55 protein-coding genes (2 of these 55 cut by a window edge) are annotated in these 55873 nt (G+C 59.5%); 28 read left to right on the forward strand and 27 right to left on the reverse strand.

The features are described from left to right. The 3 genes from folM to ydgH form a co-directional block, all read right to left on the reverse strand. Nucleotides 1-11 carry the 5' portion of a dihydromonapterin reductase gene (gene folM / locus EDF75_RS12290; RefSeq protein ID WP_133599593.1) on the reverse strand. It extends 715 nt beyond the left edge of the window, so the window shows 11 of its 726 coding nt (coding positions 1-11); the start codon lies at nt 9-11; the stop codon falls past the left edge of the window. 36 nt (nt 12-47) lie between these two features. Beyond that, on the reverse strand, nt 48-1430 hold the full coding sequence (locus EDF75_RS12295; RefSeq protein WP_133599595.1) for an amino acid permease: 1383 nt from the start codon (nt 1428-1430) through the stop codon (nt 48-50). 178 nt (nt 1431-1608) lie between these two features. Continuing rightward, nucleotides 1609-2559 carry a DUF1471 family protein YdgH gene (gene ydgH, locus EDF75_RS12305; RefSeq protein ID WP_045858488.1) on the reverse strand — a complete coding sequence of 317 codons (951 nt, stop codon included), beginning with the start codon at nt 2557-2559 and terminating at the stop codon, nt 1609-1611. A 520-nt stretch (nt 2560-3079) separates the two neighbouring features. Between ydgH and pntA the strand changes: the two genes are divergently transcribed. The 3 genes from pntA to EDF75_RS12325 all read left to right on the forward strand — a co-directional run bounded on the left by pntA (nt 3080) and on the right by EDF75_RS12325 (nt 6358). Beyond that, a complete protein-coding gene (gene pntA / locus EDF75_RS12315) occupies nt 3080-4609 on the forward strand; it encodes a Re/Si-specific NAD(P)(+) transhydrogenase subunit alpha (RefSeq protein WP_045858486.1) in 1530 nt (509 codons plus the stop codon). A 10-nt stretch (nt 4610-4619) separates the two neighbouring features. Next, on the forward strand, nt 4620-6008 hold the full coding sequence (gene pntB / locus EDF75_RS12320; RefSeq protein ID WP_045858484.1) for a Re/Si-specific NAD(P)(+) transhydrogenase subunit beta: 1389 nt from the start codon (nt 4620-4622) through the stop codon (nt 6006-6008). A gap of 161 nt (nt 6009-6169) precedes the next feature. After that, nucleotides 6170-6358 (forward strand): YdiH family protein, encoded by a 189-nt coding sequence (locus tag EDF75_RS12325; RefSeq protein ID WP_045858482.1) that lies wholly within the window; start codon nt 6170-6172, stop codon nt 6356-6358. A gap of 137 nt (nt 6359-6495) precedes the next feature. On the opposite strand, the gene uspE is transcribed toward EDF75_RS12325, so the two are convergent. The 3 genes from uspE to ogt form a co-directional block, all read right to left on the reverse strand. Then, on the reverse strand, nt 6496-7446 hold the full coding sequence (gene uspE, locus EDF75_RS12330; protein ID WP_123708126.1) for a universal stress protein UspE: 951 nt from the start codon (nt 7444-7446) through the stop codon (nt 6496-6498). Nucleotides 7447-7582: 136 nt separating this feature from the next. Continuing rightward, nucleotides 7583-8335 carry a fumarate/nitrate reduction transcriptional regulator Fnr gene (gene fnr, locus EDF75_RS12335; protein ID WP_002903394.1) on the reverse strand — a complete coding sequence of 251 codons (753 nt, stop codon included), beginning with the start codon at nt 8333-8335 and terminating at the stop codon, nt 7583-7585. Between the two features lie 195 nt (nt 8336-8530). After that, nucleotides 8531-9046, reverse strand: a complete 516-nt coding sequence (ogt, locus tag EDF75_RS12340) for a methylated-DNA--[protein]-cysteine S-methyltransferase (RefSeq protein ID WP_133599599.1) — start codon at nt 9044-9046, stop codon at nt 8531-8533. A gap of 128 nt (nt 9047-9174) precedes the next feature. Here ogt and EDF75_RS12345 point away from each other — a divergent pair, with 128 nt between their 5' ends. Further along, on the forward strand, nt 9175-9441 hold the full coding sequence (locus EDF75_RS12345; RefSeq protein WP_241783627.1) for a hypothetical protein: 267 nt from the start codon (nt 9175-9177) through the stop codon (nt 9439-9441). Between the two features lie 455 nt (nt 9442-9896). Further along, on the forward strand, nt 9897-10460 hold the full coding sequence (smrA, locus tag EDF75_RS12355) for a DNA endonuclease SmrA (protein ID WP_123708123.1): 564 nt from the start codon (nt 9897-9899) through the stop codon (nt 10458-10460). Here the strand turns inward: smrA and EDF75_RS12360 are convergent. Next, nucleotides 10457-11263 (reverse strand): IclR family transcriptional regulator domain-containing protein, encoded by an 807-nt coding sequence (locus EDF75_RS12360; protein ID WP_041145790.1) that lies wholly within the window; start codon nt 11261-11263, stop codon nt 10457-10459. The genes smrA and EDF75_RS12360 overlap by 4 nt on opposite strands. Nucleotides 11264-11430: 167 nt before the next feature. On the opposite strand from EDF75_RS12360, the gene EDF75_RS12365 reads away from it, so the two are divergent. The 6 genes from EDF75_RS12365 to pcaC are packed head-to-tail and all read left to right on the forward strand — an operon-like array spanning nt 11431 to nt 16495. Then, on the forward strand, nt 11431-12117 hold the full coding sequence (locus EDF75_RS12365) for a 3-oxoacid CoA-transferase subunit A (protein WP_133599603.1): 687 nt from the start codon (nt 11431-11433) through the stop codon (nt 12115-12117). A gap of 10 nt (nt 12118-12127) precedes the next feature. After that, complete coding sequence (locus EDF75_RS12370) at nt 12128-12784, forward strand: 3-oxoacid CoA-transferase subunit B (protein ID WP_123708122.1); 657 nt, start codon at nt 12128-12130, stop codon at nt 12782-12784. 10 nt (nt 12785-12794) lie between these two features. Next, nucleotides 12795-13997, forward strand: a complete 1203-nt coding sequence (gene pcaF / locus EDF75_RS12375) for a 3-oxoadipyl-CoA thiolase (protein WP_133599985.1) — start codon at nt 12795-12797, stop codon at nt 13995-13997. A gap of 9 nt (nt 13998-14006) precedes the next feature. Next, on the forward strand, nt 14007-15359 hold the full coding sequence (locus tag EDF75_RS12380) for a 3-carboxy-cis,cis-muconate cycloisomerase (protein ID WP_133599604.1): 1353 nt from the start codon (nt 14007-14009) through the stop codon (nt 15357-15359). After that, a complete protein-coding gene (pcaD, locus tag EDF75_RS12385) occupies nt 15349-16113 on the forward strand; it encodes a 3-oxoadipate enol-lactonase (RefSeq protein ID WP_133599986.1) in 765 nt (254 codons plus the stop codon). The genes EDF75_RS12380 and pcaD overlap by 11 nt, the downstream gene beginning before the upstream one ends. After that, nucleotides 16106-16495 (forward strand): 4-carboxymuconolactone decarboxylase, encoded by a 390-nt coding sequence (gene pcaC / locus EDF75_RS12390; protein ID WP_128878058.1) that lies wholly within the window; start codon nt 16106-16108, stop codon nt 16493-16495. The genes pcaD and pcaC overlap by 8 nt, the downstream gene beginning before the upstream one ends. A 52-nt stretch (nt 16496-16547) precedes the next feature. On the opposite strand, the gene EDF75_RS12395 is transcribed toward pcaC, so the two are convergent. Continuing rightward, nucleotides 16548-18173 carry a mechanosensitive ion channel family protein gene (locus EDF75_RS12395; protein ID WP_133599605.1) on the reverse strand — a complete coding sequence of 542 codons (1626 nt, stop codon included), beginning with the start codon at nt 18171-18173 and terminating at the stop codon, nt 16548-16550. Between the two features lie 248 nt (nt 18174-18421). On the opposite strand from EDF75_RS12395, the gene EDF75_RS12400 reads away from it, so the two are divergent. The 3 genes from EDF75_RS12400 to EDF75_RS12410 are packed head-to-tail and all read left to right on the forward strand — an operon-like array spanning nt 18422 to nt 21626. Then, a complete protein-coding gene (locus tag EDF75_RS12400) occupies nt 18422-18877 on the forward strand; it encodes a MarR family transcriptional regulator (protein WP_133599606.1) in 456 nt (151 codons plus the stop codon). Nucleotides 18878-18901: 24 nt separating this feature from the next. Continuing rightward, the gene (locus tag EDF75_RS12405; protein ID WP_133599607.1) at nt 18902-20080 is read left to right on the forward strand and encodes an efflux RND transporter periplasmic adaptor subunit; all 1179 of its coding nucleotides are present in this window, start codon (nt 18902-18904) and stop codon (nt 20078-20080) included. A 10-nt stretch (nt 20081-20090) separates the two neighbouring features. Further along, complete coding sequence (locus EDF75_RS12410; protein ID WP_133599608.1) at nt 20091-21626, forward strand: DHA2 family efflux MFS transporter permease subunit; 1536 nt, start codon at nt 20091-20093, stop codon at nt 21624-21626. 525 nt (nt 21627-22151) lie between these two features. Here the strand turns inward: EDF75_RS12410 and fumA are convergent. Together fumA and EDF75_RS12420 are read right to left on the reverse strand one after the other, a co-directional pair. Then, complete coding sequence (fumA, locus tag EDF75_RS12415) at nt 22152-23801, reverse strand: class I fumarate hydratase FumA (protein ID WP_133599609.1); 1650 nt, start codon at nt 23799-23801, stop codon at nt 22152-22154. A gap of 53 nt (nt 23802-23854) precedes the next feature. Beyond that, entirely contained in the window at nt 23855-25366 is a 1512-nt protein-coding gene (locus tag EDF75_RS12420) for an anion permease (RefSeq protein ID WP_133599610.1), read from the reverse strand. Between the two features lie 634 nt (nt 25367-26000). Here EDF75_RS12420 and EDF75_RS12425 point away from each other — a divergent pair. Together EDF75_RS12425 and EDF75_RS12430 are read left to right on the forward strand one after the other, a co-directional pair. Then, the gene (locus EDF75_RS12425) at nt 26001-28778 is read left to right on the forward strand and encodes a flavocytochrome c (protein WP_133599611.1); all 2778 of its coding nucleotides are present in this window, start codon (nt 26001-26003) and stop codon (nt 28776-28778) included. A gap of 54 nt (nt 28779-28832) precedes the next feature. Continuing rightward, on the forward strand, nt 28833-29786 hold the full coding sequence (locus EDF75_RS12430; RefSeq protein ID WP_133599612.1) for an FAD:protein FMN transferase: 954 nt from the start codon (nt 28833-28835) through the stop codon (nt 29784-29786). Here EDF75_RS12430 and dcuR read toward each other — a convergent pair. Beyond that, on the reverse strand, nt 29767-30486 hold the full coding sequence (dcuR, locus tag EDF75_RS12435; protein WP_045858444.1) for a two-component system response regulator DcuR: 720 nt from the start codon (nt 30484-30486) through the stop codon (nt 29767-29769). The genes EDF75_RS12430 and dcuR overlap by 20 nt on opposite strands. After that, complete coding sequence (locus EDF75_RS12440) at nt 30483-32102, reverse strand: sensor histidine kinase (protein WP_133599613.1); 1620 nt, start codon at nt 32100-32102, stop codon at nt 30483-30485. Before EDF75_RS12440 ends, dcuR begins: the two co-directional genes overlap by 4 nt. A 174-nt stretch (nt 32103-32276) precedes the next feature. On the opposite strand from EDF75_RS12440, the gene EDF75_RS12445 reads away from it, so the two are divergent. From EDF75_RS12445 to EDF75_RS12455, 3 genes are all read left to right on the forward strand, one after another. Next, a complete protein-coding gene (locus EDF75_RS12445) occupies nt 32277-33197 on the forward strand; it encodes an N-acetylmuramic acid 6-phosphate etherase (protein WP_133599614.1) in 921 nt (306 codons plus the stop codon). Between the two features lie 265 nt (nt 33198-33462). Beyond that, nucleotides 33463-35115 carry a malate dehydrogenase (quinone) gene (gene mqo, locus EDF75_RS12450; RefSeq protein ID WP_133599615.1) on the forward strand — a complete coding sequence of 551 codons (1653 nt, stop codon included), beginning with the start codon at nt 33463-33465 and terminating at the stop codon, nt 35113-35115. Nucleotides 35116-35323: 208 nt separating this feature from the next. After that, nucleotides 35324-36250 carry a LysR family transcriptional regulator gene (locus tag EDF75_RS12455; RefSeq protein ID WP_133599616.1) on the forward strand — a complete coding sequence of 309 codons (927 nt, stop codon included), beginning with the start codon at nt 35324-35326 and terminating at the stop codon, nt 36248-36250. Here the strand turns inward: EDF75_RS12455 and mdcH are convergent. From mdcH to EDF75_RS12500, 9 genes are all read right to left on the reverse strand, one after another. Beyond that, nucleotides 36240-37142 carry a malonate decarboxylase subunit epsilon gene (gene mdcH, locus EDF75_RS12460; RefSeq protein WP_133599987.1) on the reverse strand — a complete coding sequence of 301 codons (903 nt, stop codon included), beginning with the start codon at nt 37140-37142 and terminating at the stop codon, nt 36240-36242. The two genes, EDF75_RS12455 and mdcH, sit on opposite strands and share 11 nt — an antisense overlap. Beyond that, entirely contained in the window at nt 37142-37759 is a 618-nt protein-coding gene (locus EDF75_RS12465; protein ID WP_133599617.1) for a malonate decarboxylase holo-ACP synthase, read from the reverse strand. Before EDF75_RS12465 ends, mdcH begins: the two co-directional genes overlap by 1 nt. 1 nt (nt 37760) lies before the next feature. Further along, a complete protein-coding gene (locus tag EDF75_RS12470; RefSeq protein ID WP_133599618.1) occupies nt 37761-38720 on the reverse strand; it encodes an AEC family transporter in 960 nt (319 codons plus the stop codon). A 139-nt stretch (nt 38721-38859) separates the two neighbouring features. Further along, a complete protein-coding gene (gene mdcE / locus EDF75_RS12475; RefSeq protein WP_133599988.1) occupies nt 38860-39660 on the reverse strand; it encodes a biotin-independent malonate decarboxylase subunit gamma in 801 nt (266 codons plus the stop codon). Next, nucleotides 39660-40493 (reverse strand): biotin-independent malonate decarboxylase subunit beta, encoded by an 834-nt coding sequence (locus EDF75_RS12480; protein WP_045858433.1) that lies wholly within the window; start codon nt 40491-40493, stop codon nt 39660-39662. Before EDF75_RS12480 ends, mdcE begins: the two co-directional genes overlap by 1 nt. Beyond that, nucleotides 40486-40785 (reverse strand): malonate decarboxylase acyl carrier protein, encoded by a 300-nt coding sequence (gene mdcC / locus EDF75_RS12485; protein ID WP_133599619.1) that lies wholly within the window; start codon nt 40783-40785, stop codon nt 40486-40488. Before mdcC ends, EDF75_RS12480 begins: the two co-directional genes overlap by 8 nt. Nucleotides 40786-40795: 10 nt before the next feature. Continuing rightward, complete coding sequence (locus EDF75_RS12490) at nt 40796-41656, reverse strand: triphosphoribosyl-dephospho-CoA synthase (RefSeq protein WP_133599620.1); 861 nt, start codon at nt 41654-41656, stop codon at nt 40796-40798. Further along, the gene (mdcA, locus tag EDF75_RS12495) at nt 41656-43311 is read right to left on the reverse strand and encodes a malonate decarboxylase subunit alpha (protein ID WP_045858428.1); all 1656 of its coding nucleotides are present in this window, start codon (nt 43309-43311) and stop codon (nt 41656-41658) included. Before mdcA ends, EDF75_RS12490 begins: the two co-directional genes overlap by 1 nt. A 204-nt stretch (nt 43312-43515) precedes the next feature. Next, nucleotides 43516-44550: an AI-2E family transporter gene (locus tag EDF75_RS12500; RefSeq protein ID WP_045858426.1), complete on the reverse strand. Its 1035-nt coding sequence runs from the start codon at nt 44548-44550 to the stop codon at nt 43516-43518. Nucleotides 44551-44817: 267 nt separating this feature from the next. On the opposite strand from EDF75_RS12500, the gene EDF75_RS27610 reads away from it, so the two are divergent. From EDF75_RS27610 to EDF75_RS12515, 4 genes are all read left to right on the forward strand, one after another. After that, the gene (locus EDF75_RS27610) at nt 44818-44985 is read left to right on the forward strand and encodes a protein YdgV (protein WP_462442466.1); all 168 of its coding nucleotides are present in this window, start codon (nt 44818-44820) and stop codon (nt 44983-44985) included. 119 nt (nt 44986-45104) lie between these two features. Beyond that, nucleotides 45105-45467: a multidrug/spermidine efflux SMR transporter subunit MdtJ gene (gene mdtJ, locus EDF75_RS12505; protein WP_123708103.1), complete on the forward strand. Its 363-nt coding sequence runs from the start codon at nt 45105-45107 to the stop codon at nt 45465-45467. Next, complete coding sequence (mdtI, locus tag EDF75_RS12510; RefSeq protein ID WP_045858422.1) at nt 45454-45783, forward strand: multidrug/spermidine efflux SMR transporter subunit MdtI; 330 nt, start codon at nt 45454-45456, stop codon at nt 45781-45783. The genes mdtJ and mdtI overlap by 14 nt, the downstream gene beginning before the upstream one ends. A gap of 105 nt (nt 45784-45888) precedes the next feature. Beyond that, on the forward strand, nt 45889-48045 hold the full coding sequence (locus EDF75_RS12515; protein ID WP_133599621.1) for a putative bifunctional diguanylate cyclase/phosphodiesterase: 2157 nt from the start codon (nt 45889-45891) through the stop codon (nt 48043-48045). 3 nt (nt 48046-48048) lie between these two features. Here the strand turns inward: EDF75_RS12515 and EDF75_RS12520 are convergent, their stop codons facing one another. Both EDF75_RS12520 and EDF75_RS12525 read right to left on the reverse strand, forming a co-directional pair. Next, nucleotides 48049-48861, reverse strand: coding sequence for a trypsin-like serine peptidase (locus EDF75_RS12520; RefSeq protein WP_133599622.1), 813 nt, complete (start codon nt 48859-48861; stop codon nt 48049-48051). Nucleotides 48862-49515: 654 nt separating this feature from the next. Next, on the reverse strand, nt 49516-50433 hold the full coding sequence (locus EDF75_RS12525; RefSeq protein WP_133599623.1) for a LysR substrate-binding domain-containing protein: 918 nt from the start codon (nt 50431-50433) through the stop codon (nt 49516-49518). A 116-nt stretch (nt 50434-50549) separates the two neighbouring features. On the opposite strand from EDF75_RS12525, the gene EDF75_RS12530 reads away from it, so the two are divergent. Continuing rightward, a complete protein-coding gene (locus EDF75_RS12530) occupies nt 50550-51161 on the forward strand; it encodes a LysE family translocator (RefSeq protein WP_133599624.1) in 612 nt (203 codons plus the stop codon). A 53-nt stretch (nt 51162-51214) separates the two neighbouring features. Beyond that, complete coding sequence (locus tag EDF75_RS12535) at nt 51215-51469, forward strand: hypothetical protein (protein ID WP_133599625.1); 255 nt, start codon at nt 51215-51217, stop codon at nt 51467-51469. An 11-nt stretch (nt 51470-51480) separates the two neighbouring features. Here the strand turns inward: EDF75_RS12535 and ydgU are convergent, their stop codons facing one another. The 3 genes from ydgU to EDF75_RS12550 form a co-directional block, all read right to left on the reverse strand. Beyond that, nucleotides 51481-51564 (reverse strand): small membrane protein YdgU, encoded by an 84-nt coding sequence (gene ydgU / locus EDF75_RS27615; protein WP_095103248.1) that lies wholly within the window; start codon nt 51562-51564, stop codon nt 51481-51483. 69 nt (nt 51565-51633) lie between these two features. After that, nucleotides 51634-52059: an acid resistance repetitive basic protein Asr gene (asr, locus tag EDF75_RS12545; RefSeq protein ID WP_133599626.1), complete on the reverse strand. Its 426-nt coding sequence runs from the start codon at nt 52057-52059 to the stop codon at nt 51634-51636. A 174-nt stretch (nt 52060-52233) separates the two neighbouring features. Then, a complete protein-coding gene (locus EDF75_RS12550; RefSeq protein WP_133599627.1) occupies nt 52234-53721 on the reverse strand; it encodes a carboxypeptidase M32 in 1488 nt (495 codons plus the stop codon). Nucleotides 53722-53908: 187 nt separating this feature from the next. Between EDF75_RS12550 and EDF75_RS12555 the strand changes: the two genes are divergently transcribed. From EDF75_RS12555 to EDF75_RS27340, 3 genes are all read left to right on the forward strand, one after another. Then, nucleotides 53909-54748: an AraC family transcriptional regulator gene (locus EDF75_RS12555; protein WP_133599628.1), complete on the forward strand. Its 840-nt coding sequence runs from the start codon at nt 53909-53911 to the stop codon at nt 54746-54748. A gap of 43 nt (nt 54749-54791) precedes the next feature. Then, nucleotides 54792-55379 carry a LysE family translocator gene (locus EDF75_RS12560; RefSeq protein WP_133599629.1) on the forward strand — a complete coding sequence of 196 codons (588 nt, stop codon included), beginning with the start codon at nt 54792-54794 and terminating at the stop codon, nt 55377-55379. Between the two features lie 117 nt (nt 55380-55496). Next, nucleotides 55497-55589: a KPN_01571 family protein gene (locus EDF75_RS27340; protein ID WP_217698319.1), complete on the forward strand. Its 93-nt coding sequence runs from the start codon at nt 55497-55499 to the stop codon at nt 55587-55589. A 33-nt stretch (nt 55590-55622) separates the two neighbouring features. Here the strand turns inward: EDF75_RS27340 and EDF75_RS12565 are convergent, their stop codons facing one another. Beyond that, nucleotides 55623-55873: the final stretch of an MFS transporter gene (locus EDF75_RS12565; RefSeq protein WP_045858404.1), read on the reverse strand. The gene runs 1003 nt beyond the window's last position; only the last 251 of its 1254 coding nucleotides appear in the window; its start codon lies beyond the right edge, outside the window; the stop codon is at nt 55623-55625.

The raw sequence follows: 55873 nt of genomic DNA on the forward strand, positions 1-55873 counted from the left end.
AGTTCAGCCATGGGTATCTCCTTTGAATTCCGCGGCAGGGCAACCGCTTACCCCACCAGCATCCACGTTGCCGGTACGGCGGCAACCAGCAATAAACCAATTAAGGCTAATTCACGGCGTTTAAGCATGCGATCGTGCTGGTGCGTACGGCGGGCGTACAGGAAAACCAGAAGACCCGGAGCGTAAAGTATCACCGACAGCAGTAAATGCACAGGGCCCGACGCATATAATAACCATAAGCCATAAGCGCATGCCCCGATACCCACGGCCTTATGCAGCGGGCGTGCGGCAATTTTCAGCAGGAAGGCGCCGACGAGCAGATAGGGAACGAGGATCATCTCGGAGGCGATGGTGAGCAGGGTACCGTAATCCGAGCCGGTCAGCCAAATCAGCACCAGCGAGGCCTGGACGCTAATATTGGTTAGCCACAGCGAAGCAGACGGCGCGTTGTGGCAATTTTGCCGGGCAAACAGGCGCGGAAATGCTTTGTGGGTAGCGGCCAGCCAGGGAACTTCCGCCGCCATGATGGTCCAGCTCAGATAGGCGCCGCAGACGGAAACGATCAGCCCGGCGGCGATGATCACCTCGCCCCAGGAACCCATCATTCTGACCATCAGCCCGGCCATCGACGGATTACGCATTTCCGCCAGCTCCGGACGGGCGACAACCCCCAGCGAGAGCAGCGTGACCAGAAGATAAACCACCAGCGCCGAGAGTACGGCCAGCAGCGTCGCGCGGCCAACGTCGCGTTTATTTCGCGCGCGCGCCGACACCACCACCGCGCCCTCTACGCCGATAAACACCCACAGGGTGATCAGCATCGTATTCTTCACCTGCTCCCACACCGGCACGCCGAGCGCCAGGCCGCTGAAATCAAGCGTGAAGGTCTCTAAACGGAAGGCCATCGCGGCGAGAACGATAAACGCGCCGAGCGGAATAAGCTTCGCCAGGGTGGCGACCAGGTTGATGCCCGCCGCCGTTTGCACGCCGCGCAGCACTAAAAAATGGACCACCCACAGCAGAATCGACGCCCCGACGATCGCCTGCCAGGTATTGCCGTTGCCAAAAATAACCGAGCCGGGCGCGTCGGTGAAGAAGCTCAGCGCCGCAAAGACGATAACCAGGTAGGAGACGTTGGCGATGACCGCGCACAGCCAGTAGCCCCAGGCGGAGCAGAAGCCCACCAGCTCGCCAAATCCTTCGCGCGCATAGGTAAAAATACCGCCGTCGAGGTCGGCGCGAATGCGGGTCAGCAGGAGCATGGCGAAGGCGAGGAATAAAATGCCCACGCCGGTAATGGCCCAGCCGATCAGCAGGGCGGACGGGCTGGCCACGGCGGCCATATTTTGCGGCAAACTGAATACGCCTGCGCCCAGCATTGAGCTGAGAACCAGGGCGGTCAGGGCGCTAAGGCCCAGTCTCTTTTCCATTGCAATCCCGAAGTGACAACCGTGAAGTAAAGAATATTTATTTGGATAAATCGCATAAAATGGACGATTACGCTAAGGCGCGGGATTTTACGGAGTGTCTTGTGCGCATGCAATGGCGGCGGATGAAAAAAAGTAAAAAGGCGGCAAAGCGCCGCCTTTTTATTCAGCTGAGGTGTCGTTATTTATACAGGTCAGCGCTGATGGTCATGTTGCCACCGCGTTCCTGCCACTGGCGGGTGATGTGGTAATACTTCGCGCCTTTCTTCGCCGCACGTTTGGCCACCTGGTAGGAAACTTCGGTCATATTGCCGTAGTTACCGGTGAACTTAATGCTATCGAACGGGGCCATCTGCGCCGCGGTGATCTTGTTTACTTCTTCAATCTTCGTGCCGTCAGGGAGCGTGACGGTGTAACGCCCACCTTTTGAGGACTGCGTTTCGAAGAAGCGGCCTACGCCGGTACCGGAGCCGACGGCTGCGGTGGTTGCCACGCCGGGGATTTCCACGTTTTTAGCCGCGGCGCCGCCTTCAGCCAGCGCTGCGCGCCCGGCTTGAGAATCGGCAGGAATCGCGTCCGGGCTTTGCAGAACGCGTTTTTTGGCATCGGCTTTATAAACATAAGCGGTGATGCGCTGGTTGCCGCCCTGGTTAGCATCCACCTGACGAACGATGAAGAAAGAGGCCGCGCCTTTTGCTTTCGCCGCTTTGGTGATGGCATCGTTAACTTCAGGCTGGCTGCGATAGAAGCCCTGCACGGTCACGGTGTCAAACGGTTCCAGCTCAACGGCCTGGTCTTTCGGCAGTTCCATGATCCCATTAATCATGCGATTTTTGGGAGCATCGGCCTGCTGGGCGTTGTCTTTATAGAGATCTGCCGTTACGCGCCAGTTGCCGCTGTTGCCATAGTCTGAGGTGTCGACAACATAAAAGGAGGCTGCGCCGTCTTTGTCGGCCTTGCGGGAGACCGCCTTAACCGCATCGCCAATCGCAGTAAAACGGCCGGTGATGACCACGCGATCGTAGGGCTTCAGCGCCGCCGCCTGCTCCGGAGTCAGCTCGGTCGCTGCGTGGGCAGACAGCGCGGTCGTAGCCAGGAGAGCAGACGCCAGGAGTGAGTTCTTAAGATTCATAAAAATAGTCCTTTGCCTTGCGCAAACCATGTACAGGTATTGTTGTTGACTGAAAACACTCGATTATTGCATTTAAAAGGAGTGACTGTCTGCGTCAATTTTTGCTAACCGCCCGAAACGCGCGTCACAATAATATAACATTTTCCGATATGTTGAAAAAACAGCCGCTTGACCAGCAAAATCGATAATCGATATCGCTTTAATAAGTTAATGTAATGTTAATGCGATGTTCTGGCTGGCGATTAATTGCGTATTACTGCTTAAGCTAAGCGAATTATCAGGCTCGCTTATAAATTTAAGGTAAATATTGCTGCCTGACGCAGTTTGCCGCGCGTTTTACCAATAAAATCAAAAATTCTGTTTTATCGCAGTAGATCACAATCGGTATTTTCAGTAGGTTATAAAAAGTTTGTTACTGTTTCATTTTTTCAGCCGAATATCCGAGCCGGTGCGTTTTGCCGGCGGATCCTCGGCTGTCAGAAGAGAAAACCATCATCAAAAACCGATGAAAGGGAAAACTATGCGTATCGGGGTACCAAAAGAACGGCTAGCCAATGAAACCCGCGTAGCGGCCACGCCGAAAACGGTGGAGCAGCTGCTCAAGCTGGGTTTTACCGTCGCAGTTGAAAGCGGCGCGGGCCAGCTGGCAAGTTTCGATGACGAGGCGTTTGCTCAGGCAGGCGCTGAGGTTGTGGACGGCGCCGAAGTTTGGCAGTCGCCCGTTATTCTCAAGGTCAATGCGCCTGACGAGAGTGAAATCGCTTTACTGAATCCAGGCACCACGCTGGTGAGCTTTATCTGGCCGGCGCAGAACCCGGAGCTGCTGGCAAAACTCTCTGCCCGCAATGTCACCGTGATGGCGATGGATTCGGTGCCGCGTATTTCGCGCGCCCAGTCGCTGGATGCCTTAAGCTCGATGGCCAACATTGCCGGCTATCGCGCCATCGTCGAGGCCGCGCACGAATTTGGCCGCTTCTTCACCGGGCAGATCACCGCCGCGGGCAAGGTTCCGCCGGCCAAGGTGATGGTGATCGGCGCCGGCGTTGCCGGCCTGGCCGCGATTGGCGCCGCTAACAGCCTGGGGGCGATCGTCCGCGCGTTCGACACCCGTCCTGAGGTCAAAGAGCAGGTGCAGAGCATGGGCGCAGAGTTCCTTGAGCTGGACTTTAAAGAGGAGGCGGGCAGCGGCGACGGCTATGCCAAAGTGATGTCCGAAGCCTTTATTAAAGCCGAAATGGCGCTGTTTGCCGCTCAGGCGAAAGAGGTCGATATCATCGTCACCACGGCGCTGATCCCCGGCAAACCGGCGCCGAAGCTGATTACCCGCGAAATGGTTGACTCGATGACTTCCGGCAGCGTGGTGGTCGATCTGGCCTCGCAGAACGGCGGCAACTGTGAATACACCGTGCCTGGCGAAGTGGTGACCACCGCCAACGGGGTGAGAATCATCGGCTATACCGATCTTCCTGGCCGCCTGCCGACCCAGTCATCCCAGCTCTACGGCACCAACCTGGTCAACCTGATCAAGCTGCTGTGCAAAGAGAAGGACGGCAACATTGCCATCGATTTCGACGACGTTGTGGTACGTGGCGTAACGGTTGTTCGCGACGGGGAAGTGACCTGGCCGGCGCCGCCGATTCAGGTCTCCGCCCAGCCGCAGGCCGCCGCGAAGAAGGTTGAAGCCCCTGTTGAAGCGAAAAAACCGGTTTCGCCGTGGCGCAAATACGCGCTGATGGCGCTGGCGATTATCCTGTTTGGCTGGTTGGCTAACGTGGCGCCGAAGGAGTTCCTCGGCCACTTTACGGTCTTTGCGCTCTCCTGCGTGGTCGGATACTACGTGGTGTGGAACGTGTCGCACGCGCTGCATACGCCGCTGATGTCGGTCACAAACGCCATCTCGGGGATTATCGTTGTCGGGGCGCTGCTGCAGATAGGCCACGGCGGCTGGGTCAGCGTGCTGAGCTTTATCGCGGTGCTGATCGCCAGCATTAATATTTTTGGTGGTTTCACCGTCACTCAGCGCATGCTGAAAATGTTCCGCAAAGGATAAGGGGTAACAAATGTCTGGTGGATTAGTTACAGCTGCATACATTGTTGCCGCGATCCTCTTTATTTTTAGTCTCGCAGGGCTGTCAAAACACGAGTCCTCTCAGCAGGGCAACTACTTCGGCGTTGCCGGGATGGCGATCGCGCTGATCGCCACCATCCTGGGGCCGGACAGCAGCAACGTCGCGTGGATCCTGCTGGCGATGGTTATCGGTGGCGCCATCGGTATCCGTCTGGCGAAGAAAGTCGAAATGACCGAAATGCCGGAGCTGGTGGCGGTGCTGCACAGCTTCGTCGGCCTGGCGGCGGTGCTGGTGGGCTTTAACAGCTACCTGCAGCATGAAACCGGCATGGAGCAGATTCTGGTCAATATTCATCTGACCGAAGTGTTCCTCGGCATCTTCATCGGTGCGGTGACCTTTACCGGCTCCATCGTGGCCTTCGGCAAGCTGTGCGGCAAGATGTCCTCTAAGCCGCTGATGCTGCCGAACCGTCATAAGCTGAACCTCGCGGCGCTGGTCGTCTCCTTTGTGCTGCTGGTGGCCTTTGTGCGCACCGACAGCACCGCGACGCAGGTTCTGGCGCTGCTGGTGATGACCGTTATCGCTCTGGCATTTGGCTGGCACCTGGTGGCCTCCATCGGCGGTGCGGACATGCCGGTAGTGGTATCGATGCTGAACTCCTACTCAGGCTGGGCGGCGGCGGCGGCGGGCTTTATGCTGAGCAACGATCTGCTGATCGTCACCGGTGCGCTGGTCGGTTCTTCCGGTGCGATTCTGTCCTACATCATGTGTAAGGCCATGAACCGCTCCTTCTTCAGCGTCATTGCCGGCGGATTTGGTACCGATGGTTCCTCGTCCGGCAGCGATGATGAAGTGGGCGAGCACCGTGAAATTAGCGCAGAAGATACCGCTGAAATGCTAAAAAACTCGCACTCGGTGATCATTACCCCGGGCTACGGCATGGCGGTAGCCCAGGCTCAGTATCCGGTTGCGGAAATCACCGAGCGTCTGCGCGCTCGCGGTATCAAGGTGCGCTTCGGTATTCACCCGGTTGCCGGTCGTCTGCCTGGGCATATGAACGTGCTGCTGGCGGAAGCCAAGGTTCCGTACGACGTGGTGCTGGAAATGGATGAAATCAACGACGACTTCACCGACACCGACACCGTGCTGGTTATCGGCGCCAACGATACCGTTAACCCGGCCGCGCAGGACGATCCGAAAAGCCCTATTGCCGGTATGCCGGTGCTGGAGGTCTGGAAAGCGCAGAACGTGGTGGTCTTCAAACGTTCGATGAACACCGGCTACGCCGGCGTGCAGAACCCGCTGTTCTTCAAGGAGAACACCCACATGCTGTTTGGCGATGCTAAAGCCAGCGTGGACGCGATTCTGAAAGCGCTGTAATGCCTGAAGAGCGCGGACCAATGCCGCTATAAAACGTTTGCTTCTGAAGCCGTCTCCGTTGAGACGGCTTTTTTATATAGCGCGCCAGCCCGCTTATTGCTCATAAATTAATCGCCTCGGAGTGCTATAATAGGGACGTTTTTCAACACACTGAGGATATTATGGATACCGAATTGACCCCCGCGCAAATGGCCATCGAATTTCTGCGTCGTGACCCTACAGCTTTAACCCCCGCACAGTACCTGAAAAAATTTAAACTTCTCGAGCTGGAATTTGCCGATTTAATGTCGCTCTCCTCCATCGAGCTGAGAGAAGAGATCGACCACGCCTGGCGCTTAGGTATCCATTAAACGTATCGCTTCAGCCCGCAGTGCGTAGCTGATGAAGGGGGCCGGAAGGCCCTTTTTTACGCTCTGTGCGCGGCGGCGGGCAAAAAAATCCCCCGCGGCGGCGGGGGAGTTGGCGACGACGGCGGGGCGAGCAGAAATCAGTCGTCGTCTTCGTCGTCCAGTTCAACCGGCGTTTTGTACTGATCGGGTTTCAGCACCAGCAGATCGCAGCGCAGATGGTCGATCACCTGCTCGGCGGTGTTGCCGAGGAAGGCCGCCGACAGTCCGGTACGCCCGATGGTGCCCAGGACGACAATCCCCGCCTGCAGATGCTCCGACAGATCGGGAATTACCTCTTCCGGCAGACCCTTCTCGACGTGGGTGCGGCTCTCGTCAATAGCAAACTTTTGCCGCAGCGTTTTCATCGCCAGCAGGTGCTGGCCGCGAATTGCGTCGTTATAGATGCTGGGATCGAAATCAGGCAGCTCAATGGCGATATTGATAGGCGTAACCGGATAGGCGCCCACCAGGTGGACCTCGGTGTGGTTAACCTGCTCCGCCAGCTCAAGCGTCTCTTTGACCAGTTTCTCATTCAGGGAGTCGTGGTAGTTTTCTTCGCTGGCAAGGTTGACCGCCACCAGCGCTCTGCCGCCCTCGGGCCACGGCTGGTCTTTAACCATCCACACCGGGCACGGGCACTTACGCAGAAGATGCCAGTCGGTAGGGGTGAAGATGACCGCTTCCAGCTTGTCGTGCTGGTGCGCCATTTTCAGCACTAAATCATGCTTGTCGCTGATAATTTCCTGAATGATGGCTTCGAAGGGGCGGTTATGCCATACCACCTTGATGTCAATTGGGATCCCGGACTCAATATAGAACCGGGCCTGCTCTTTGATCCAGGCGCTGCGCTGGCTAATCACGCCCTGGCGCATAGCCGTTCGCTCGTCTGGCGACAGCAGGGTCGTCATCTCATATGAGAAATCATAGATCGGCAAAAAGGCTTTAATGCGGCCACCAATCCGTTGGTGTAGGTATACCGCGCGCCGCAGTGCGGGCTGGTCGTCCTGGTTAGGATCGATTACTACCAGCATGTTCTGATACTTTGCCATACAGGGTCTCCTTACAACTGTAACTGCAGTTTGTAATTAAAAAGATAACCTATATAGATGAATTGAAACAGGGGATGACCCTGGCCAGATCAACAAATAAGAAAAAAATTAGCGATCTGGCGAAGGGATCGGGCTATCAGGCGACGTTGCGCGCCTGACCAGCCAGCTGGGCGAGGAGGTCGCTGTTTTCGATGGTGATATATTTACCTTTAACCGCCAGCATGCCGCTTTTCTGGAAACGACCCAGCAGGCGGCTGATGGTTTCTACGGTCAGGCCGAGATAGTTACCGATATCGCCACGGGTCATGGTCAGACGGAACTCACGAGGCGAGAAGCCGCGCTGGGCAAAACGACGAGAAAGATTGTAGATAAAGGCCGCCAGGCGCTCCTCGGCGTTCTTTTTGGAAAGCAGCAGGATCATATCCTGATCGCCTTTGATCTCGCCGCTCATCAGGCGCATCATCTGCTGACGCAGATTCGGCATCTTGCCTGAGAGGTCGTCCAGGGTTTCGAAGGGAATTTCGCAGACCATTGAGGTTTCCAGCGCCTGAGCAAAGCTCGGGTGGAGACCGGTGCCGATTGCGTCAAAACCAACCAAATCACCCGCCAGGTGAAAGCCGGTAATCTGCTCATCGCCCTGTTCGGTGATGGTATAGCTTTTGATGGTGCCTGAACGAATGGCGTACAGCGACTTCAGCTCATCGCCGGCTTTGAACAGGGTCTGTCCTTTCTGGATAGGCTTTTTTCGCTCGATGATATTATCAAGCTGATCAAGCTCGTGCTCGTTCAGAGTAAAAGGGATGCAAAGCTGGCTGATGCTGCAATCCTGACAGTGGATTGCACAACCGCCAGACTGAATGCGTCGTATAATTCTCTTTTCCGGGATCATAAGTCTGCTCAAGCCTTAATTGATATTGGTCAATTTTAACATCTTTTTGGTGAGCAGGTAAGCCTCGAACCGATGAAACACGTAATATTAAAAGGGGAAAGCGATTACCCCTTTTATCTTATTGATAAGAAATAAGATGTCTGAGCATATTTGATTGTAAAGTTGCCGGATGCTTCCGATAAAAGGCACTTACGGTCAAAGAAGCAAATACCCCTCATGGCGCAATAACCACTCTTTACGCTGCACGCCGCCCGCGTAGCCGGTCATGGTGCCGTTACGTCCGATGACGCGGTGGCAGGGCACCACGATACTGACCGGATTAGAGCCGTTGGCCGCCCCGACCGCCCGCGCGGCGCCAGGCCGACCTAATGCCTCCGCCAGCTGACCGTAGTGCATGACCTGGCCGCAGGGGATGGTACGCAGCGTTTTCCAGACCTCGCGTTGAAACGGGGTGCCCGCCGTCGCAGTCGGCAGCGTTTCGATAACCGCAAGGTCGCCGGCGAAATAGTCGCCGAGCCTGCTGCTCAGCCCGCCCGGGTCACGAGAATCCACGCGCTGATACCCTTCATGGCGATAGTGCAGCTCCAGCAGCTGCTCCATCCGCGCGCTGTGCTCCTCCCACTCAACGGCTCGCAGATGGAACTGCTCGTCGCAAATGATCCATAGTGGCCCGACCGGGGTGTCGATTTTGTCCTGAAGCAGTATCAGCATCGTTTTTCCTTATTACCTGATTCAAATGATTATTACTGCAGCCTGAACACAAGATATCACGTCATCCTGGCGGGCAACTATACTCCCTAAAGGTGAACGGCGAGCGGCGTGGCTGAAGGGGCGGATCTATGAGTATGTTTTCCATTTTGCAACTGCCGGCAGGGCAGAAGCAAAACCAAATCGCAGCGGGTCCCGCGATATTTAATTTTGTATTAATTACGCCGCGCGGGTGTGAATGGATTTTGCTACTTTCTCCGGGCGGTAAATTCCCCTATGCGGAGGAGCGTTCAGTTCATCTCTCTATGCAGTTTGTCATACGCACGCGGATTAGTTTGAACTGGCTAATTCATCGGGAGGCACCCGACGTCGCAACACGCTATACAGGCATTCCTTGAGTCAATTATTTGCCAGCACGCTAGTGCTGGCTTTTTTTGTTAACGTGAAAGGTGATGGTATGCAATATATGCTAACTGGCGTTTTGATATTGATTATCAGTGGTTTGCTGTTAAATGCTGTCTCTCTTATGTTCGAGTCGCTTTATAAGCTAATGAAAGATATGCACTTAAAGAAAAAACATTTTTAGGTGCCTCAGCAGGTCCGGCAAGCGTATTGACAGCGATCGCTTGCCGACCTGTTATTCCCCTCCGTCATACACTCGTTCAGCAATCCGGCCCTTATTTTCAGGCACTTCCTTTGGCATCACGTATATTTACCGCGGCGATCGCGCGGGCTGAGTGCTGGTGGCTACGGGCGCGGGATACGCCGCCGCCGGCGCGACCGGCGACAAACGCGTTGAGGGCGCACGGTGCGACGGCTATAGTAGCCTCCGATAGTCGCCGGAGGAGTGCTGATGAACCTTGATGACAAATCGCTATTTCTGGATGCCATGGAGGATGTCCAGCCGCTGAAGAGCGGCAACGACGTGCTGTGGCATCCCGAGCGCCACGCCCGCACCCCGCAGCGGATCGACGCGCTGCAGCTGGATAACTTTTTGACCACCGGCTACCTCGACGTGCTGCCGCTGGCAACGCCGCTGGAGTTCAGGCGCGAGGGGTTACAAAGCGGCGTGCTGGACAAGCTGCGGCTGGGGAAATACAGCCAGCAGGCGAGCCTCAATCTGCTGCGCCAGCCGGTCGAGAAGTGTCGGCAAATGCTGTTTGCCTTTGTGCTCCAGGCGCAGAAGGAGTCGCTGCGCAACGTGCTGATTGTTCACGGCAAAGGGCGCGACGACAACGCTCACCCCAATATTATCCGCAGCTACCTGGCGCGCTGGCTGGAAGAGCTTCCCGAGGTACAGGCATTTTGCGTCGCCTCCGCCCATCACGGCGGCAGCGGGGCGTGCTACGTCGCCCTGCGCAAATCGGCCGAGGCAAAGCAGGAAAACTGGGAACGCCACGCCAAGCGCAGCCGCTAGCGCAGCAGCAGCGTCAGCTCCCGGGCCGCCTTTTGCAGCTCGGGCAGCACCCGATCCAGCATTTCGCGGGTCGAAACCTGTCCGGCATGGACGCCGACGTTCAGCGCCGCCTGAACCTGTCCCTGCGGGTTAAACAGCGGCACCGCCAGCGAGCGCAGCCCCATCTCCAGCTCCTGATCGTTCAGCGCGTAGCCCTGCTGGTGGACGCGCTTGAGCTCGGCGCGCAGCTTATTCACCGAATCCACCGTCTGCGGGGTGTAGCGAATCATCGTCACCCGGCCCAGCATATCGTTCAGCTTCTCCTCCGGCTGATGGCTCAACAGCACCCGGCCCATCGAGGTGGCCCAGGCCGGCAGCCGGCTGCCAATATCCAGATCGATAGTCATAATGCGCGAGCTGGAGGCGCGGGCAATGTAGAGAATATCGTCGCCGTCGAGGGTGGCGATGGAGCAGGACTCGTTAAGCATTTCGCTCAGATGCTTGAGCACCGGCTGGGCCGAACGCGCCAGCGGGGTTGAGGCCAGCCAGGCGTGGCCGAGGGCGAGGATGCGCGGACGCAGCTGAAAATTCTTGCCATCTTCAGCGTAGACAAACCCCAGCTTGCCCAGCGTATAGAGGCAGCGGCGCACCGCCGCGCGCGGAATGCCGGTCTTCTGGCTGATCTGCGAGATCGACAGCACCGGGCGCTGCGGGGTGAAGGCCTGAATCACCTCCAGCCCGCGTGCCAGCGAGGCCATAAAGTTCGGATCGCCCTTAAACGGGTCGCTATCGCCGGTCAGTAAATCGTCTGGATGCTTCTCCATTTTGTTCTCCATATTTGCCATCGATCACATTCTTTCGCTAAAGATATACGATGTTCGATTATCGCACCATATTTCGATTATCGCCCTTGACCAACATCGTTAAGCGGGTCACATTTTGTGCGAACAACGTATATAAGTGCGATTACCGCACATAAAGGAGCGACCTGATGATTGATAAAAGCGTGTCGACGCTAAGCGATGCCATCGCCGGGATCCACGACGGCGCGACCATCATGATCGGCGGTTTTGGTCCCGCCGGTCAGCCAACGTACCTGATTGATGCCCTGATTGAGCAGGGCGCCCGCGACCTAACCATTATCAACAACAACGCGGGCAACGGTGAGGTGGGCCTGGCGGCGCTGCTGAAGGCCGGACGGGTGAGCAAGATGATCTGCTCTTTCCCGCGTCAGGTTGACTCGCAGATTTTTGACGACCTCTACCGCCGCGGCAAGGTTGAGCTGGAGCTGGTTCCGCAGGGTAATCTGGCCGCCAGAATCCAGGCTGCCGGCGCCGGGCTGGGCGCGATATTTACCCCGACCGGCTACGGCACGCCGCTGGCAGAAGGCAAAGAGACCCGCGAAATCGACGGGCGCCACTACGTGCTCGAATATCCGATTAAGGCCGATTTTGCGCTGATCAAGGCCCATCACGCCGACCGCTGGGGCAACCTGGTGTACCGTAAAGCGGCGCGCAACTTTGGCCCGATCATGGCGACCGCCGCCAAAACCACCATCGCTGAGGTCTCCCGCCTGGTCACCCTCGGCGAACTGGATCCGGAAAATATCATTACTCCGGGGATTTTTGTCCAGCGCGTCTTCTCGCTGGAAAACACCGTTAGCGCACAAAGCGCCTGAGGAGCCAGCGATGCAAAAATTAACTCGTGATGAAATGGCCCAGCGCGTGGCGCGCGATATTCCGGAAGGGGCCTATGTGAACCTCGGTATCGGTTTACCGACCCGCATCGCCAACTATCTGCCCGCGGATAAAGAGGTGTTCCTGCACAGTGAAAACGGCCTGCTGGGCATGGGCGGCAGGCCGCAGCCCGGCGAAGAGGACCCGGAGCTGATTAACGCCGGGAAAGAGTACGTCACGCTGCTCAAAGGCGGCTGTTTCTTCCACCACGGCGACTCCTTTGCCATGATGCGCGGCGGCCACCTCGATATCTGCGTGCTCGGAGCCTATCAGGTCTCTGCCCGCGGCGACCTCGCCAACTGGAGCACCGGCGCGCCGGACGCGATCCCGGCCGTAGGCGGGGCGATGGACCTGGCTATCGGCGCCCGTCAGGTCTTCGTGATGATGGATCATCTGACCCGCGACGGCGAGTGCAAGCTGGTCGAGCACTGCAGCTATCCGCTGACCGGCGTTGGCTGCGTCAGCCGAATTTACACCGATCTCGCGGTTATCGATATCACCCCCGGCGGCCCGGTGGTGCGGGAAATCTTCAACGGCCTCTCTTTTGAGGAGCTGCAGCGCATCACTCCGGTGGCGTTGACCTTCGAACATCTGGCGAAAAGCGCGTAAGGAACCTATGATGAATCAGGCATTTATCTGTGATGCGGTGCGTACACCCTTCGGTCGTTTTGCGGGCACCCTGGCGCCGATGCGCGCCGATGATTTAGGCGCGCTGCCGCTCAAGGCGCTGCTGGAGCGCAATCCGGGACTGGATCCTTCGCGCATCGATGACGTGATTTACGGCTGTGCAAACCAGGCCGGCGAAGATAACCGCAACGTCGCGCGCATGGCCCTGCTGCTGGCCGGGCTTCCGGAAACGGTTCCGGGCAGCACCATAAACCGTCTGTGCGGCTCGAGCCTTGATGCGATCGGCGTCGCAGCGCGGGCAATCAAAAGCGGCGAGACTCAGCTGATGATTGCCGGCGGAGTAGAGAGCATGTCGCGCGCGCCCTTCGTCATGGGCAAGGCCGAAAACGCCTATAGCCGCAGCATGCAGATTGAAGATACCACTATCGGCTGGCGCTTTATCAACGCGCGAATGAAGGCGCTGTACGGCGTCGATTCGATGCCGGAAACCGCCGAAAACGTGGCCGCTGATTTCGCGATTTCGCGCGCGGACCAGGACGCTTTCGCCCTGCGCAGCCAGCGGCGAACCGCGGAGGCGCAGGAAGCAGGGCGCTTTACCGATGAGCTGATTGCGGTCTCGATCCCGCAGCGTAAGGGCGAGCCGCTGCTGTTTACCCGCGATGAGCACCCGCGCAGCACCTCGCTGGAGGCGCTGGCGAAGCTAAAAGGCGTGGTGCGCGCCGACGGTTCGGTGACCGCCGGCAACGCGTCCGGGGTCAACGACGGGGCCTGCGCGCTGCTGCTGGCCAGCGAGCAGGCGCTGACGGCGAACGACCTGCAGCCGCTGGCGCGCGTTGTCGGCGTGGCGACCGCCGGGGTCGCGCCAAGAATTATGGGCTTCGGTCCGGCTCCGGCAGTACGTAAAGTGCTGGCGCTGACCGGGCTGACGCTGGCGCAGATGGACGTGATTGAACTGAACGAAGCCTTTGCCGCCCAGGCGCTGGCGGTGACGCGTGATTTAGGCCTGCCCGACGACGCCGCGCACGTTAACCCCAACGGCGGGGCGATTGCCTTAGGCCATCCGCTGGGCGCCTCCGGCGGGCGGCTGGCGATGACCGCCGCCTATCAGCTGCGGCGCACCGGCGGGCGCTACGCGCTGTGCACCATGTGTATCGGCGTCGGCCAGGGAATTGCGCTGATTATTGAACGCGTTTAAGGAGCCAAAATGAGTTTGCTGACCCCGATGATGCGCAGCAGCCCGCTAACCGCCTGGTTTAGCGACGCGCAGCGGGTACAGGGGATGCTGGATTTTGAAGCGGCGCTGATCCGCGCCCAGGCCGCCTGCGGGACGGTGCCCGAGGCGGCCGTCGCGCCGGTGGTCAACGCCTGCCGGCATTCGCTTATCGATTTCTCCGCGCTGGGTGAGGCGGCGGCCCGCGCCGGTAACCTGGCGATCCCGCTGGTCAAACAGCTCACCGCCTGCGTGAAGGCCGCGGACCCGCAGGCCGCGCGCTACGTCCACTGGGGAGCCACCAGCCAGGATGCTATCGACAGCGGTCTGATTCTGCAGCTGCGTGGCGCGCTGGCGGAGACCGATTCGCTGCTGCAGCGCCTGATGGCTGAATTTGCGCGGCAGGCGCTGCGGCATCAGCATACGGTGATGCCGGGGCGCACCTGGATGCAGCACGCGCTGCCGGTGACCTTTGGCCTGAAGCTGGCGGGTACCCTCGATGCGCTGCTGCGCTGGCAGCAGCGGCTGCGAGAAATGCGCCCCCGCGTGCTGGTGCTGCAGTTTGGCGGCGCGGCGGGCACCCTCGACTCGCTAAAAGGGCACGGACCGGAGATCGCCGGGCGGCTGGCGACCGAGCTTGGCCTGGCGCTGCCGGACGCTCCGTGGCACAGCCAGCGCGATCGGCTGCTGGAAGTGGGGGCCTGGTACGCCGGAGTCTGCGGGACGCTGGGAAAATTTGCCAACGACTTCTCGTTGCTGATGCAGACGGAAGTTGCCGAAGTTGCGGAGCCGGTCGCGAAGGGCCGCGGCGGTTCGTCGACGATGCCGCACAAGCGTAACCCGGTCGGCTGTGCGGCGATCCTCACGGCGGCCCAGCGTACGCCGGGCCTGGTGGCCTGCCTGTATGCCGGCCAGGTTCAGCAGCACGAGCGCGCGCTCGGCGGCTGGCAGGCGGAGTGGGAGACGCTCCCGGAGCTGATTACCCTCGTCGGCGGCGCGCTGGAACAGTGCGTTGAGCTGGCGCGCGATATGCAGGTGTTCCCGCAAAAAATGCGCGCCGATCTCGATATTACCCACGGCCTGATTATGGCCGAAGCGGTGACCCTGGCGCTGGCGGAGTTTATCGGTAAAGCCGACGCCCATCATCGGGTCGAGGCGCTGTGCCGCCAGGCAATTGACCAGTCGCGCCCGCTGCAGGCGCTACTGGAAAACGACCCTCAGGTCAGCCAGCATCTTAGCGTAGCCCGTTTAACCCAGCTGCTGGACCCGACAACGGCTACCGGCAGTGCGGAAATTTTTGTGCGCCAGGTCGTGGCGCGTTACAAGGAACAACATGATGAACCTTGATTACCAGATTGACGGCCCGGAAGGTGCGCCGGTTATCGTTCTTTCTAACTCGCTGGGCACCACCCGGTCGATGTGGCAGCCGCAGCTTGGCGCGCTAACCGCGCGGTTTCGCGTGCTGCGTTACGACACTCACGGTCATGGTCAGACCGCTAAAAGCGGTAAAGTGACCCTCGCCCAGCTTGGCGAAGACGTTATTGCGCTACTCGATCACCTGCAGATAGAGAAAGCCTGGTTTTGCGGGATTTCGATGGGCGGGCTGACCGGACTGTGGCTGGGACGCTTCGCCCCGGAGCGATTTTACGCCATTGCGGTGGCCAATACCGCCGCGCGAATTGGCGATCAGGCCAGCTGGCTCTCGCGGGCGCGAGCCGTCCGCCAGGAGGGGATGGACGTGGTGGCCGCCGGCGCGGCGGACCGCTGGTTTAGCCACGCCTTTCGCCAGAAGGCGCCGGAGGTGGTCGAATCCCTGTGCCATCAGCTGACCCATAGCGATGCCGAGGGCTATGCCGCCTGCTGTGAAGCGCTGGCGGCGGCCGACCTGCGCAGTGAAGTCGGGCACATTAGTCTGCCAACCCTGATTATCGCCGGGGAAAGTGACCCTGTCGCGACGGTGGCGGATGCCAACTTTCTTCATCAGCAGATCCCCGCCTCGCAGGTGGTGGTGGTCTCCGCATCGCATCTGTCTAATATCGAAGCGGCGGGGGCATTCAGCGCCGCATTACTGGGATTCTTCCGGGGAGAGCAGCATGGATGACAAGGCGCGTTATCAGCAGGGAATGGCGGTACGACGTCAGGTGCTGGGCGATGCCCACGTCGACCGCACGCTGGATAAGCTGACCCCGCTCAATGAAGAGTTTCAGGACTTTATTACCCGCTACGCGTGGGGCGAAACCTGGACCCGACCGGGGCTGGATCGCCATACTCGCAGCATGATCACCATCGCGATGCTGATCGCGCTTAATCGCGAAGCGGAGCTTAAAATGCATCTGCGCGCTGCGTTTAATAACGGCGTGACCCGCGATGAGCTCAAGGAGCTGATTATGCACTCCGCGCTCTACTGCGGTCTGCCTGCGGCCAACGCCACGATGCATTTGGCGCAGCAGGTGTTTGACGATCTGGACGCGCAGCAGGCCTAGGCGCCCGCGTTCTCAGGCCGGCCGCGGGCGTTTGCGGCCGGCTCTCCTCGCGTTAACCCTCTTTTTTGTTTATCTCTTCCGGCGCGGCCGCCGGCGCGGCGTACCAGTTTTCCTTCGCCACCACCACCGGCTCCTTCGGCTGCAGGACAAAGTTAGGCGACATTATCTGCACGTTAAACTCGTTGAACACGTCCAGCACGCTGCCGTGCAGCGCATTACGACCGTCTGGTACGGTGGTTTCGGCAAGCAGCCGCACCTGCAGCTCGTAGGAGGCGTACCAGTCCATCAGCGCCAGCTTGCGCACTTTTGGCGGCTGGCCAGGGTCGATGCCCTCAGCGCGGTGCGCCGCCAGCTCCAGTAGGGCGCAGACCTGGCGCCACGGCGTATCGTAGCCAATCGTCACGCTAACGGTAAGGTTAACCCCCTGGCCGGGGTCCTGCGCGCTGAGGTTAACGATCTTGCCGCTCACCACCACCGCGTTGGGGACGGTGACGATGTAATTTTCACGGGTCTGGATCTTGGTTGCCAGCATGCCGATTTCGCTGACCTGGCCCTCATCGCCGGCGATGCGGATCCAGTCCCCTTTATGCAGCGCGCGCGAGTAAATCAGCACCAGCCCGCTCATCGCATGATTCATGATGCCGGTTGAGCCCAGGGTTAACATCAGGCCGAAAAAAACGCTGATGCCCTTAAAGGCCAGCGAATTAGCCCCGGGGAGAAAAGGGTAAGCGGCGGAGAGGGCAAAAAGCCAGATTGCCGCGGAGATGAGCCTGCGGGTGGCGCCGACGGTCTCCGGGTGCAGGCCGGGGATATGCAGGCGGCCGGCTTCAACCTGGCCGAGCAAAACCTTGACCAGGCGGATAATAAACCAGGTTATCAGGAAGATAATCAGCACAATCAGCAGACCGGGCAGCGAAGAGAGTATCGACAGGGCAATCTCCTGGATAACTTTCAGCGACCACTCGCCCAGCGATTCGCTCCACACGCGGGTCCACGGAAAGAGGCCGAAGGCCCAGCTCAGCCAGGCGTAAAGCGCTAGAATGCCGAGCAGCGCCATCAGCAGGGCATAGAGCCGGGTTTCAATATTGCCGAGGAAGCGCCGCCAGTTCTGCGGGATCCAGCTGCGTTTCTCGAGAATGCGCAGAGTGAAAAAACGCCGCACCCGCCGCCACGAACGGTACGCGGCGTAGTAAAGCAGGGCCAGAGCCAGGGCCCCGGCCAGGGTTTTGCCGGCCGACAGCAGCAGATATGAGCGGTTGTACTGTTCGCGCAGGGAGGTTCGCTGCGCCTCAATCCGGGTGAGCGCGCGCTGCGCCGCCCGATCGAGGGTCAGATCGTCGCCTTCATCAAGATCGGCCTGGCTGAGCAGCATCACCGGTTTGTTGTTCATCATAAACAGGCGGCCAGGCAGGTTGTAGCGGGTAACCGCCACCACCTGCAGCGGCTGGCTGATGTCGGCCTCCGTGAAGGCGCGCAGGGTATTACGTACCCGCAGCACGCGCTCTTCGGGGGTGGTCTGGCCGAAGGTTGCCTGCAGCATGACGATCGGCTGGTGGAAGATAAATACCGTGCGCGCCCGCTCGCGATCCGTCGGCTGCTCGCGCGGCTCGGCGGCGTGAAGCGGGAGCGCCAGCAGCAGCGCCAACCATGCCAAAAACAACGCCCGTACTCTGTTCATAAGCCGCACCCGGAAAGCGAATATTTTTGTTATTTTTCAGGCGGTCCAGCGCACCGTCTGACCTGAACCTGCTTTGAGCATAGCCGAGGGTCAGGCGAATTCAAGACTCGCCAGCAGGGGAGCGCCGGTGCCCGGGAAGCGGCAGGGGACGCCTCATCCTGACAAAATGTGCGATCTTCTTGACACAGCATTGACAAATAAATGCCTGGTCAGTAATTTCATTTGTAATTACTGACCAGGCAAATATCATGAATAAGCATCCGGGTATTATCAATAACAAGTTCCATCTGGGTTTATTAATCCATCTGGCAAACCAGTATAAAGATCAGCTCATTAGCCAGTATTTCTCCGGCATGGATATCACGGCCGCCCAGTTTAAGGTGCTGATCAGCATCTATAAGGGCGTCACCAGTCCGGTTGAGATTAGCAAAAATCTGGTCATGGACGCCGGGGCGATGAGCCGCATGGTGGATCGGATGGTCAAGCGCGATCTCATCAGCCGTTCGCCTAATCCGCAGGATAAGCGGCAGGTCGTGCTGGCGCTGAGCGGCAAAGGCGAGCTGATTTGCGAGCGCTTTGTTAATGAAGCGCTGGCGTCAATCATCAGCGACCTTACCGCCCGACTGACCCCCGACGAGTCTCGTTTACTGGTAGAGCTAATGACAAAAATGCTGCCAGACGAAATTGTTGCCCCTCATCGCTAACGTATTCAAGAAGGTCCGGACAAGATGGAAACCACACCTGCACAGCACGCCGAGCGCGGCAGCAAGCGCAAACGCAACTTTATTATTTTACTGATTATTCTGCTTCTGGCCGCCGGCGGCGGCGTGGCATGGTACCTGCTGTACGCCCGCTACTATGAATCGACCGACGATGCCTACGTTAACGGCAACCAGGTGACGCTCACTCCGCAAATCGGCGGTACGGTGACCCAGGTCACGGTGGACGAGGGGGATTTTGTGCAGAAGGGGCAGCCGCTGGTGCTGCTTGACCCGAGCGATACCGAAATTGCGCTGCAGCAGGCGGAGGCTAATCTGGCCAACACCGTGCGCCAGGTTCGCGGTCTCTACAGCACGGCGGATAACTACCGCGCGCAGGTGGCGGCGAAAAGGGTCGCCCTGCAGACGGCGCAAAACGACTACGCCCGGCGGCAGAAAATCTTCCAGAGCGGCGCCATCGCGGCGGAAGATCTCTCCCACTATCGCGACGCGGTCACCAGCGCGCAGAGCGACTTAGCCGCCGCTCAGGAGGCGTTACGCACCAACACCGCGATGGTTGACGATACGGTTATCGATAGCCATCCTGAAATTAAAAGCGCGGTAGCCACGCTGCGCCAGCGCTATCTGGATAATTCGCGCAGCACCATCGTTGCCCCGGTCAGCGGCTTCGTAGCGAAACGCGCGGTCCAGCTCGGCATGCGCGTCGATTCGGGGACCACCCTGATGGCTATCGTGCCGCTGAATGAGGTGTGGGTCGATGCCAACTTCAAAGAGAGCCAGATGAGCGGGATGCGCCTGGGGCAGAAAGTGACGCTCAGCGCGGATCTTTACGGCGACGACGTGGAGTACCACGGCACCATTGAGAGCCTGGGCATCGGCACCGGCAGCGCGTTTTCGCTGCTGCCGGCGCAGAACGCCAGCGGCAACTGGATCAAAATCGTCCAGCGTCTGCCGGTGCGCATCGCGCTGGACCCGCATGATATGCAGAAAAACCCGCTGCGCGTGGGGCTGTCGATGAACGTTCGCGTTGATATTCGCGATACCGAAGGCCATCTGCTGCCGCAGCAAACCGTTAGCGCCCCGCGTTTCACCACGGATGTGTATCAGAACCCGCTGGAACAGGCGGACCAGCTGGTGGCTAAAATCCTTCATGACAACAGCAAAGCGGTAGCCGCCGGCGCCCGTTAAGAGAGACGTTATGCAAGATAAGGCCGCATTTACGCCGCCCAATATGTGGCTGGCGGTGCTCGCGCTGTCGCTGGCCACGTTTATGCAGGTGCTGGACTCCACGATTGCCAACGTGGCGCTGCCGACGATCGCCGGCAACCTCGGGGTGAGTGCCGATCAGGGGACGTGGGTTATCACCTCGTTTGCGGTGTGCAACGCCATTGCGCTGCCGTTGACCGGCTGGTTTACCCGGCGCTTCGGCCAGCTAAAGCTGTTTATCGGCTCGGTGGTGCTGTTTACCCTGACCTCGTTCCTGTGCGGGTTTGCCCACAGCATGAGCGAGCTGATTATCTTTCGCGCCCTGCAGGGCTTCTTCGCCGGGCCGATGTTCCCGATGTGCCAGACGCTGCTGCTGGTTATCTTCCCGTCGAGCAAGCGCAGCATGGCGCTGGCTCTGCTGTCGATGGTGACGGTGGTGGCGCCGATTGTTGGCCCCATTACCGGCGGCTGGATCACCGATAACTACTCCTGGCCGTGGATTTTCTACATCAACGTGCCGATCGGCATCTTTGCCGCGATTGTGGTCTGGACGCAGATGCGCGAGCGTGAAGAGACCACCACCCATGCGCCGATTGACTACATCGGCATTGCGCTGCTGGTGCTTGGCGTCGGGCTGCTGCAGGTGGTGCTGGATAAAGGCAACGACCTCGACTGGTTCGCCTCAATCCATATCGTCATTATGTCGGTAATTTCGGCGATATCGCTGGTTTCGTTCGTTATCTGGGAGCTGGGTGAGCGCCACCCGATAGTCAACCTGCGGCTGTTTAAGGACCGTAACTTTGCTATAGGTACGCTCTCGCTGACCCTGGGCTACGCGGCGTTTTTTGCCATCAACATCATTCTGCCGCAGTGGCTGCAAACCCAGATGGGCTACACCGCCATCTGGGCCGGGCTTGCCGCCGCGCCGATGGGCGTGCTGCCGCTGGTGATGACGCCGATTATTGGCCGCTACGCCAATAATTTCGATCTGCGTATTCTGGCTTCGCTCTCGTTCCTGACCATGGGGGCCTCCTGCCTTATTCGCGCGCAGTTCAACACCGACGTCGATTTCCGCACCATCGCCGAAGTACAGCTGTTTATGGGGATCGGCGTGGCGTTTTTCTTTATGCCGATCACCACTATCGTACTGTCGAACCTCAGCGGGGCGGAGGTGGCGGAAGGTTCCGGTCTGGCAACCTTCTTCCGCGTGCTGGGCGGCTCGTTTGCCTCCTCGCTGACCACCTGGATCTGGTCGCGGCGGGAGGTGTTCCACCATGCCAACCTGACCGAAAGCGTCTCCGCCTATAATCCGGCGGCGGTGGACTACGTGGAGAAGATGGGTGGAGCGACCCAGCAGCATATGGCGCTGATCGATAAAACCATCGAGCAGCAGGCCTATATGATGTCGACCATCGACTATTTCTGGGTGTTAGGCTGGGGCTTTATGGCGCTGATCGTGGTTATCTGGTTTGCCCGTCCGCCGTTCAGCCGCGCCGGAGCGCCGGGCGCGCCCTCGGCCGGCCACTAGCCGTGCGCGTGCGGGGCCGAAAGGCCGGTCTGCTGGTCTGGCGGTGTTCAGCTCACCGGACAGCTGAGGCGATAAAAGCGGCCTGTCCGCATGGTCACCGCATGGTCACCGCATGGCTTCAATCATTGTTGCTCTCCGCCATTGTTGCTATCCGCAACGATGGACGCCAGGTGGCGAAAAGGCATGCAGCGGGGCCCTGGACCCCGCTGAAATCGGCGAACCGAAGGCCGGAAGACAAGGGCTGGCCGCCAGGGATGGCGGCAAGAGGCGAATCGAGACAGGAGCGAGCCCCGGAACGGGCGAGCAGGTCGAGTTGAGCCGACCGCAGGCTGCAGGCCGGGAGGTGAGCGCAGTGCGCAGCACCGATTTCCGTGCGGGACCGCGGGGATTGTTAAGGGGAAGACGGTTATCTTCCCCTTAACCCGGTCACCTCGCACTGAGGCCGCATGTTCTGCCTGACGTATGGTGAACGGAATACCTCTTAGCTAAATGATACCACGCAGCGCCCGGCTTTAGCCGGCAACATTACCGCTGGGCACAGCCGTTACACTGCTGGTTCTGGATCTGCTGGAAGAAGTCGTTGCCTTTATCATCCACCAGGATAAACGCCGGGAAGTCCTCCACCTCGATTTTCCAGATCGCCTCCATTCCCAGCTCCGGATAAGCCACGCACTCAAGGCTCTTAATACTCTGCTGCGCCAGCACCGCCGCCGGCCCGCCGATGCTGCCAAGGTAGAAGCCGCCGTGCTTGTGGCAGGCATCGGTCACCTGCTGGCTGCGGTTGCCTTTTGCCAGCATCACCATGCTCGCGCCGTGGGACTGCAGCTGATCGACGTAGGAATCCATGCGCCCGGCGGTGGTCGGCCCCAGCGAACCGGAAGCGTAGCCGTCCGGCGTTTTGGCCGGACCCGCGTAGTAGATCGGGTGATCTTTAACGTACTGTGGCAGCGCCTCGCCGTTATCCAGCAGCTCCTTGAGCTTCGCGTGGGCGATATCGCGGGCGACGATAATCGTGCCGTTCAAGGTCAGGCGGGTTGAAACCGGATGGGCCGAAAGCTGCCCGAGGATGTCGCTCATCGGCTGATTGAGGTCGATGCTGACGACCTGGCCTTCACCCTGCTGACGCAGCGCTTCCGGGATGTACTGGCCGGGATTGCTCTCCAGTTTCTCAATCCAGATCCCGTGACGGTTGATTTTCGCCTTAATGTTGCGGTCGGCGGAGCAGGAGACGCCCATCCCAACCGGGCAGGAGGCGCCGTGGCGCGGCAGGCGAATCACGCGGATGTCGTGGGCAAAGTACTTGCCGCCGAACTGCGCCCCGAGGCCGAGATTCTGGGCGGCCAGCAGCAGCTCCTGCTCGAGCTGCACGTCGCGGAACGCCTGGCCGTGCGCGTTGCCCTCCGTTGGCAGGCCGTCGTAATAGTGGGTGGAGGCCAGCTTAACGGTTTTCAGCGTCGATTCCGCAGAGGTTCCGCCGATGACGAAAGCAATGTGGTACGGCGGACAGGCGGCGGTGCCGAGGGTACGCATCTTCTCGACGAGGTAGTCCTTCAGCTTTGCCGGGGTGATCAGCGCCTTGGTTTCCTGGTAGAGATAGGTTTTGTTGGCCGAGCCGCCGCCTTTTGCCATGCACAAGAATTTGTATTCGTCGCCGTCAACGCTGTAGAGGTCGATCTGCGCGGGCAGGTTAGTCCCGGTGTTGACCTCTTTATACATATCGAGGGCGGCGTTCTGCGAATAGCGCAGGTTATCTTCGGTATAGGTGTTGTAGACCCCGCGCGCCAGCGCGGCCTCATCGCCGCCGCCGGTCCATACGCGCTGGCCTTTTTTACCCATGATAATCGCCGTGCCGGTGTCCTGGCAGGTTGGCAGAATCCCCTTAGCGGCAATCTCGGAGTTACGCAGGAACTGCAGGGCGACGTATTTGTCGTTTTCGCTGGCTTCCGGGTCCAGCAGGATTGACGCCACCTGCTGCTGGTGGGAGACGCGCAGCATAAAGGCCGCGTCGTGGAAGGCGTGCTGGGCCAGCAGAGTGAGCGCTTCAGGCGCAACCTTGAGGATCTCCTCGCCCTCGAACCCGGCGACGCTGACGTGCTCTTTGCTCAGCAGATAGTATTCAGTCTCATCTTTCGCCAGCGGAAACGCTTCCTGATAAACAAACGGTTTAGTCGACATTGTTTAAGCTCCCTAAGAGTAAAACCGCCGGGAGTGACCCCGACGGTTGTGAATCAGAACATCATGGACATCCACGGATAGCCAATCAGCAGCAGGGCGGCCAGGAAGATGGCGCCGAAGATGGTGCCGAGGCGCCAGTAGTCTTTGGTCGGCAGATAGCCGCTGCCGTAGTAGATCGGGCTGGGGCCGGTACCGTACGGGGTGATGATCCCCATAATGCCCAGCGAGGTGACCATCAGCAGCACGAACACCTGCATATTCATCCCCGGAATGGTGGAGGCGATGGTCAGCATCGCCGGCAGCAGCGCGGTGGTGTGGGCGGTGGTGCTGGCAAACAGGTAGTGCAGCAGGAAGAACGCCAGCAGCAGGACGACCGTCGCCACGCCCGGCGAGATGCCGCTCATCAGCGCGCCGCCCTCTTTACCCAGCCAGGCGATAAAGCCGGTAGAGGAGAGGCCGTCCGCCAGCGCCACCAGGGTGGCGAACCAGACAAAGGTATTCCACGCCGCTTTATTATTGGTGATATCGTTCCATGACAGGACCCCGGTCCACAGCATCAGGACGATAACCAGCAGGGCCGCCAGCGCCGGCTCAATCCACTCGGCGGCGAAGATCCACATCGTCAGCGCGAAGCAGACGAACACCAGCAGCAGAATCTCATTACGCGACAGGCGGCCGAGCTTTTCCAGCTCGCGCGCGGCCCACAGGGGCACTTCATCATTGACCTTCACCTCCGGCGGATAGAACCAGTAGGCCAGCAGCGGCATCACCGCAATCAGCAGCACGCCCACCGGCAGGAAGGCGATAAACCAGGTGCCCCAGGAGATATTGATACCGACGATACTTTTCACCAGCGCCAGCGCCAGCAGGTTAGGCGCCAGCGCCGAAAGGAACATCGAGCTGGTAATACAGGCGGCGGTAATGGCGACCCACATCAGATAGGAGCCGATGCGGCGGGCGCTAGGGTCGTTAGGCTTAGAGCCATACAGCGGCGGCAGGTTGGCGATAATCGGGTAAATGGTCCCGCCGCTGCGGGCGGTATTCGACGGGGTGAAGGGCGCCAGCAGCAGGTCGGCAAAGGTGATGGCGTAGCCCAGCGTCAGGCTGCGGCGGCCAAGGTACTTCACCAGAATCAGCGCCAGACGGCGTCCAAACTGGGTTTTGTCGTAGCCCGCGGCAAACATAAAGGCGCCGAAAATCAGCCACACGGTAGAGTTACCAAATCCGCTGACCGCCCACTTAAACGAGGCGCCGGCAAGCTTGAATTTGGGGTCCGCCAGCTGCGCCGGGTCGAACAGCAGCCACTGGCTGCACAGGGCGATAACCACCACCCCGGTGATGCCGATCACCGCCCCGGGAAGGGGTTCGAAAATCAGGCCGACGATCACGCCGACGAAAATGGCAAAGTAGTGCCAGGCATAGGGCGGAAGGCCGTCAGGCACCGGAACGAAGAGCAGCATTACGGCCACGATAATGGGCAGCGCCATCATCAGCAGACGACGCTTATCAGCAGCCTTAGGACTGGCTGCGCCGGCAGGCGATATGGTTGTCTTTTTCTCTTTCATAATGAGTATCTGCAAGTAGTTGAAAATAAGTTTGAGCCGTCGGTGATTTTTGCTTTCTTTAATTTCAAAACTTTCTTTAGTTATTAATAGTTGGTTTCTATTATCACCGCGACGGTTATTTAACGCATTTTTTATGGCGCTAAATTAAATCTGTTTGTTATTTATATATTGCTCTTTGATGTCGAATTGCAATTGATTGAGATCAATAAACCCAGGGGTCTGGCGTTTTTTTTATTTTTCGCAATAACCCCTGTGGTGAGGGTGGTTATTTGTATGAAATACCGCTAAATGTTAAATTTTAGTCGATTTTTAGCATTTATCCGGCAAGGTGAATTTACTTAAAGTATTGATTTATTTGGTTTTAAATAGAGATGGGTGATTTTATTTTTATTAACAAAAGTGTCTTGTTTGTTATCAATATTATGCTTTGTGTAAACGTTGTATTTTAAAATAATAATACAATGGGAGTAGTGATGTTATTGTTGGTATTAAATAGTTTTTTAACTAACGTAAGTGATTTGGTAACTAAAAAATTCGCTATATTATTAACATGACAACAGGAATTAAAAACACAACCAAAAATAAATTCCTTAGCGAATTCTGAATTTCAATATTTAAAATCTGGAGTGTTACTATGACCAGTAATCAACGTATTTTGCAGCCCTTTACCTTACCAAACGGAACTGAGCTAAAAAACCGCCTGTTTATGGCGCCGATGACCACCTGTACCGGCTATTATGACGGCTCGGTCACCAGCGAGCTGGTGGAGTACTACCGCGCCCGTGCGGGCAGCATCGGGACCATCATCGTCGAGTGCTGCTTTATCGATAGCTATGGCCTGGCCTTCCCTGGCGCCATTGGCATCGACAGTGATGAAAAAATTGCCGGCCTTGCCAAAATTGCCGACGCCATCCAGGCGGAAGGGTCGAAGGCCATCCTGCAGATCTATCACGGCGGCCGGATGGTCGACCCGCAGCTAATCGGCGGTCGCCAGCCGGTCGCGCCGAGCGCGCTGGCCGCCCCGCGCGACGGCGCCGCGATGCCGCGCGCGCTGAGTACAGAGGAAGTCGAGGAGACCATCGCGAAATTCGGTGACGGCGTTCGCCGCGCGATTCAGGCCGGTTTTGACGGCGTCGAAATCCACGGCGCCAATACCTATCTTATCCAGCAGTTCTACTCCCCGAACTCTAACCAGCGCGACGACTGCTGGGGCGGTAGCCGCGACAACCGCGCCCGTTTCCCGCTGGCGGTGCTGGAGATCGCCCATAAAATGGCCGGCCAGTACGCTGATGACGCTTTTATTATCGGCTACCGCTTCTCGCCGGAAGAGCTGGAAGAGCCGGGCATCCGCTTTGAAGACACCCTCTATCTGCTGGAAAAGCTGGCGGCGCGGGGCCTCGACTATCTGCACTTCTCGGTAGGCGCCTCGCTGCGTCCCTCCATCGTTGATACCCGCGATCCGACGCCGCTGATTGAAAAATACTGCGCGCAGCGCTCCGCCAGCCTCGCGCAGGTGCCGGTGATGGGCGTTGGCGGGATCGTTAACGCCGCGGACGCCGAGCAGGGGCTGGATCACGGCTACGATCTGATCGCCGTCGGACGGGCCTGCATCGCCTATCCGGACTGGACCGACCGCGTTGCCGATGGCGAAAACCTGGAGCTGTTTATCGACAGCACCCGGCGTGAAGCCCTGCATATTCCGGAGCCGCTGTGGCGCTTCTCGCTGGTGGAAGCGATGATCCGCGATATGAGCATGGGCGACGCGAAGTTTAAGCCCGGCGTCTTTGTCGAAAGCGTACAGGATGAGGCCGGGGAGCTGGTGATCCACGTCAGCCTTGAGAACGACCGCATCGCTGACGTTGAGCTGGCCTCTGCCGCGGTACAGACCGTGGAGTTCACCACCAGCTTTGAAGAGATCCGCGAGCGTATTTTGACCGCCAATACCCCGCACGTTGACGCCATCTCCGGCGCCACCAGCCAAAGCGAAGCGGTGAAAAAAGCGGTATCCAAAGCGATGCTGAAATCGAGCAAAGCGCTGGCAGCTGAGGAAGGCGGCGACGATCGGGCGGTGAAAAGCTACGACGTGGTGGTGGTCGGCAGCGGCGGCGCGGGTCTGGCGGCGGCGATTCAGGCCCACGACGAAGGCGCCCGCGTGCTGATCGTTGAAAAAATGCCGACTATCGGCGGCAACACCATTAAAGCCTCCGCCGGGATGAACGCCGCGGAAACGCGCTTCCAGCGGGTAAAAGGGATCGTCGACAGCAAAGAGCTGTTCTACGAGGAGAGCCTGAAGGGCGGGCATAACAAAAACAACCCGGCGCTGCTGCGCCGCTTCGTGGAGAACGCCCCCGAGGCGATCGAGTGGCTGGCCCGTCGCGGGATCATGCTGAACGACATCACCACCACCGGCGGGATGAGCATTGACCGTACCCACCGTCCGCGTGACGGGTCGGCGGTCGGCGGCTATCTGATCAGCGGCCTGGTGCGCAATATCAGCAAACGCGGGATTGACGTGATGCTGGATACCTCGGTCGAAGAGATCCTGATGGCCAACGACGAGGTGAGCGGCGTGCGTCTGCTCAACGACGAGCAGGAGCGCATCGAGGTGCAGACCAGGAGCGTCGTGGTCGCCACCGGCGGCTTCAGCGCCAACAGCGCGATGGTGGTCAAATACCGTCCGGACCTCGCCGGTTTTGTCACCACCAACCATAAAGGGGCCACCGGCGGCGGCATCGCGCTGCTGGAGCGCATCGGCGCCGGCACCGTAGATATGGGCGAAATCCAGATCCACCCGACCGTTGAGCAGAAGACCTCATACCTGATTTCGGAGTCGATTCGCGGCGGCGGGGCGATTCTGGTGAGCCAGCGCGGTCAGCGCTTCTACAACGAAATGGCGACCCGAGATAAAGTCTCGGCGGCGATTATCGCGCTGCCGGAGCAGTACGCCTGGATCGTCTTTGACGAGCACGTGCGGGCAAAAAACAAGGCGGCCGATGAATACATCGCCAAAGGTCTCACCACCAGCGCCAGCTCCCCGCGCGAGCTGGCGGAGAAGCTGGGGATGGATTACCATGCCTTCCTTGCCACCCTTGAGCGCTACAACGGCTTTGTTGAAACCCAGCGCGATGAGGATTTTGGCCGCACCACCGCGCTGCGGGCGCCGATTAACGAAGGGCCGTTCCACGCGATCCGCATCGCCCCGGGTGTTCACCACACCATGGGTGGGGTGACGATTAATACCGCGACCGCGGTGTTAAACACCGCTCAGCAGCCGATTCCGGGCGCCTACGCCGCCGGAGAAGTGGTCGGCGGCATCCACGGCGGCAACCGCATCGGCGGCAATGCGGTGGCAGATATCATTATCTTTGGTACCCTGGCTGGCCACCAGGCGGCAGTACGCGCCAGAGGATAACATTTAGCGATTTGCCCCGGCCGCGCGCCGGGGTCATCCACAGGAGCTGCAACCATGTCTGACGACAGCCGCGTCTATAGCTACTCCGCCGTGTTAATGGGTTCGCCCATTTTGCTTAAACTGTTCCGTCACGATGACGCGCTCGCCTCCCGCACCTTCCAGTTAATCAAACGCTACGAAGACCTGCTTACCGTCAACCGCGCTCACTCCCAGGTCATGGAGATTAACCATGCCGCCGGCCGCCATGGGGTTGCCGTCAGCCGCCCGGTGTTTCAGCTGATCCAGTGCGCGAAGGCCGCCAGCATGGTGCGGGATAGCGCCTTCAACCTGGCGATTGGCCCGCTGGTCAAGCTCTGGCGCATCGGCTTTCAGGGGCACAGCGTGCCGGCGGCGGCGGAGATTGCCGCCCGCCTGCCGCTGACCCGGCCGCAGGATGTGATCCTCGATGAGGCGGCGGGCAGCGTGTTTCTTGCCCAGCCGGGCATGGAGATCGACCTTGGCGCCATCGCGAAAGGCTATATTGCCGATCGGGTGCGGGATGACCTGCGGCGCCAGGGCGTCGACGCGGCGCTGATCAACCTCGGGGGGAACGTGCACACCCTCGGGGAGTGGTCCATTGGGCTGAAAAAACCCTTTGCCGCATCAGACCAGCTGGTGGGCACGATTGCGGTGAGCGGCCAGTCGGTGGTGACCTCCGGCGTCTATGAGCGCTATTTCGAGCAGGACGGCAGGCGCTGGCACCATATTCTCGACCCGCGCAGCGGCTATCCGCTGGATAACGAGCTGGAGAGCGTGACCATCATTTCTGACGACTCCCTCGATGGCGATATCTGGACCACCCTGATCTACGGCCTGGGCGTGGAGAAGGGACGCGCGGCGCTGCGTCAACGGGAGGATATTGAAGCGATTTTTGTGACTAAAAATCGCGAAGTGATCCTCTCATCGCAGCGCCGCTTTCGCTTTCAGCTGCTGGATAGCGGCTATCGGCTCACTGACTGTACTGCTTGAGCAGGCCGTACTGCTCGGCGACCAGCCGATAGCGGTAGACCGGGCGGCCGGTGGCGCCGTAGTGAATGGTGGTGTAGAGGATATTAATCTGCGCCAGCCAAATCAGATATTTGCGACAGGAGACGCGGGAAATATTCACCGCCACCGCCAGCTCGTCGGTGGAGAACTCGGTCGCCGGGTGGGCATCGATCCACTGGCACAGCGTGCGCAGCGTTTGCGAAGTGAGCCCCTTCGGCAGCTTGCGCGCGTCGGTGGCTTCCGGCGCGTCGCCGTGCAGCAGGCGGTCAACGTCAGCCTGCTCATAATATGTCTGTCCGGTCATCAGCTTTCTTTTCTCGCGCCAGGCGGTTAACGCCTCCTCAAAACGCGGGAACTGGAAGGGCTTAATCAGATAATCGATAACGCCGTAGTGCATCGACGTTTGCACGGTTGCGGCATCGGCGGCGGAGGTGATCATAATCACGTCGATGGCGCGGCCGGAGGCGCGAATGGTCGGCAGCAGATCCAGGCCGCTATCATGCTGCATATAGACGTCGAGCAGCACCAGATCGATCTCCAGCTCGCCGTCGTTAATCATCTCCCGGGCCTTATTCAGCGTCGATGCGGTGCCGCAGCAGCGGAAACCGGAAATCCTCGCCACGTACAGGCGGTTCAGCTCGGCGACCATGGCATCGTCATCAACAATTAATACATTTATCACGCACTGTTCCTTTTACTATCCCAGGGAAGGTGAACAAAAAATTGGGTAAATACGCCGGGTTCGGACTCGACGGCAAGCGTCCCGCCCAGTTCGCGCAGCTGCTGGCTGGCAAGAAACAGGCCGACGCCGCGATTCTCGCCTTTGGTGGAGAAACCTTTATTAAAGATGGCGTCGATATTGGCCTCCGGGATCCCCGGGCCATCGTCGCTCACTTCGCCGCTTAGCCAGCCGTTTTGATAGTGTAGCAACAGGCTGACTTCGCCCTCGTGCTGGCCGCTCATGGCGTCCAGCGCGTTCTCAATCAAATTACCCAGCACGGTGACCAGCACGGTGATCTGCTTTTCGTTCGGGCAGTCGGGGACGAGGCTCTCTTCCGCGAGGCTAAGGCTAAATCCGCGCTCTTTCGCGCGCTGGATTTTACCAATCAAAAAGCCGGCGACCACCGGAGATTTGATGCGGTGCTGGATTTCGCCGATGTCCGCCTGATAATTATGGGCGGTTTGTAGCACGTACTCCTCCAGCTTGTCATAGCTTTTCATATTCAGCAGGCCGAGGATCACGTGCAGCTTATTCATAAACTCATGGGACGTGGTGCGCAGCGCATCCACATAGTTGACCATGCCGTCGAGGCGCTGCAGCAGCTGGCTGACCTCGGTTTTGTCACGGAAGGTGCTGATGGCGCCGACGGTGGCATTCTGGCTGCGCACCGGCACGGTGTTGCTGATGAGCAGCAGGCCGTTGCAGCCGAGCTCGCGGTCGTAGATGGGCCTCCCGGTGCGCAGGACCTCCTGTAAATCCGCCAGCAGAGGCGTATGGCCGAGGGTTTTATCGGGGCCGCTGAACAGAATTTCGCGCGCGGCGGGGTTGATCAGGGTGACTTGTCCCTCGTTATCGACCGCCACCACCCCCTCTTTTAACGAATGCAGCATCGCCTGGCGCTGCTGGAACTGGGTGGAGATCTCCTGCGGCTCGAGGCCGAGCAGCACGCGCTTGAGGCCGCGCACCAGGCTCCAGGTTCCGATACCGCAGACCAGGGCGCTGAACAGCACGGTAAAGAGGACGTCCCAACGGCTGTTGGCGATCTGGGTATCGACCTTGCTGAGCGAAATCCCGATCGCCACGACGCCAATTTGCCGGTGGTTCGCGTCAAAGACCGGCGTAAAGGCGCGCAGGGCGGGGGCCAGCACGCCGTGGTTGACGGCAACGTTCTCCTTTCCCTGCAGGGTGGGATTAATGTCATCGCCGATAAACCGCTTGCCGATGATCTGGCTGTTAGGGTGCGAGTAGCGAATGCCCTGCATATCGGTGACCACCGCGAACAGGAGATCGTTGCGCCGAACGATCGCCTGCGCCAGCGGCTGAATAATATTGCTGTCCGCCGGCAGGGTCAGGCCGCGCTTCACTTCCGGCATATCGGCCAGCGTTCGCGCCACCGCCAGGGCGGTGTCCTTCAGCCCGTCGCGGGTGGTATCACTGATTTGGATAAACCACAGCGCGTACACCAGCAGCAGCACCGACCCCAGCACGCTGCCAATCATCAGCGTCACGGCGGTACTCAGCTTCATGCTCTTACGGCGCCTGCGTGCGGGCGGTTCCTGCTCCGCTAACTCGTTCATAACAACCCCTGGGTAAACAGCGAAGGCCTATTATCGCTGAAGGTGTGAATTTCTTAAAGGCATGTAAAAAAGCAATAAACCCGCCGCCGGGAGCCGGGAAGCGTGACCCCACTCGCAGGAGGCGAGATTAAATATCCCTATAGTAAATACGGAGTTATTTAAATGGAGGTTTTTATGAGCAGTAAGCCAACCGCTTTAATGACGGAACGACGCCACCCGGATACCCGCCGCATCGATACTCTTACCACCTATGACATGCTGACGCTGCTGCACGCCGACGGCCGGCAGATTGCCAACGCCATCGACGCCTGTCTGGCAGACATGACCCGCCTGGTCGATAACGCCGCCGCGACCCTGAGCCGCGGAGGGCGGCTGGTGATTGTCGGCGCCGGCGCATCCGGCCGCGCGGCCCTGCAGGCGGTCAGCGAGTTTGCGCCAGAGGAAAAACACTCCCTGGTGGGGCTCATTGCCGGCGGGCCGGCGGCGGCGCTGCAGGAGATGGAAACGGCCGCTAACGACTACGATCTCGGCGCCCTTGAGCTGCAGGCGCTGCGGTTCAGCGATAACGATATGCTGCTGGCGCTGACGGTCAGCGGCAAAACGCCGTGGGTGTGGGGCGCGATGCGCCACGCCTGGTCGCTCGGCGCGCCGGTTGCGGTGCTGACCCAGCAGGCGGATAGCGAAGCGGCGCAGCTGGCGGATATTATCGTGGCGCCGCAAACCGGCCCGGAAGCGGTGGCGGGGTTTGGTAACCCGAAAGCGCAGCTGGCGCAGCGGCAGCTGCTCAACATGCTGACCACCGGGCTGGCCATTCGCGGCGGCAGGGTCTTCAGCAACCTGCGGGTCGATCTGCAGGCCAGCAGCCCGCGCTGGGCTGAACGGCAAATTGCCATCGTTATGGAGGCCGCCGGCTGTTCGCGCAGCGAGGCGAAAGCCGCGCTTGCCGCCTGCAACCAGCACTGTCGGACGGCGATTCTGATGCTGCTCGCCGGGCTTGATGCGTGGCAGGCGCGGGAGCTGCTGCTGGAAAACAACGATCATCTGCGCATTGCGTTACGGGATAAAACGCATCAGCTGGCAGAGTCGCAGCGTTAATTATCAGCGGCGCGCTATAATTCCGCGCGCCGCTATTTTTGCCTTATGTAACTAAATAAACTGCCGTGTGCGCCACCAGCCCTCTAATTATCGCCCTGCGTTGACCCGTTTTAATTTCATTAATCATTTTCTGGTTTTTTAAGTTAAAAAAGTGAAATCAAATAATTGATTAACTGTGCGGAAAATGTAAATGATATTTTAAAATATAATGAAAGTGCGTTAACATGTTTACACTTATTTCATTATGCTATGCGATAATTCTATTATGCCTGCAATAAAAAACTCGATCTTATCTATGACCGCATTGGCGATGTTCGTCAGTACGGCAACCTACGCAAATACCGACGCCGCAAAGAAAACTGATTTTCTGCTGATTGGCGGCGGGATCATGAGCGCCTCGCTCGGGACCTGGCTGCAGGAACTTCAGCCGGACTGGAAGCAGGTGATGGTAGAGAAGCTTGACGGCGTGGCGCTGGAGTCCTCGAACGGCTGGAACAATGCCGGTACCGGCCACTCGGCAAACATGGAGCTGAACTACACGCCAGAGCGTGCGGACGGCTCTATCGACGTCAGCAAGGCGCTGGATATCAACGAGCAGTTTATGATCTCCCGTCAGTTCTGGACGGCGCAGGTTAAGCGCGGCATTTTGCGCGATCCGCACTCCTTTATTAATTCCACCCCGCACATGAGCTTCGTCTGGGGCGATAACGTGGATTATCTGCAAAAGCGCTATACCGCGCTGCAGCAAACCGCTTTATTCCAGGGGATGAAATTCTCCACCGACCATGCGCAAATTAAACAGTGGGCGCCGCTGGTGATGGAAGGGCGCGATCCGCAGCAAAAAGTGGCGGCCACCTGGACCCCGGTCGGGACCGACGTTAACTACGGCGAAATAACCCGTCAGCTGATCGGCAGCCTGAAGAAAAGTAATAACTTCTCGCTGCAAACCTCCTCTGAAGTTACCGCCTTTAAGCGTAATGCCGATAATTCGTGGCACGTGACGATTAAGAACGTTAATAGCGGCGACGAGCAGGCGATTGACGCGAAATATGTCTTTATCGGCGCCGGCGGCGGCGCGCTGAAATTACTGCAAAAGACCGGCATTCCGGAAGCTGATAACTACGCGGGCTTCCCGGTGGGCGGCTCCTTCCTGATGACCGAAAACCCGGCGGTGACCCAAGAGCATCTGCAAAAAGTTTACGGCCAGGCCTCGGTCGGCGCGCCGCCGATGTCGGTTCCGCATCTTGACGCCCGCTTCCTTGACGGCAAGCGTGTGGTGCTGTTCGGGCCGTTCGCGACCTTCTCGACTAAGTTCCTCAAAAATGGTTCGATCTTCGACCTGCTGAGTACTACCACCACCGATAACGTTCTGCCGATGACCCACGTCGGTCTCGACAACTTCGATCTGGTCAAATACCTGGTAAGCCAGGTGATGCTCAGCGACGACGACCGCTTTGCGGCGCTGAAAGAGTACTATCCGGCAGCGCGTAAAGAGGACTGGAAGCTGATTCAGGCAGGCCAGCGCGTGCAGATCATTAAAAGAGACGCCGAGAAGGGCGGGATCCTGAAGCTGGGGACCGAAGTGGTGGTCGACGAGCAGAAAACCATCTCCGCGCTGCTTGGGGCCTCTCCGGGCGCCTCTACCGCCGCGCCGATTACCCTGAACGTGCTCAAGCAGATGTTCCCGCAGCAGTTCAGCTCCGCGGAGTGGCAGAGCCGCATCCACGCGATCGTGCCGAGCTATGGCCAGAAGCTGAACGACAGCCCGGCGCTGACCCAGCAGGTGTGGGACGATACCGCCGCAACGCTGCAGCTGACCAAGCCGCCGGTGATTGATATGACCCACTCCCAGGCCGCCGCCGCGCCGTCTGCCGAGCTTAAGCCTGCGGAATCTCCGCAGCACGATATGGCGCTGTAGCCGCCGTATTAACTCCGCCCGCGTGCGTCATGCCGGTCAGCTCAGCAGCTGACCGGCATTTTTTTTGCCTTATCCGCGCCAGCGCCGCCTCACGCCCCGTTCGGCAATTCCTTGCTCTGCGTTAAAGCATTTACCGGCGTTACGGTTATACTGGCTTGAATTCACTCGAGAAATAGTGAGCCGCGGCGGAAATAGGGAGTGCAGCGCAGTGAAAGACGACATTAGCCAGGATATTACCTTCCGTAAGCTGGCGGTATTTATGATGTTTATGGCCAAAGGCAATATCGCCAGAACCGCCGAAGCGATGCAGCTCAGCGGCGTCAGCGTCCACCGGGCCCTGCATACCCTCGAAGAGGGGGTGGGCTGCCCGCTGTTTGTGCATAAGGGACGCAACCTGCTGCCGCTGCCGGCGGCCTGGACGCTGCTGGAGTATTGTCAGGACGTTACCACGCTGATGACGCGCGGGCTGGAGGCGACGCGAAAGGTCGCCGGCGTCGGCCAGGGACGGCTGCGGATCGGCACGCTCTATTCGCTCACGCTGGAGACGGTCCCGCGGATCATCATGGGGATGAAGCTGCGGCGCCCGCAGCTGGAGCTGGACCTGACGATGGGCTCCAACCAGATGCTGCTGGATATGCTGGAAGACGACGCCCTGGACGCGATCCTCATCGCCACCAACGAGGGGGAGTTCAGCAACAGCGCGTTTGACGTGGTGCCGCTGTTTGAAGACGATATTTTTCTCGCCGCGCCGGCGGCCGAACGGCTGGATACCACGAAACCCGCCGACCTTCGCGACTATGCCGACCGCAAATTCGTTTCGCTTGCGGAAGGATTTGCCACCTACGCGGGCTTCAGGGAGGCCTTTCAGGTTGCCGCCTTCGAGCCTGAAATCGTCACCCGGGTCAACGATATTTTTTCGATGATAAGCCTGGTGCAGGCCGGCGTCGGCTTTGCGCTGCTGCCCGGGCGGATGAAAAAGGTCTACGAAAATGACGTGCAGCTGCTAAAGCTGGCGGAACCCTATCAGATGCGCCAGCTGATCTCGATTGTCTATTCCCACCATCGCGAACGCGACGCGGACCTGCTGGCGCTGGCGGCGGAAGGGCGGATGTACGCCCGCAGCCTCAACGGCTGAGGCGCTTCGCCAGGTGCTGCGCCACTTCAACGCTGTTTCGCTCCATGCAGATGGCGTCGCCCTGCCAGCCTGCGAGGTAGGTCAGCCCGGTCAATACGCTGCCGGGCGGCATCTCAATCGCCAGCCGCGCGTCGCGCTGATTGGCGGAAACCATCGCATCCTGCCACTGTACGGTGCGCGCCATGTTGAAAGCTAAGTCTTCGGCGATTTTCTGCGGTTCCCACAGCACTCGGCCGGTTGATCCGCTGAGATATGCACGCGATGGGCGTGACAATGTCACGGATTCGAACGCCTGAGCTAATTCTGCCGCCGGTTTATCCAGCAAGGCACAGTGCGAGGGTACGCTTACCGCAAGCCGGGTAGCCTTGCTGGCTCCGGCGGCCAGCGCCTTTCTCGCGACCTCGGCCATATCCTCATCCCGGCCGGCAATCACTATCTGCGTTTCGGCATTAAGGTTGGCAATGAAGGTGCTGCTTCCCGCCATCAGCTTTTCAACCTGATTCAGCGTGAGGCCAACAATCGCCGTCATACCGTAGCCGTGGGGATACGCCCGCTCCATTAAATCCCCGCGCAGGGCGACGAGGCGCAGCGCGTCGCGAAAATCCAGCGCGCCGGCCACTACCGCCGCAGGGTAAGCGCCAATCGACAGGCCGCTGACGATGTCGGGCTTAACGTCGTGGCGAATAAGCTCGTTAGCCCATGCCACGCCGGCAATCAGCAGGCAAAGCTGTACCGCGCGGGTGTGCTTCAGCGCGTCGGCAGTGTCGAGCAAGCTGGCTCCATCGCCAAGTACGGCGCGGACTTCGGCAAGAACGGCCTCGCCGTCGGGCAGGTTTTGCAGCATTCCCGGGCGCTGGGTGCCCTGGCCGGGAAAGGTAAAGAGGATTTTCATCATGACTCCCTGTGCCACGGCGCAGCGGTGAGCCGCGGCCCGGTGGCGGTTTTCAGCAGAACGCGTCCTTCGCGCAGCCATTCGTTGAGCGCAAACGCGCCAAAGGGCGTTTCAATCTGGGTGTCGGCGCGGCACGGCAGCTTTTCCACCTGCGCCTGCCACTGCCTCAGTTCGTCGTCGGTCAGCGGTTCCGGGGCGCGAATCAGCAAATCGAGATCGCTGTCGGCGTGCAGGACGGGAATTTCGGTGGCGAGGGCATAGGCCGTACTGCCGGTAATGCCCCAGATCCACGGCCACGCAAAGGTGGTCAGCAAAATAGCCGCCTGAACGGGCGGCTGGGAAACAAACGGCGAGTGCAGCAGGCGCTGGCGCTCGACCAGCGCTTCCGGCGTGACGATGCGGGAAACGGCCTCGGCCTTAACCCATCCGGCGGCGCGCTGTTCGCGCTTTATGCCGCGCACGCCCACCGGAATATCGCCGCTATCATTCACGTCGCGCCGCACGACCACGGGCAGGCCCGGCTGCCACTGGCTGGCTACCCACGCCTCCTCGACGTTGAGCAGGGCGTCGCGGCTTTTCAGCCACAGTAAATCGTGCGGGCGCGAAGTGAATGTCATATCAAATGCCTGAAGTTAAGGTGATGAACAGCGGTAGCGACAGGATACACAGAACCGAGCTCAACAGCAGCACCGCTTCCGCATCCGGCGACTGCACGCCAAAGCGGTTACCAAACACCACCCCGAAGAAGCCCGCAGAGAGCGCGATCATCAGGATAGCGGTGATCGCCACGGAGCCGTGCAGGCCGAAAGCCACAACGATAGCCCAGGCGATAAACGGCTGGATCAGCAGCTTGGCGATGGTCGCAATGCCCACCATCGCGTTCAGCTTCAGCTTACGGGCAGACAGAATCACCCCGGTCAGGAACAGCGCCGCCGCGGTGGCCGAGAGGCCGAGCGGTTTGATTGCCGCCAGCAGCAGATCCGGCATTTTGATGCCAATCGCCGAGAGGATCACGCCGAGCAGCGGGCCCATCACGATCGGTTTTTTCAGCGAACGCCACATCAGCACCGGCAGCATCGCCAGCGTAGAGCCGCTGTTTTCACCGGCGGCACGGGCCTTTTCACGCTCCAGAATCAGCAGGCAGAACGGCGTCATCAGCACGGAGCCGCAGGCGATGGAGACGGCGACGGAGAGAGAGGTCGCGGAGCTTTCACCCAGCACGCTGCCGAGAATCGGCAGGCCAAGCGCGGCATAGTTCGGCAGCGCCACGGTGAGGGTCAGCACGGCGGCATCCTGCGGGGACTTTTTAAACACGCCGGTGGCCAGGAAGTAGATCGCCGCATAGGTGATCCACATCGCGCCGGTCAGCACCACAATCAGCGGCGACTGGGCAACAATGCCGGCCCACGGGGTTTGCACGGTAGCGCTGAACAGCGCGGCGGGCAGGGCAAAGTCCATTACGAAGATGTTAAGCAGCGACACGTTTTTGTTGTCGACCATTTTGGCTTTGCCGGCCCAGAAGCCCAGCAGCATGATCAGAAAAATCGGCGCAAGGGCATGAACAATTACATAAGTCATAGATCACCTGTAGTAAGAAAAATAGAGAACATTTGCGATGTTTATAATTTTCTAAAAGCGGCATGCCGTGGGCGCTATGCTGCGCCCGACGGTTGCCGCTTTCGGCAGGTCTTTTTTTACGTACTTCTGAGGTTGCCCGTTACCAGCTGGCGCGCATCCGTTCGCGAACCAGGGCAGAGCTGCGGCGATTCTCCGCGCCGAGACGGTTTTTCAGCGTTGGGTCTTTACGTGCATCGGAAATGGCCTTCTGCACGGTGAGCTCCACCAGCGCCAGATCGGCATCGGACGGCGCATCCGGGTTGCTGAGGTTCAGCAGGTCGGAGAGCAGGCCGAGGGTGGCGTAGTTGCTGACGTCATAGGCCATTGGCGGAATGGTCGCCGCCAGTTTTTCCAGCGCATCGACGGTGCGCAGGGTGATGCGGGCGGCGGACTCTTTGCCCATCGCGTGCACCAGTACGCCTTTATCGTTGATGGCAATCAGGCGATTAGCCTGATAACCGTGCGCCAGAAACGCCCCGGACATCGCCTTGCCGACGATCAGCCCGATCACCGGATGGCCCGCCAGGCGCGCTTTGGCGTAGGCACCTGCGGCACCGGCCAGCGCCTGGTGAATGCCGAACGCTTCTTCCCGACGGCCGTAGGCCTGGCTTGGGACGTCAATCACCGCCACGATCGGGCGCTTCACGTCGCGGTTCGCGTCGGCATCGATGGTTTCATTCACCACTTTTGCCAGCGTCCAGCCTTCCAGCAGGCCCACTTCGCCTTTTGCGGCGCGCGGATAGTGGTTATTGGCATCGGGCACCACGGCAATGAAGCGTACGGCCTCATTGTTCAGCTCACCGTCGGCGACCTGTACCGAAGGGCACAGGCCAGTCATGCGCGGCGCATTGGGCGCCAGTTTTTCCAGCCACAGGGCTCCACGGCTATTGGACTGAGTCATCATTTCACCTCCCCGGCGAAAAGCTGTTTGATCTGCGCGGTATCGGCCTGCTGACGAGTGTCAAAGTTGCTCAGACGGGTCAGGAAGTCGGCATATTTGTCGCTGCGGTTTTGTGCCGGAACGCCTTTGGCGATGGCGTCGTTCATGGCGGTTTTCACCGCGTTGACGCCGTCACCGACCAGCGCATCCACCAGGCCGCTGGCATAGCGGATTTCGCCGCCGGTCATGCTCCAGATAAACGGGCGATCGCGGGAGTCGTACTCTTCGATCCCGGCTTCCTGCTCGATAACCTGCGGGCCGTTCAGGCCAAGACGCGCTTCGCGGGTGACGATCAGGTAGCTGCAAAGCGCGGCGGCAATCGACATCCCGCCGAAGCAGCCCACGGTGCCGGTCACGATGCCGACCACCGGGGTATAGCGACGCAGATCGACAATCGCCGCGTGGATATCGGCAATGGCTGCGAGGCCAAGGTTGGCTTCCTGCAGGCGCACGCCGCCGGTTTCCAGGCACAGCACCGCCTGGGTTGGGATGCCGTTGCGGTTATCTTCCGCCGCCAGCTCCAGCGCGGCGGCCATTTTGGCCCCGGAGACTTCGCCCATGCTGCCGCCCTGGAAGGTGCCTTCGATGGCAATCACCACCGCTGACTGACCGTTAATGGTGCCGCGAGCGACCACCATGCCGTCGTCGGACTGCGGTACCACGCCCTGCGGCGCGAGCCACGGCGACATAATGCCTTCGAACGGGTCGAGCAATTCGCGGTAGCTGCCTTCGTCCAGCAGCGCGTGGGCACGTTCGCGGGCCCGTAATTCGATAAAGCTGCGATCGTTACGCATGAGCCACCTCTTCAAATACCTGTTCGATACGAATGCGCGCCACGCCGGGGGTTGCGCCGAAGTCGTGAACGATCAGCTTGCCGGCCGGCAGGCCGTTGATCAGATTCAGGCGATCGAACAGCGCATTCCAGCGGCGGGTGCTGTTGTCCACGGAGGTGGTGATATCAATGCTGAGGGTTTCCCCGGCGGCTGCGGTGAACAGTACTTCCATATCACCGGAGCCTACAACGCCTGCCAGAGCTTTACCGCTGACGGTGCGGCTGGCAGGAAATGACAATGTAATGTGTTCCATAACATCCTCTTTAAATTGAGCAAGACGCGGGCTGGCTGACCCTGTCAAGAAACAGCGTGGCGGCGAGAAGATCCGCGGCACCGCCGGGCGAAGCGTTAAGGGCGAGCATCTGGGCATCAAGCACAGCGAGCGCTTCGCGACCCTGTGCCGTGGCGCAACCGCCGGCGTTCAGTACCGCGCGGGCGCCTGCCTGCATCGCTTCCAGGCCGGGCATGCCGGCTCGGGAAAGCACACAGGTATCGCTGAGCGAGGTCATGATCGCCATCAGCGCGTCAAGGCGGGCTGCGCTCTCGTTCGCCCCCATTGCACGGCTGCGTAACAGCTGCGGCAGCGCGAGCCGCATCACGTGCGGAAACGCCTGCTGCGCCTCTTCACGTGCACCCGGCACCCGGTACTGATGCGTGGCTTTCAGCCCTTTGCTGAAGGTTTTCGGCGCGGCGCCGTCCGGCAGGCGGGCGAGCAGGGCGGCGGATTGTGCAATCTGCCGTGCGCCTGCGTTACCGCCATGCATTGCCACGGCGCTGACCAGTAAACCGAGCGCCCAGATGGCGCCGCGGTGGGTGTTCACGCCGCGGGTGGCGGCCATCATCTGCCGTTCGCCTTCGCGCCCTAAGCGGCCAACGGTTTCGCGCAGGGCGATGTCGGCGGGGCGCTGCCAGCTTTGCTGGGCCAGCTGCAGAAACGTTGGGGCCAGGCTGTGCGCCGAGCGCTCCATCAGCGCCAAAGAGAGGTCGTGATGGGCGCCGTTTCCCCGGCTGTCCACCAGACCCGGCTTCGGGCTTAATCGCGCTTCGTCGATCAGACAGTCGCGGGCGATGAACGCCAGCTCTTCTGCCTGCACCTCGGCATAAGTCTGTGACAGGAGTTTCATTACCAGCTCCGGAATTTTGCCGGTGGGTTATAGAGTCCGTCGGACCACTCCACCAGATCGGCTACGCTGCCGGCGGCCAGCAGGGAGCGGGTGGCATCGCTGCGGCGAATGCCGATGTCTTCCGGATAAACCACCTTGCCGCTCTGGCGCAGCGCGGCAACGCGCTTCGCGTCGACGCCAAGGCCGATATCGGTGATCCCGGCGACCGCCGCCACCATCGCCCGGCGCTCTTCCAGGCTTTCGGCACGGTAGAGGTAGGCAATGCCTTCTTCGGTGAGCACGTGGGTGACGTCATCGCCGTAGATCATCACCGGCGCCAGCGGCATCCCGGAGGCTTTCGCCACCTCGATAGCATCGAGTTTTTCGACGAAGGTGGGCTTCACGCCGGCCTGGAAGGTTTCGACCATCTGCACCACCAGCTTTTTACCGCGCTGCATCGGGTCGGGCTCGGTGATCATATTCAGCCAGGCCGGGGTTGCGTGGCGGCGGCCGTGCGGGTCGTGGCCCATATTGGGGGCGCCGCCGAAGCCTGACAGCCGGCCGCGGGTCACCGTTGACGAGTTGGCGAGGCCGTCAACCTGCAGGGTTGAGCCGATAAACATATCGACCGCATATTGCCCCGCCAGCTGGCAGAAGGCGCGGTTGGAGCGCATGGAGCCGTCGGCGCCGGTGAAGAACACGTCCGGACGGGCGCGGATGTACTCCTCCATCCCCAGCTCGCCGCCGAAGCAGTGCACGCTTTCCACCCAGCCGCTTTCAATGGCGGGGATAAGCGTAGGGTGCGGGTTGAGCGTCCAGTGCTTACAGATTTTGCCCTTCAGGCCCAACCGTTCGCCGTAGGTCGGCAGCAGCAGCTCGATAGCGGCAGTGTTGAAGCCGATACCGTGGTTAAGAGACTGCACCTGATGCTCGGCGTAGATGCCCTTAATGGCCATCATCGCCATCAGGATATGCTCCTGCTTGATGAGGCGCGGGTCGCGGGTGAACAGCGGTTCGATAAAGAACGGCTTATCGGCGACCACCACGTAATCGATCCACGAACCCGGAATATCCACGCGTGGCAGGTCGCACTCGTCGTCGACCAGTTCGTTCACCTGGGCAATGACGATGCCGTCGTGGAAGGCCGCGGCCTCAACCAGCGCCGGGGTGTCTTCGGTGCTCGGCCCGGTATAGAGGTTGCCTTTGCGGTCCGCTTTATAGCCGGCAATCAGCGCGACGTTCGGCGAAAGATCGACGTACAGGCGGGAGTAGAGCTCGATATAGGTATGAATGGCGCCAATCTCCAGCAGACCGTCCTCCAGCAGCTGCGAGATGCGCAGGCTCTGGGTGCCGGAGAAGGAGAAGTCGAGCTTGCGGGCGATGCCCTTTTCAAAAAGGTCCAGATGCTCGCTGCGCCCGACGCTCGGCATGATCATATGCAGGTCGTGGACTTTTTGCGGGTTTACCTCCGCCAGCATGCGGGAGAGGAAGTCGGCCTGCTTCTGGTTATTGCCTTCCAGCACCACGCGATCGCCGGGGGCGAGCAGATGCTCCAGCGCGTCGACCAGCTGTTCGCTGGGGATAACCTTACCGGAGACGTTGGCGGCGGCCAGTCGCCGCTGCTTTTCCGTCCGGCGGCGGTTCCAGACCCGTCCCGTCGTTTGTTCGGCATTCATTATTAACCTCCTGATTCGACAAATCGTTTTGACTGTCATGGTGTGGAAGTTAGTGTGCGACGCGAGGCGCAGGGCATCAATTAAGCCCGCGGACAGACTGTTAGCTTAAGAGTAATGAATGACGGACGCAGGATGTGACGAGGATCAATAATGCTAAAGGAGTAGTGGTCTACGGGCCGGCTGGCCCGTAGTGGGAGTGGGAGGTTAATCCTTGCTGAGGTCGCTCAGCAGGAAGGCGATGCTCTGTCCGCTCTCGCTCTGTTCAAGGGCAATTTTAACAATGATGGTCAGCGGCACCGACAGCAGCATCCCCACCGGCCCCAGCAGCCAGCCCCAAAAAATCAGCGACAGGAATACCACCAGCGTTGAGAGCCCGAGCCCGCGCCCCATAATCCGCGGTTCGAGGATATTGCCGAACACTAGGTTGATCACCAGATAGCCCGCGAGCACGATCAGCGCGTCATACAGGCCGCCGAACACCAGCACCTGTAAAATAGGCGGAATGGCCGCCAGCACCGAGCCGATATTGGGAATATAGTTGAGCGCGAAAGCCAGCAGCCCCCACACAAAGGCAAAGCGCACCTCCAGCAGCACCAGCATGCCCCAGACGACCAGCCCGGTGACCAGGCTAATTGCGGTTTTCAGCACCAGATAGTGCGAGACGCTGTCGAGCGCGCGCTGGATTGCGCCCATGCCCTCAACCGGGCGGGTCATCAGCTGCTGCAGCTTGGCCGGCAGCTGCGGTACTTCCAGCAGCATAAACACCACCGTCAGCAGCAGCAGGAAGATCGACGACATGGCGTTAGAGAGCTGGGTGAGCAGGCCGGTGACCATCGTCATCACCGCGTTGGGGTCAATATATTTGTTCAGCTCGACGACGGAAACGGTAAAGCCGAACCGCTGCAGCCACGGGGTGATGGTCTGCACCGGTTCGGATAGCGAGGCGCGGTACTGCGGCAGGGTGCGCGCCAGCTCGTTCAGGGAGGTGCCCAGCGAGGCCAGCAGGACGATCGCCAGCATAACGATCGCGCTGATTAAGAGCGAGATCGCCAGCACCCGCGGGACACGGCAGCGTACCATCAGCTGCACCAGAGGGTTAAGGACCACCGCGAGAAACAGCGCCAGAACGAAGGGGACGATAATATCCGCGGCGAAGCGGATGCCGGTAAGGATGATGACCAGCATGCCCAGCATGATGACAATCTTTAATCCGTTAAGAGTGATGATGGGTTTGGCCATACGAATCCCTGAAAATAGAGCCTGTTTTCCTCACATTGTAGACGCAGATGCGGATAAAAAATCACGACTTTTTTGCGCGTACAGCGTGGAGTATTTGTTCGCCACGCCTCTGCCGCCGGCGATAAAATCATCAGGCGACAAAATTAAAATAACGACGCGCCATCATAATGGCGATCGGCATCAGGAAAAGCTAATCTAAATCAAATAGCCGAGGTAAAGAAATGCAAAGGCTTTGAGTATAATGTAGCATTATGCTACAAATTAGCTGTGTATAACTACCGAGGACAATTTTCATCCGCAATGACGAGAAGCAATACCGCGGATAATTGTAATTTTATGGACAATCAGTTCAGTATCTATATTTGTTATCTCCCTTCGCTTTCCCGCACAAACTCACGCTTTGCTGGCGAACAGCACTGGCGTTCAGCGCTTTAGATCCCTCTCTCTGCCTGAGCTGGCGCAGCGTTGCGCACGGCTAAATCTACGTCAGAATTTTTCGGTTTACCTTTGCTGTAGGCCGTAATGGATTATATTCTCAAGCAGGAGAAGGGATCATGTTTTATTGGATTTTATTAGCACTTGCTATCGTTGCAGAAATTACCGGGACCCTTTCGATGAAATGGGCGAGCGTCAGCGGTGACCACACCGGTTTTATTTTGATGCTGGCAATGATTGCACTTTCATATATTTTTCTGGCCTTCGCGGTTAAAAAAATTGCCCTCGGCGTGGCCTACGCGCTGTGGGAAGGTATCGGCATTTTGCTGATCACGCTGTTCAGCGTCCTGCTGTTTGACGAGACGCTCTCGGTGGTCAAAATGGCGGGTCTGGCGACGCTGGTGGTCGGGATTGTTCTCATCAAGTCCGGCACCAAAAAGGCGGTGAAGCAGCCAGAAGAGAGGACCCATGCAACAGTTTGAGTGGATCCATGCGGCCTGGCTGGCGCTGGCCATCGTGCTGGAGATTGCCGCTAACGTCTTCCTGAAGTTTTCTGACGGCTTTCGCCGCAAGATCTACGGCGCGTTGTCACTGCTCGCCGTGCTGGGCGCGTTCAGCGCGCTATCGCAGGCGGTGAAGGGGATTGAGCTGTCGGTAGCCTATGCGCTCTGGGGCGGCTTCGGTATCGCGGCGACCATCACCGCCGGCTGGGTCCTGTTCGGCCAGCGTTTGAACAGCAAAGGCTGGATCGGCGTGATGCTGTTGATTATCGGGATGGTGTTAATAAAACTGGCCTGATTGAACGCCGCCTGCCCGCGCAGGCGGCAAAATCTGTTCTCTGTATTACTCTTTAAAAAAGAGTATATTCGGTGCGTTTTTCCCCAGCCGCGATGAGGACAGATAATGGTTAACTTGCCTGGTTGGCGTCATCTTCCTTCGGCCAAAACGCTTGCGGTCATTATTCTCCTCGCCGGAATAGGCCTGATCGCTTCCGTTATTTCCCTGCTTTATCTGTCGCAGCACCTGATTGGCATCAAGGCGAACGAGATCGACCGCCACCGCTCGGTGCTTTCGGTTAACGGCGCGGTGCAGACCTCGGTGAACCGCGTTATGTCGCTGGTGCTGGATAACTCCATCTGGGACGACGCCGTTAAGCAGACCTATGCCCCAACGCTCGATACCAAATGGCTGTTTGATTCCTGGGGTTCGGGCTTCAAAATAAATAACCTCTACGACGGTACCTTTGTCCTCGATCAGCACTACCGGGTGCTGTGGGGATCGTTTCGCAGTCAGTCCTTTAATGAGACGGATATCGGCTTTTTTGGCCGCGGGCTGCAGTCGATGATCGCCGAGCACGGCGCGGCGCTGCGCAACGGAACCAGCGCCTACGCCGGGATAACCCGAACCCGGGAGGGGATTGCCTTTATCGCTATTGGCCTGATACGCCCGACCATGGGTCGCCTGCAGGTGTACGACGATACGCGGCGCTATCTGGTGATTACCCGACACATCAACCCCGATATGCTGCAAAAGCTCGGGGATACTTTTCAAATTCGTCATCTGCACACCACCGAAACCAGCGGCGACTATAGCGTGGCGCTGCGCACCAACGGCGGGGAGATTATTAGCTACCTCAGCTGGCAGCCGCGGCTGCCGGGAGCGGAGGCGGCTCAGGCGGCATCCGGCAGCATTCGCCTGATCGCGCTGGTGGCCGCCAGCCTGATCCTGCTGTTCATCCTCTTTAGCTGCCTGGGGCTGTATAAGCTGGCGCGCGGAGAAAAGCTGGCACGCACCATCGCCATGACCGACTGGCTGAGCCGGCTGCCCAACCGGCGGGCGCTGATTGAGCGCCTCAACGTAGTGTGTGAACGATCGCAGCACGAGATGCAGAGCGTGGTGTTTATCGACCTCGACGGCTTTAAAGACGTTAACGATAACTACGGGCACGACGTTGGCGATGCGCTGATTACCCACGTCGCCCGCGAGCTGCAGGAGAGGGTGCCCGCCGGGGGGATGCTGGCGCGCATGGGCGGGGACGAGTTTGCCATGACCGTCGGCGGCGAGCAGGCGATAAGCCAGGCGTCGGCGTTCGCCTGGGCGGTGCTGGAAATGCTGAAATCGCCGATTGACCTGAGCGATCGTAAAATCTATATCAGCGCCAGCCTCGGGATCGCCAGCGGAGCGCCGGCCCTGTGCTCGAGCACCGAGCTTTTCCGCCGCGCCGATATCGCCATGTATCATTCGAAGAAAACCGGAAAGGGGCGCACAACCTGGTACGACGAGGCGCTGAGCGACGCCAGGCAGTATCAGCTGAATCTGGAAAACGGCATCCGTCAGGGGCTTGAAAACGACGAGTTTGACGTCTGGTATCAGCCGATAGTCAACGCCGGAACCCTGACCATCGAAGGCGTGGAGGCGCTGATACGCTGGCCGCGGCGCCCCCAGGGCGCGCTGCCGCCGGACGTCTTTATCAGCGTCGCCGAAAGCAGCGGCCTGATTTACGCGCTCGGCCAGTTTGTGCTCCATCGCGCCTGCTGCGACCTGCAGCCGATGGGGGACCTGATGCTGTCGGTAAATATCTCGCCGGCGCAGTTTCGCGACCCGGAGTTTGAGACGCGCGTGGTGCAGGTCCTCGCCCGCTGCCATTTCCCGGCCCGTCGCCTGCAGGTTGAAGTCACCGAGAGCTACGTGATGGAGAACCCCGAACGCGCCCGCGCGGCCATTGAAAACATGAAGGCGCTGGGGGCGGCCGTTGCGTTGGACGATTTCGGCATCGGCTACTCCAGTATTGGCTATCTGCGCAGCTTCAGTTTTGACACGCTGAAGATTGATAAATCGCTGGCCGGGCTGGTCGACACCGATCCGCAGGCGGCGGAGCTGGTGCGCGGTACCGTGCGCATCGCCGGCGCGCTGGGCATGACGGTGGTGGCGGAGGGAGTGGAAAATCAGCAGCAGCTGGCGCTGCTGCGTCGTGCGGGATGCGACAAGCTGCAGGGCTACTATTTTAGCGAGCCGATGCCGATTGCCTCTTTGCTTCAGCTGCGCCAGCAGCAGGGGTAGCGGTTACTCGCCGGCCAGCGTCTCCAGCTTGTCGCGAAAACCGGTCACCGAAATGGCCCGATTGTCCGCGCGCCAGCGATCCTTCGGCCCCGGCGCCGAGCTCTGGACGGCAATCACCTGCCAGCCGGTTTCGGTTTTTAACAGCAGCGGGGAACCGCTATCGCCGGGTAGGGTATCGCACTGGTGCGACAGAACCGAGGTCTGGGCCCAGCCGGTCACGATGCAGTCCTGATGGTTGTACAGATTATCGAGGTGATCTTCCGGGTAGCCGGACTGAGTCACCTTGCGCTCGGCGACCTTTAGCGCGGCGGTCAGGTCGGCCTTACTGCCGGGAAACAGCGGGATCGGGTCGATTCCGGAAGGCGCATAGCGCAGCACGACTAAGCCAAAGTCCGAAGGCGCGGCGGCGGAGGGGACTATCCAGCCGTCGCCGTCGGCCTTCAGGCGCCTGCCTAATGACGGGTCCACGCGACCCTCGACGCCGTGGATTTCGTAAACCCAGCCGTTTTTGCGCGAGATAAAGCGCAGGGCGACGACTTTATCCGGCTTACCCTTCGGCGGCGTCAGCAGGCAGTGCCCGGCGGTCAGCGCCAGGTTGGGGGAGATCAGAGTGGCGGTGCACAGATTGCCGCTGGCTGTTTCCAGCTGGCCGATGGCGTCCCACGGGGCGTCGGCGGGGTTGCTTACCGGCTTGCGGTCATCATGACCAAAAAACAGGGTCTTGATATCTTTCGCGCTCATGCCGTCATCGTCAGCCTGTGCAAACAGAGGAAACAGGCAAAATGAACACAGTAATAACAGTACGTCTCTACGCATATCACTCTCTGAGGAGATAATTATACTCACCACCCTGCTGGCCACCCGAGTGCGCCGGGGATGATTGTGGCTATATTGAAAGTAGCAGGAGATTTAAGTTTATGAAAGTTAACAGTAATTTTAATTAAATCAGCACGCCGTCAGCCCCCGGTAAAGTTGCCGCTTTGAACGCAAAGAAGGTCGATAACTCAACCAGTTAGCGCGCATTTTTTGCTGCTGTCATTTCCGCAGAAACCGGCCCTGGAAGCAACAGATATCGGGTTACAGAAAGTACCAAAAAGAGGGCGCCATCTGCGACCGGACATGATGCGTTTTTCCGGCGTTTGTTAATAAAAATCATTAGAGTAATACTATATAAAACAGACAACTTCACAAAAAACCGTCCTTTTTTACACCATTTGTGCTTACTTGCAAAACGAAACATTTTCTCACTCAAAAGGCTGTTATTGATAGCAGCCGTTGAGCAAGCAGAGATGTTGTCCCCGCGATGATATCGGTGATTTCTGGCTCCAGTCTCGGGAGGACGTATGTCGAAAAAAGGTATTCGTGCGTTGGTTTATGTATCCGTCGTGTCCGTCTTTATCTGGGGCGCTGCGGGGTATCTGGTGGCGCAGGCGGTCAGCGTTTTGTAAGCCATCACCACATCGCTGCACGTCATCGCGGGGCCTTTCCCCGACGAAGGATCCCGTCGGGAAAAGGCCCCGGAACGTGCGCGAGCAAAAACGCCTGCAGCAGAGCAATCGGCTGCGGGCTGAGCGTATTTGCAGACCACACCAGATAGTATCCCTCACCGGTAGCGACGGCCTGCGAAAACGGCAGCGTCAGCAGTCCCGCCCGCAGCGCCTGCTGGCTAAGCAGCAGATCGCCCACCGAAACGCCGTGACCGCTCATGGCCGCCATATTGCCCTGTTCCAGGCTATCGAAAACCAGCCCCTGGGAGAGATCTACCGCCGGATGCTGCCCGCTATGCTGCAGCCAGCGCCGCCAGTCCCGGCGGTCGGTGGTCGGGTGAATCAGCGGGCAGGAGGCTAAATCTTCCCGCGCCGCCGGGGTCATTGCCGGCGCGCAGACCGGGATCAGCCACTCGGCGAACAGCAGCGTCTGGCGCTTATCCGCGCCAAAGTTTCCGTCACCGAGGAGGATCGCGCAGTCGTACGGCTCCCGCGCGAAATCAACGCTGTCCTTATCCATCCATACGCTGCTGAGCTCGATTTCAGGGCGCTGATGCTGCTGGCGAAAGCGCTGCAGTACGTCCAGCAGCCAGCGCATGGTTAGCGTCGAGGGAGCCTTCAGCCGCAGCTTTCCCGCCTGTCGGCGCAGCGAATGGCAGGCCCTGTCGATGGCCGAAAAGCTCTCCTCCAGCGCGTTTGCCAGCTGCCGCCCGGCATCGGTGATGATCACCTTTGGCCCCTGACGAATAAACAGCCGGCACTCGAACCACGCCTCCAGGGCAGCGATATGCCGGCTGACGGCGCCGGGGGTGACGTGCAGCGCGGCGGCGGCCCGGCTAAACGAGCCCAGACGCGCGGCGGTTTCAAACGCGCGCAGGGCGTAGAGGGGAGGCGTCGACATCGTCATGGATCTCTATTGTGAGTCATACTCACATTCAAACTCACCATTTCTCGTTTTTCAACCTGTTAATCAAAGAACAGAATGCAGAACTCTAAATCATTGAGTGAGTTATTATCATGAACTACATGCTGGTGGCGGGATATTGTCTGACGGTCGTGGCCCTGATTGCGACCCCGGGACCGGTGGTGCTGCTGGTGACCGGGACCGCGGCGCGGGAGGGTTATGCCCGGGCGGTACGGACGATGATCGGCGGCAATCTGGCCTCGCTGCTGCTGATTGCCGTCGCCGCGGCAACGCTGACCGGCGCGCTGCGCCTCGACCCGCAGGCGCTGACGCTGGTGGCGATCGGCGGATCGCTGTACGTTGCCTTTCTGGCGGTAGGAATGCTGCGCGAAACCTCAGCGGCTCGCCCGGCGGCCCGGCGCGGCGGGCTGACGGCGGGATTTATCACCGCCCTGGGTAATCCCAAAGATATTCTGTTTTTTGTCGCGTTTTTTCCGCAGTTTATCCATATCACCGCCGATAGCGGCACGAGCCTTGGGATCCTGACCGCGCTGTGGGTGGTTATCGACCTCAGCGTACTCTCATTTTATATTCTCGCCATTCATCGCTGGCTGACGCCGGCGCACACCCGGCTGTTAACGACGATTTCGGCCGCTTTCCTGCTGGTCCTCGCCCTCTACGGCCTTGGCTACAATCTCTGGCAATTAATTGGTAGTCGGGCCTAGGTCCGCGTAAAGAGGCTATGGTTGAAGGGGGCTACCGGTGAGGAGAGTGAACGATGATCGAGAATGACGCGCTGCGCGCGGCGGTAAACGGTGAAAGAGACGATATTGCGCCCGCGCTTTTCGCCGCCGAGCTTCTGGCTGCCCGGGAGAGAATTACGCAGCTGGAGCGGCAGCTGGCAACGCCGGTGAGGCTGCCGGTGTGCTGTGCGAGTCCGGTCTGTGAGATTGAAGCGGGCTATGCGGCAGGGGTCAGCGATTGTCGAAATGCGATACGTCAGGCGGGTTATCCGATCGAAGGGGATGATTAAGCGCTGCCGCGTTAGTAGAGAAAAAAGCGGGTCGCAACCAGCGCACAGATAATCAGCAGGATCAGAATGAGCTCGAAACGGTAGCGCCGCAGCATAGTATCCTCCAGAAAAAAACGGCGCTGAAGCAGCGCCGATTTATTACGATACCAGACTAACCGGATGAATTATGCAGCCGGCTGTGCAGCAGGTTTAGCCGCAGCGTGGTGTTTAGCTTTGTGGTGTTTTTTAGCGGCCTGAGCTTTCTGAGCTACGGCAGGTTTAGCAGCGGCTTTGTGGTGTTTTTTAGCAGCCTGAGCTTTCTGGGCTACGGCAGGTTTAGCAGCGGCTTTGTGGTGCTTTTTAGCGGCCTGGGCTTTCTGAGCGGCAGCCGGTTTAGCTTCTGCTTTTTTGTGTTTTTTCGCAGCCTGAGCTTTCTGCTCTGTGGCCGGTTTAGCGGCGGCTTTATGGTGTTTTTTGTGATGAGTGGTCTTGGCAGTGGTGCTGTGAGTTGCAGCAGCCGGAGCCTGAGTGGTGCTTACCGCATCAGCAGCGAAAGCAGCAGAAGACAGACCCATAGCAGCGGCAACGACCAGAGCTAATACTTTTTTCATTCTGATATCCTCGAAAAGGTTTTTTTCATTCAACCCCACTGCGGGGCCGGTGAAAGAACTATATGCTTCTCTTTTCGAGCTTTCCGTGAGTGTTTGGTATCGGCGTGTAACCGAATGTACGACGCGGTTCATCATGCAGAAATAATGCGCCGGGACGTTGCCCGGCGCGGAGTTTTACAGATAGCGGGAGGTCAGATGCTGGCGGAAGTAGTCGCTGTTCAAATCTTCCCCGGTGGCGTTGTGAATCAGCTGGGAAGTGGTGAAGCGGCTGCCGTGCTGCCAGATGTTCTGCTGCAGCCAGTCGAACAGGCTGGAGAAGTCGCCGCTGGCAATCTGGCTCTCGAGCTGCGGCAAGGCGCGTCTGGCGGCCGCCATCAGCTGCGCCGCGTACATCGCCCCCAGGGTATAGGAAGGGAAGTAGCCAAAGCCGCCGTCGGTCCAGTGAATATCCTGCATACAGCCGTTGCGATAGTTACCGGTGGTGGAGAGTCCCAGCCAGCTCTGCATTTTTTCATCCCACAGCGCCGGGATATCGTCAACCTCAATGTCGCCATCGATCAGCGCCCGCTCAATCTCATAGCGCAGAATAACGTGCGCCGGATAGCTGACCTCATCGGCGTCCACGCGAATAAACCCGGGCTTAACGCGCTGATTCCAGGCAACGAAGTTCTCGCTGCTGAACGCCGGCTGCTCGCCGAAGCGCTGGCGCACGGCAGGCAGCAGGCGGTTTAAAAACGCGTCGCTGCGGCCCAGCTGCATTTCGAAAAACAGGCTTTGTGATTCATGGATCGCCGTCGAGCGGGCGAGGGCGACCGGCTGATCGATCCAGGTGCGCGGCAAATTCTGCTCATAGCGGGCGTGGCCCGTTTCGTGGATAACGCCAAACAGCGCGCTCAGCAGATCGTCTTCGTTGTAGCGGGTGGTGATACGCACGTCCTGCGGCACGCCGCCGCAGAACGGATGGGCGCTGATGTCCAGACGCCCGGCGTTGAAGTCAAAGCCCAGCACGCGCATCGCTTCCAGCCCCAGCTCGCGCTGTTCGGCGATAGGGAACGGGCCCTGCGGCGCGATGAGCGGATGCTGGGCCTGTTTCTCAACCACGTTCGCCAGCAGCGACGGCAGCCAGGATTTGAGGTCGGCAAACAGCACGTCCAGCCGGGCGCTGGTCATATCGGGTTCAAAAATATCCAGCAGGGCATCGTACGGCGAACAGCCCTTAGCTTCGGCGCGCAGGGCCGCCTCCTGGCGGCTCAGCCTGACGACTTCGCGCAGGTTATCGGCGAAGCCTTCCCAGTCATTGGCCGGACGCTGGCTGCGCCAGGCGTGTTCGCAGCGGCTGCCGGCCAGCGATTTAGCCTCAACGAGGCTCTCCGGCAGCAGGGCCGCCTGGGCGTGCTGGCGGGTCATTTCGCGCAGGTTGGCCTGCTCAACGTCGTTAAGATCTTCCTGCAGGGCGTTCTGCAGCGCCTGAGCCACGCTCTTATCGGTCAGGATTTGGTGCTGCAGCACGCCCAGCTCCGCCAGCGCCGCGCCGCGCGCCGCGCTGCCGCCCGGCGGCATCATGGCGAACATATCCCACCCGGCGATGGCGCCCAGATGTGAAAAGCGCGACAGACGCTGAAAAGTATGGGTAAGCTGCTGATAGTTTTTGTTTTCTGCCATAGTAAATTCTGACCTGTTGCAAGTGAACGAGAGGCATAGCCTGTTGACCCCTACACTATCCTGATCCTCCGGGCGGGTCGAGCGACGCGAGTGAATTGCCTGCCGGGATTGGCGATGCGCTGAACTGCACAAATCTTCCAGACAGACGTAAAAGGATAGACAATGCTGATGGCGTGGGGGAGAGATTATGACAAACGACTGGCTTGAGCTGCGACAGCATGCAGATTCGGGAATTGAAACCATCAAGGCGCACTTCGAGGGGCATGCCTACGATCCGCACTGGCACGACAGCTATCTGGTGGGGATAACCCTGTCCGGGACCCAGCAGTTCTCCTGTCGCCGGGAACGCCATCGTAGCCATCCCGGCGACGCCTTCCTGCTTGAGCCCGGCGAGATCCACGACGGCGACGCGCCGGTGGCGGGGGGCTTCACCTATCTGACCTTCTATCTCGACGAACGCTGGCTGACGCACACCCTGCAGGGCCTCTACGAGTCGGTTCCCGACAGCTACTCGCTCCATTTTCCCCGCACCCTGACCCGCGAGCCGCGGCTGGTTCGGGCTATCGGCGAGACGTTTTCAACGCTGCACGGCAATGAGATGCGCATCGTGCAGCAGAGCCGTATGGATGACCTGCTGGCCCAGCTCACCGCGCACTGCAGCTGGCGGAAGAAGCTGCCGTCGCATATTCGGAGCGCGGCGGTGGCGCACCGGGCGAGGGATTATCTGTATGCGCATATGGGCGACAATATCGGTCTTGCCGACCTGGCGGCGGTCACCGGGACCGATCGCTTCACGCTGACGCGCTGTTTTAAGCGCGAGTTTCACCTCGCGCCGCACGCGTGGCTTATCCAGCTGCGGCTGGCGAAAGCGCGACAGCTGCTGGCCTGCGGCGAGCTGCCGGTGGACGTCGCCGCCGCGACGGGGTTTGCCGATCAAAGCCATCTTGGCCGCTGGTTCCTGCGTTCGTATCGACTCACCCCGGCCCACTACCGGCGCCTGTGCACAAACCTTCCAGACGTTTCCTGAAAATAGCCGCACAGTGGTGGCTCCTGACAACAAGGAGTCACCCGTGGATCTGCTGCCCTATCTGCTGTTTGCCTTCGTCGCCTCCATTACCCCCGGGCCGACGAATATCCTGATCCTCACCAACAGCCAGCGCTATGGCGTACGCGCGACGCTCTCTGCGGTGGTGGGAGCCTGCGTCTCGGCCAGCGTCATCGTCCTGATCTCCGGCGCCGGCGCCGGGGAGCTTTTGCATCATCATCCGCTGGTCCGCCAGCTGATGAGCTGGACCGGCGCGCTGTGGCTCAGCTGGCTTAGCTGGCAGCTGTTCAACGCTCCGGTGCCGAATTTGCAAACGTCCACGGCTGCACGCTTTACCGCTCGCGCTGCCGCGCTGCTGCAGATAGTTAATCCGAAGACGTGGATGATGGCGCTGGCGGTGGTTGGCCTGTTTGCGCCCGCCGGCGAAGGTGCGATGTGGAGCATTGCGCGGATGGCGGCGTGGTTTTTAGTGATTTCGCTGCTGTGCCTGGCAGCCTGGGCGTGGCTGGGACAGATCGTCAACCGGGTCTTTCGCACCCCCGCGGCGCTGGTTCGCTTCCAGCGCGCGATGGCGCTGCTGCTGTTGATTTCCGCGTGGGCGGGAATGCTGTAGCAATCCCGCGACGGCGGCGGTCATCATAATGTCATCATGATGTGGCCAGGATAGCAGATTCTTTCTCAGCCAGCGGCTAAACTCATAGGGAGCCAGGGCCGCTGATGCGGGGTTAATATGAATCCGTTCACCTTGCTGTTTATCGCACTCCTTTCAATCGACGCCGTCAGAGAGCTGCTGGGGGCCTCATCGATACTGGGTATGTGGTGAGCAGCGTGGCCGTGAAGGCCACGTGATTACTCGCTATTTCAGACGCCTGTGCAAACAGGCGCCGGTAACGAGTGCTGCCGTTAGCATCAGGGCAATAAAGCCGCCAACGCCATTCCAGCCGTAGTTATGCCAGAACACCCCGCCTAAGGTCCCGGCAATGCTGGAACCCAGATAATAGCTAAACAGATACAGCGACGATGCCTGGCCGCGGGCGCGGCGGGCGCGCGGGCCAATCCAGCTGCTGGCGACCGAGTGCGCGGCAAAAAAACCGGCAGAAAAGAGCA

It is taken from the genome of Klebsiella sp. BIGb0149 (genome assembly GCF_004362605.1).
Classification (GTDB): domain Bacteria; phylum Pseudomonadota; class Gammaproteobacteria; order Enterobacterales; family Enterobacteriaceae; genus Klebsiella; species Klebsiella terrigena.

What these genes read in the sequence shown, in the direction of transcription:
- EDF75_RS12520 (WP_133599622.1), bottom strand. Translation starts at nt 48,861, where the DNA reads ATGCGTAGAGACGTACTGTTATTACTGTGTTCATTTTGCCTGTTTCCT.
- EDF75_RS12325 (WP_045858482.1), top strand. Translation starts at nt 6,170, where the DNA reads ATGGATACCGAATTGACCCCCGCGCAAATGGCCATCGAATTTCTGCGT.
- EDF75_RS12440 (WP_133599613.1), bottom strand. Translation starts at nt 32,102, where the DNA reads ATGAACGAGTTAGCGGAGCAGGAACCGCCCGCACGCAGGCGCCGTAAG.
- ydgH (WP_045858488.1), bottom strand. Translation starts at nt 2,559, where the DNA reads ATGAATCTTAAGAACTCACTCCTGGCGTCTGCTCTCCTGGCTACGACC.
- EDF75_RS12530 (WP_133599624.1), top strand. Translation starts at nt 50,550, where the DNA reads ATGAACTACATGCTGGTGGCGGGATATTGTCTGACGGTCGTGGCCCTG.
- EDF75_RS12470 (WP_133599618.1), bottom strand. Translation starts at nt 38,720, where the DNA reads ATGACTTATGTAATTGTTCATGCCCTTGCGCCGATTTTTCTGATCATG.
- EDF75_RS12420 (WP_133599610.1), bottom strand. Translation starts at nt 25,366, where the DNA reads ATGAAAGAGAAAAAGACAACCATATCGCCTGCCGGCGCAGCCAGTCCT.
- pcaD (WP_133599986.1), top strand. Translation starts at nt 15,349, where the DNA reads ATGAACCTTGATTACCAGATTGACGGCCCGGAAGGTGCGCCGGTTATC.
- EDF75_RS12445 (WP_133599614.1), top strand. Translation starts at nt 32,277, where the DNA reads ATGAGCAGTAAGCCAACCGCTTTAATGACGGAACGACGCCACCCGGAT.
- EDF75_RS12405 (WP_133599607.1), top strand. Translation starts at nt 18,902, where the DNA reads ATGGAAACCACACCTGCACAGCACGCCGAGCGCGGCAGCAAGCGCAAA.
- ogt (WP_133599599.1), bottom strand. Translation starts at nt 9,046, where the DNA reads ATGCTGATACTGCTTCAGGACAAAATCGACACCCCGGTCGGGCCACTA.
- mdcE (WP_133599988.1), bottom strand. Translation starts at nt 39,660, where the DNA reads ATGACTCAGTCCAATAGCCGTGGAGCCCTGTGGCTGGAAAAACTGGCG.
- EDF75_RS12490 (WP_133599620.1), bottom strand. Translation starts at nt 41,656, where the DNA reads ATGAAACTCCTGTCACAGACTTATGCCGAGGTGCAGGCAGAAGAGCTG.
- mdcC (WP_133599619.1), bottom strand. Translation starts at nt 40,785, where the DNA reads ATGGAACACATTACATTGTCATTTCCTGCCAGCCGCACCGTCAGCGGT.
- EDF75_RS12365 (WP_133599603.1), top strand. Translation starts at nt 11,431, where the DNA reads ATGATTGATAAAAGCGTGTCGACGCTAAGCGATGCCATCGCCGGGATC.
- mqo (WP_133599615.1), top strand. Translation starts at nt 33,463, where the DNA reads ATGCCTGCAATAAAAAACTCGATCTTATCTATGACCGCATTGGCGATG.
- asr (WP_133599626.1), bottom strand. Translation starts at nt 52,059, where the DNA reads ATGAAAAAAGTATTAGCTCTGGTCGTTGCCGCTGCTATGGGTCTGTCT.
- EDF75_RS12380 (WP_133599604.1), top strand. Translation starts at nt 14,007, where the DNA reads ATGAGTTTGCTGACCCCGATGATGCGCAGCAGCCCGCTAACCGCCTGG.
- ydgU (WP_095103248.1), bottom strand. Translation starts at nt 51,564, where the DNA reads ATGCTGCGGCGCTACCGTTTCGAGCTCATTCTGATCCTGCTGATTATC.
- pcaF (WP_133599985.1), top strand. Translation starts at nt 12,795, where the DNA reads ATGAATCAGGCATTTATCTGTGATGCGGTGCGTACACCCTTCGGTCGT.
- EDF75_RS12515 (WP_133599621.1), top strand. Translation starts at nt 45,889, where the DNA reads ATGGTTAACTTGCCTGGTTGGCGTCATCTTCCTTCGGCCAAAACGCTT.
- pntA (WP_045858486.1), top strand. Translation starts at nt 3,080, where the DNA reads ATGCGTATCGGGGTACCAAAAGAACGGCTAGCCAATGAAACCCGCGTA.
- smrA (WP_123708123.1), top strand. Translation starts at nt 9,897, where the DNA reads ATGAACCTTGATGACAAATCGCTATTTCTGGATGCCATGGAGGATGTC.
- mdcH (WP_133599987.1), bottom strand. Translation starts at nt 37,142, where the DNA reads ATGAAAATCCTCTTTACCTTTCCCGGCCAGGGCACCCAGCGCCCGGGA.
- uspE (WP_123708126.1), bottom strand. Translation starts at nt 7,446, where the DNA reads ATGGCAAAGTATCAGAACATGCTGGTAGTAATCGATCCTAACCAGGAC.
- EDF75_RS12400 (WP_133599606.1), top strand. Translation starts at nt 18,422, where the DNA reads ATGAATAAGCATCCGGGTATTATCAATAACAAGTTCCATCTGGGTTTA.
- pcaC (WP_128878058.1), top strand. Translation starts at nt 16,106, where the DNA reads ATGGATGACAAGGCGCGTTATCAGCAGGGAATGGCGGTACGACGTCAG.
- EDF75_RS27340 (WP_217698319.1), top strand. Translation starts at nt 55,497, where the DNA reads ATGAATCCGTTCACCTTGCTGTTTATCGCACTCCTTTCAATCGACGCC.
- EDF75_RS12295 (WP_133599595.1), bottom strand. Translation starts at nt 1,430, where the DNA reads ATGGAAAAGAGACTGGGCCTTAGCGCCCTGACCGCCCTGGTTCTCAGC.
- pntB (WP_045858484.1), top strand. Translation starts at nt 4,620, where the DNA reads ATGTCTGGTGGATTAGTTACAGCTGCATACATTGTTGCCGCGATCCTC.
- EDF75_RS12555 (WP_133599628.1), top strand. Translation starts at nt 53,909, where the DNA reads ATGACAAACGACTGGCTTGAGCTGCGACAGCATGCAGATTCGGGAATT.
- EDF75_RS12480 (WP_045858433.1), bottom strand. Translation starts at nt 40,493, where the DNA reads ATGCGTAACGATCGCAGCTTTATCGAATTACGGGCCCGCGAACGTGCC.
- EDF75_RS12535 (WP_133599625.1), top strand. Translation starts at nt 51,215, where the DNA reads ATGATCGAGAATGACGCGCTGCGCGCGGCGGTAAACGGTGAAAGAGAC.
- fnr (WP_002903394.1), bottom strand. Translation starts at nt 8,335, where the DNA reads ATGATCCCGGAAAAGAGAATTATACGACGCATTCAGTCTGGCGGTTGT.
- EDF75_RS12410 (WP_133599608.1), top strand. Translation starts at nt 20,091, where the DNA reads ATGCAAGATAAGGCCGCATTTACGCCGCCCAATATGTGGCTGGCGGTG.
- EDF75_RS12430 (WP_133599612.1), top strand. Translation starts at nt 28,833, where the DNA reads ATGTCTGACGACAGCCGCGTCTATAGCTACTCCGCCGTGTTAATGGGT.
- EDF75_RS12360 (WP_041145790.1), bottom strand. Translation starts at nt 11,263, where the DNA reads ATGGAGAAGCATCCAGACGATTTACTGACCGGCGATAGCGACCCGTTT.
- mdtJ (WP_123708103.1), top strand. Translation starts at nt 45,105, where the DNA reads ATGTTTTATTGGATTTTATTAGCACTTGCTATCGTTGCAGAAATTACC.
- EDF75_RS12395 (WP_133599605.1), bottom strand. Translation starts at nt 18,173, where the DNA reads ATGAACAGAGTACGGGCGTTGTTTTTGGCATGGTTGGCGCTGCTGCTG.
- mdcA (WP_045858428.1), bottom strand. Translation starts at nt 43,311, where the DNA reads ATGAATGCCGAACAAACGACGGGACGGGTCTGGAACCGCCGCCGGACG.
- EDF75_RS12345 (WP_241783627.1), top strand. Translation starts at nt 9,175, where the DNA reads ATGAGTATGTTTTCCATTTTGCAACTGCCGGCAGGGCAGAAGCAAAAC.
- EDF75_RS12500 (WP_045858426.1), bottom strand. Translation starts at nt 44,550, where the DNA reads ATGGCCAAACCCATCATCACTCTTAACGGATTAAAGATTGTCATCATG.
- EDF75_RS12465 (WP_133599617.1), bottom strand. Translation starts at nt 37,759, where the DNA reads ATGACATTCACTTCGCGCCCGCACGATTTACTGTGGCTGAAAAGCCGC.
- mdtI (WP_045858422.1), top strand. Translation starts at nt 45,454, where the DNA reads ATGCAACAGTTTGAGTGGATCCATGCGGCCTGGCTGGCGCTGGCCATC.
- EDF75_RS12425 (WP_133599611.1), top strand. Translation starts at nt 26,001, where the DNA reads ATGACCAGTAATCAACGTATTTTGCAGCCCTTTACCTTACCAAACGGA.
- EDF75_RS12550 (WP_133599627.1), bottom strand. Translation starts at nt 53,721, where the DNA reads ATGGCAGAAAACAAAAACTATCAGCAGCTTACCCATACTTTTCAGCGT.
- fumA (WP_133599609.1), bottom strand. Translation starts at nt 23,801, where the DNA reads ATGTCGACTAAACCGTTTGTTTATCAGGAAGCGTTTCCGCTGGCGAAA.
- EDF75_RS12370 (WP_123708122.1), top strand. Translation starts at nt 12,128, where the DNA reads ATGCAAAAATTAACTCGTGATGAAATGGCCCAGCGCGTGGCGCGCGAT.
- EDF75_RS12525 (WP_133599623.1), bottom strand. Translation starts at nt 50,433, where the DNA reads ATGTCGACGCCTCCCCTCTACGCCCTGCGCGCGTTTGAAACCGCCGCG.